This is a genomic window from Marinobacterium sp. xm-m-312, assembly GCF_013283295.1.
In the GTDB taxonomy this organism is placed as follows: Bacteria; Pseudomonadota; Gammaproteobacteria; order Pseudomonadales; family Balneatricaceae; genus Marinobacterium_E.
The window spans coordinates 114,468-172,138 of the sequence record NZ_WBYS01000006.1 but is presented as its reverse complement, the minus strand read 5'-3'; the positions used below and the strand labels follow the sequence as shown (position 1 = coordinate 172,138).

Sequence of the window (57,671 nt, the reverse complement as noted above, 5' to 3'; positions counted from 1 at the left end):
GTCACTTCACACGACATAGCTGCGACGTACCAGGCGTTTTGAATATGCATGACAAACTCCTTTTAATTATATGAAGTCAGTATCTCAATTGGCTTAACAAGCCCCAACTCAAAAAAACGCCAATTAATTGCACTTTTCGATCAAATATTGGAAATTATGGGTAAAAAATATCTATGGATTTACTTTTTTCGTCATGCAGAGATCTACAAAGTCATCTACAACACCCAACTATGCACTCTACGGTGACAGCCAGAGTGACGCTCAAGCAGGGTTTGTTCATATAGAAACAGTTCAAGAGAGTAGCAGACCCTATCGTGGCCTGATCAAACCGCATAAGCATAGTGATCTATTTCAGGTCTTAATTATTGAAAAAGGTGAAGCTGAGATTCAACTGGAAGAGGATCAAGTCTCAATTAACGAACCCGTGATCGTTACACTACCGCCAGATAACAGGCACGGTTTTCACTTTCACAATGGTATAAGAGGGGTCATTTTAAGCATCGCTCTGCCGATTATTCAGCAAGACATCGATATTGTGACCAGCAGCGCCTCTATTCTTCTTTTGGGGGATAAAGAGGAAGCGGCAAAGCAGATACTGACCATCGCAGCGCTTTTAATAGAAGAGCAGCAACAACCTACCGATCTACAGAGCGTGTCACTGCAACTGATCCACACACTGTTCGCAATGATCAAAAGAGTGGATACCGCGTTAACGTTGAGTGAGAAGCTACCCGATGCGTTGAAACAGTTTTCTCAACTGATCGAAAGCAGTTTAGAGAACCGATTGGATATTGATGATTACGCATCGCAGTGCGGAGTTTCAACGAGTACCCTCAATCGTCTGTGCAAAAAGCACTTTGGAAAAAGTGCTCTACAAACGATCAATCAGCGTTTAGCCATTGAGATCAAACGACGGTTAGCCTTCACCCAGCGATCAATCGCCCTGATATCGGATGAGCTAGGATTTAGTGATCCGGGGTACTTTACGCGTTTTGTTAAGCGTGAATTGGGTGAAACACCGATGGCGTTTCGAAAAAGACATCAGTTTGACGTAGAGAGCGGGTGACAGGCTGAATGCCAGTCACCAGTGTACAAATTACGCTACGGAGCCGCCGTGACTGGCCTTCAGCCTGTCATCGGCACTACCAGCAGACTTCCAGAGCCCTATACCAACGCCGCTGCAGCCCCAATCAAACCCGGCTCTTCAGCCGTCATAACATAGGTCGGAATGGTCGACATGTACTGATCGAAACGCCCTTTGGCTTCAAAACGCTGTCTAAATCCGCTCTCGATAAAGAAGTCGAGCATCTTAGGAACGATACCACCGGTGACGAATACACCACCCTGGGCTCCATAAGAGAGAGCCAAGTTACCGGCAACACTGCCATAGATTTTACAGAACTGTTCCAGCGTCTCTAACGCAAACTGATCTCGCTCCTCAAACGCTAAGCGACTGATCTCAGCAGGTGAGATTCGCTCAACCGGAGAGCCACGCAGTTCCGCTAGGGCTTGGTAGATATTTTGAATCCCCATACCCGACACAAGACGTTCTGCTGAGACACGTTCATAACGTTTTAACAACCAACGCAGAATCGCAACCTCTTGTTCTGTGGTCGGTGCAAAATCGACATGCCCGCCCTCAGTCACCAGAGGAATGGATGCACCACCCGAGCGAACCAAACCTGACACACCTAAACCCGTGCCTGCACCCAACACAGCAATCGGAAAATCGTCCAGAGGCTCTCCACGACCCACCTGAATCAGTTGATTACCCGTCAGATTAGCCGCGGCATAAGCCATCGCAGCGTAATCATTAATGACAGATAGCTGTTCAATACCAAAATGGTTCTGCAGATCTCGCTTTGAAAATACCCAACCGTTGTTGGTCATCGAAATCCTATCGTTGTGAGTAGGACAAGCGATGGCAATACAGCAACGATCGGGAACATCACTTCCAAGATCACTAAGGTACTGTTTAATCGCCAGATCAATCGATGCAAAGTCATCGACTGCTAAATTACGAATATTAGTCGGATTAATAGAACCCGTTTCAACCATGGCAAAACGCGCGTTGGTGCCACCGATATCGGCAATCAGAGAGAAGTTGTTCACACTCATACCTATTTTGCTGGGTAACGTGTCTCTTTTAATGAGTCTTTGATGTTTTTGAGGTGCTTAAGGAAGTCCGGTCCGCGACGTAACGTGACACCCGTCGCCAGTATATCGATTACGGTCAGGTGCATAATACGAGAGGTCATTGGCATGTAGACATCGGTATCTTCTGGTGCATCAACCTCAACAACAATAGAACAGTGCTGTGCCAGTGGTGAATTCGGTGCGGTAATGCCAACCACGGTGGCACCACTCGCACGGGCTAGCTCAGCAATATCAACTAACTCACGAGTACGACCGGTGTAACTGATAATGACAATAACATCGCCTGTAGAAGAAGCAGCCGCAGTCATACGCTGCATCAGTACGTCGTCGTAAGCGACGACTGGGATGTTAAAGCGGAAGAACTTGTGCTGAGCATCTTGCGCAACAGGCCAAGAGGCACCCAAGCCAAAAAACATGATCTGCTTAGCCTGAATCAACTGATCCACCGCTAGATTGATCATCTGTGGATCAACGGTCTTCTTAGCAGTGACCAACGCAGCGATGGTCGCGTCGATGATCTTGTTGGTGTAGCTCTCTGAGTCGTCATCAGGTTCGACACTGCGACTAACATAGGGAACACCGTGTGCTAACGCCTGAGCTAGATGCAGTTTAAAATCTGGGAAACCGGCTGTATTGAAACGTTTACAAAAACGGTTAACCGTCGGCTCACTCACCTGAGCAGCGCGAGCTAATACGGCAATAGAGGATCTTGTCGCCGCCTGCGGGTCTGCAAGAATGACTTCAGCGACTTTACGCTCGGATCGGTTCAGCGACTCAAGCTCTGCACTGATCTGCTGCATGATGTTAGATGGCATTAGCTACCTCAACAAATTTCATCGAAATCTAATTAAGTTACTTTAACACACCAAAGGTTAGTAAAAAACTTACGAATTAAAAGAAATTACGTAAGTTAATAACTTTTATGAGAGTAGCCTTAAATAGCGTAAACCCTATGAAAATTGGCTATATACGCTATAAATAGGGTCATTATTGCAAAAAAGAATAGGGATTTTATAACCCATACGATTGAACTTTAGACGAAAGTCGGCAAAACTGTACGTAAATTTACAACATAAACTGATAATAAAATTAGTTACGAGGGTTTTGAAATGACAATTCGCGTTGGCATTAACGGTTTTGGCCGTATCGGCCGCATGGCGTTCCGTGCAATCTACCAAGAGTTCAATGGTGATATTGAGGTGGTTGGTATTAACGACCTACTTGGCTCTGAATACCTGGCTTACATGCTGAAATACGACTCAGTACACGGTCAATTTAAAGGTGATATCCAAACCGACAATGGCAACCTAATTGTTAACGGCAAAACCATCCGCCTAACTGCTGAGCGCGATCCTGCCGATCTTGCTTGGGGTGATATCGATGTCGATCTCGTCCTTGAGTGTACTGGCTTCTTCCTAACCGAAGAGGGTTGTCAAAAACATATTGAAGCAGGCGCTAAGAAAGTCGTCATGTCAGCCCCTTCTAAAGACGGCACACCGATGTTTGTTTACGGCGTAAACCACGAAACCTACGCAGGCCAAGCGATTGTCTCTGCAGCCTCATGTACAACCAACTGTCTTGCGCCTGTGGCTAAAGTCCTAAACGACAAATGGGGTGTGAAACGCGGTCTAATGACAACCGTTCACGCCGCTACAGCGACTCAAAAAACCGTTGACGGCCCATCGGCAAAAGATTGGCGCGGCGGTCGTGGTATTCTAGAGAACATCATCCCCTCCTCTACTGGTGCCGCTAAAGCGGTGGGAGTAGTACTTCCTGAACTCAACGGCAAACTTACCGGTATGGCTTTCCGTGTACCAACTACAGACGTATCGGTCGTTGACCTAACCGTTGAGCTAAATAGTGAAGCGAGCTACGAAGATATCTGCTGTGCAATGCGTGAAGCTTCAGAGACAGGCGCTCTGGGTGAAACGCTAGGCTTTACTGATGATGCCGTTGTTGCAACGGATTTCCGTGGTTGTAACAAGTCATCGATCTTCGACTGCAAGGCTGGCATCCAATTGGATGACACCTTTGTGAAAGTGGTCGCTTGGTATGACAACGAGTATGGCTACACCTGTAACATGCTTCGTTTTGCTAAAGTCGTTGCTCAATAAAACTGAACAACCATTTCACACAAACGCCATCTAATCGTGGTATAACTTTCTACAACTCTCTACAACTGAGGGCTAACACTAGTTAGCCCTGCTTACCCACCGAAAGCAAACCGCTTAAGGATTTAAGATGCAACGCAGAACCAAAATTGTCGCTACCCTTGGCCCAGCAACCGATTCACCAGAGGTACTTGAACGCCTCGTTCAAGCGGGTGTGAACGTTGTCCGACTAAACTTCTCGCACGGCGAGGCGGATGATCACAAGAAGCGCGCAGCCATGGTTCGTGAAGCTGCCGCAAAAGCGGGTCGATTCGTTGCGATCTTAGGGGACTTACAAGGCCCTAAAATTCGTATTGCGCGATTCAAAGACACTAAGATCCATCTCAAAGTGGGTGATCGTTTTGCTCTGGACTCGAGCATGGACAAAACAGCCGGCACACAAGAGGCTGTGGGTATCGACTACGAGCAACTGGTAGAAGATTGTAAACCAGGTGATGTGCTACTGCTTGATGACGGTCGTGTACAGATGCGCGTTGTTGAGAAGAAGCCAAACCGCTTAGAGTGTGAAGTGACCGTTGGCGGCCCACTTTCAAACAATAAGGGCATCAACCTACAGGGCGGAGGCCTTTCAGCGGCCGCTCTGACTGAAAAAGATAAGGCAGACATCATTACCGCAGCAGAGATCGATGTTGACTACCTAGCGGTCTCCTTCCCTCGCTCGGGTGCTGACATCACAGAAGCGCGCGAACTGATGAATGCGGCCGGTGGTGACGCAGGGATTGTTGCTAAGATCGAACGTGCAGAGACGGTTAGCTGTGTCGAAAATATCGATGAGATCATTCTGGCATCCGACAGCGTTATGGTTGCTCGTGGCGACTTAGGCGTAGAGATCGGCGATGCAGAACTGATCGGCATTCAGAAATTGATCATCGATCGTGCACGCACACTGGATCGCACCGTAATCACAGCAACGCAGATGATGGAGTCAATGATCTCCAGCCCCATGCCGACTCGTGCAGAGGTTTTTGACGTAGCCAACGCTGTTCTAGATGGAACCGATGCCGTCATGCTCTCAGCTGAAACGGCTGCTGGTGAGTTCCCAATTGAGACCGTTGAGGCGATGTCTCGAGTCATTATAGGCGCCGAGAAGAACCGTCAATCTCAAGTCTCTAAGCACCGTATGAACGAGCGGTTCCACAAAATCGATGAATCGATCGCCTTGGCGGCTATGTATACGGCTAACCACTTAGAGGGTGTCACTGCGATTATTTCTATGACTGAATCAGGGGCTACACCCCTTCTGATGTCGCGCATTCGCTCTGGCCTACCGATCTTCGCCTTCTCAAAGAATCCAAAGACACAGACCCGCGTGGCACTCTACCGTGGCGTTAAAACCGTTCCGTTTGATTCAGAAGCGGTTCCCAACGAAGAGATCAACCAACGTGCTGTCGAAGAGCTACAGCGTCGTAAGGTAGTAAAAGAGGGTGATATCGTCTTGATTACTAAGGGCGACTACGTCAACGCTCAGGGTGGTACCAACACCATGAAGATCGTTCGCGTCGGACCGAATATTAAGTAGACCGAATAGTGAAACTATTGTAGTTTCAATATTGTAAACCTTTCAGCAACTCCACATTCAACAAAGAATGTTTACCCCACACATGTGGGGTTTTTTTATTTAAAAGCCCAGCCTTTAGCCAAAGCAAAAGTCACCAACGGGACTACAAATACCATCGGAAAAACAGCGTATAGGTAATCCACCTGAAGCCACTCAGTCACCACCCAAACAGCCAATGAATTGAGCAACAATCCCGACATAGCAACGACCAAAAACCTGAGCTGATAGGCAAAGGATTTATGCACTTTTTGCCCTTGTGTTTGAGTTCGAAACGTCCAGAGAAAATGGCCGGAATAAGAGAAGAGAAAAGCAATTAGAAATGCGATCAGGTTTGCCAGCATGGGTTCTAACACAACACCGATAACACCATAAACCAGCGCATGAACACCCGTCGCTACAACACCGACTGAAGCAAACTGAGAAAACTGATAAATCAAAGAGCGCATAACTAAGATACGTTACTCTTTAGACTCTTGATCAAATCCCACCTTCTCACGAACGAGATAGATTGGCCTGCGCTTAGTCTCAAGGAAGATTCGACCAACATACTCTCCAACTACCCCTAGCCCCATTAAAATAGCGCCATTAAAGAAGAGCATGATGGCTACCAAAGAGGGATAACCCGCCACATCGTTACCGTACAGTAAGGTACTAGCTACTACATAAAGCAGATACAAGGAGGATAGCGCAGAAAGACTAAATCCCAAGTAGGTCCAAATCCGCAGTGGCGTAGTGCTAAACGAAAAAATACCGTCTAAGGCAAAGTTCCATAGCTTCCAACTGCCCCACTTCCCTTCACCCGCAAAACGCTCCTCACGCTTGAAGTAGAGTTGAGTAGTTTTAAAGCCGAGCCAAGCAAACAATCCTTTCATAAACCGAGTACGCTCTGGGAGAGTTTTAAGCGCCTCTACGACTCGCCTATCCATCAAACGGAAGTCACCTGCATTATCGGGCAGATCAACATCACTGACACGACTAAACAGCTTATAGAAGCTATTGGCGGTAAAGCGTTTCATAAAGCTATCGGTTGAACGATCCGAACGAATCGCCAATACGACATCGAAACCCTCTTGCCACTTAGCGATCATATCAGGAATCAATTCTGGTGGATCCTGAAGATCGACATCCATCGGGATCACCATATCACCACTGCATAGTTCCAACCCAGCCGTTAAGGCGGGTTCTTTGCCGAAGTTACGCGATAGATCGACCACCTTGATGTCTGGGTACTCTGCACGCATTTCGCAAAGCTGTTCGTAGGTCGTATCACGACTCCCATCATTCACACAGACTATCTCGTAATCTAAGCCAGTCGATTTCAGAATCGGTGTAATACGCTCAAAAAAGGGAGTAAGACTCTCCGACTCATTAAAGACAGGAACAACAATAGAGAGATAGGGAGATGATGGAGTAGTGCTCACAAGCAAGGTCACTTATTAATGGATGGTGGTATAGCAATGTATTCAATTTGAATCGGTTTGTCAGCTTTTGAAGAGTGCCAAATGAATGACCGGCTTTTAGCATCCGAAGGTTTGTATCCTCTAGATTCAATAAAATCAGTCATGGAAGCAGGTAACGCCTGCCCTGCCAACCAAGCAACCAGTACTCCCGCTTCCGAAATATCATCATCCGTAACCCATGGCGATTTAATCGGATCACCATCAACACTGACACGAAGTGGATCATCTGTACTGGCCGCCACCAACCCACCAAGCCAATATGGGGCAACAACAATTTTTAACGGTGCAGATGTATCTAAACGATAAGCATCTCTTAAATCATTAGCGATTGCAGTCTGTGGCCATAGAGTTCGCATCGGTTTGTCACTCAAATCTGTGCGATAAATGTGCTGCACTGCATAAAGAGTTCCCACCAATGGAAGCAATATCAAAGAGCCAACAATAATGCGGAGAGCACGTTTATCCGTTAGACGACCACCCAAAAAGTAGAGCACGACCAATCCACTAAAGTTAAACATAGGGGTGCCCCACATCGGTTTAAGACCCATGCCTGCGATAACTGGTAACAGAGCAACCATTAGCACAGGAGCTATGACAACTAAGATTAAGAAAGACGTTTTATCAAAGGGGCGATCCGCTTTAGCTAATAAGGCACCACGCCCCAACAAGCCACCAACAAAAAGTAAAATTATAAAGAAGAGGTGATCAGCCAACTGAGCAGCTAAAAAAGAGACGCTATCCGCTACACCACCACTACTAGCCCGGTCTTGTGCGTAGTGAATAGGAAGAAAATTAGAATCGATTAAGTACGACGCCTGTGGCAAGGCAATTACCAAAAAGAGAATCCCCGTTAACCAAGGACCTATACTTTTAAATGAACTACGCCCAGATGGAGTTACTAGCAGCCAGATGAATACCCATAAGAGCAGAATACCCGCAGAGTACTTTGTCCAAACCATTGCACCAGCAGCCAATCCTAATGCCAACCAATAAACCACTGCCTTAGTAGATACCGCTCGCCAAGCAAACAGCGTAGCCATAGCCCATAAAGGCATCTGTAACACGTTGTGGTTAAATTCCGGCGTCGGCCAGTGATAATAGAAGATAGAGCTTGTAAGCAGCGTAGCGACTAGTGCTCTATGCTTTCCGATGAACTCTTTGCCTAGTAGATATATGGCAATGTAGGCAACAACGATTGAGAGTTGAGAGTGTAGATAGACAACCTCAACCTTACCAGTGATACCTATAAATAGATCGAGCAATATTCCAGGTAGGTTTGGGTGTTTGTAGTTAGCGATGACATCTTCACCGCTGAGGGTCATTAGTTCAGCGACATCGAGCGGCAACGATGAGTGGAAGGCAGGCGCTATAATGCCCCAGACCAAGACTTGGAGTGTGATTAAAAGCCAGAATGAATAGCGTTCGATGAAGTTCATAACAAAGGGGTCAGAGTAGTCTTGCAACAAGTTGTAAGACTACTCTGACCCCTACGTCGTAACAACGTTTAGACATAAAAAAAAGAGGGGCTAAAAGCCCCTCTTCAATCTAATAAGCAGCTGAGTCTAGCTCAGCGCTAAATTAGAATGAGTAAGCAACACCAAGAGTAGTGATAGTTTTATCAGCTACAGCATCTTCAGCGTAAGTAGCGTACTCAGCGTAAGCTTTAACACCGCCACCTAGGTTCTGAGTAACACCAACCATAGTTAGGTCACCAGAAGTAGTGCCGTAGTCATCTTCAGCAAGGATTGCACGAAGAGAAGTAGCACCCATAGTGTAGTTAACTTCTAGACCAAGAGTTGAAACGTCAGCAGATGCAGCGTATGCAGTTTCAACTTTGAATGCATCAACTTTAAGATCGCCCATAGTGTACGAACCGCGAAGGCCAGTAACATCGTAACCATCAGTAGATTCGTAACCAACGTTAACCGCGAAATCGCCAGCTGCATAGCCAAGCGCAAAAACTGAAGAATCAGTTACACCAGCCTGAGTTACTGCTACTGCAGCAGAAACACCATTAGATGCAAAAGTTACTGCTGCAGCGTTGTCTATTTCATCAGTAAAGTGACCAAGGTTAGCACGGCTAGCAGCAGCAGTATCACCATTAGAGAATGCATCGCTGTCAGAGCTTATAGAAACATCTGCGCCGCCAGCAGGGTTAGCAAATTTACCCATCTGGAAGCCAATAGTACCGTTGTCAAGACGAACGTATGCAACTGTAGGAGCAGCGAAATCATTTTCAGTAGAAATCACACCAGAAACATTTAGGCCAGCATCTGTAGTAGAAGAAGCTTTGATGTTAATGATAACGTCATCACGCTGGATGTCGTTACTAGTTGTAGCGCCTTGATCGTTGCTGATGTAATCCATTGACAGTTTACCGCCGATAGTTAGATCAGCCATTGCTGGTGCAGAGATCGCAGTAGCGATCGCGATTGCAAGAATCTTTTTCATTTGGAAATCTCCAGAATTTTTAATTTAAGCCTCAAATATCCGGCCAAATCTTCGTTGAATGTACGAATACACCAAACCCGTTTGGCTTTGGACAGGTTGCACTCTATCGCCCGTCTAGACAGGGGTCAACTCTAATTTTTCAAAAAGTTCCCGGTTTTTCACTTTTTTTTCGTTAATCTTTTGTTCAGAAAAGCCTAAAAACAATAAAAATCAATATAATTAATAGTTTACAGACGCTATTCAGGTTTCGTTAATTTTGAGATGATTTTGTTATATGCAACCTTCTGTTTTGGAATATGTAACAAAATTGGGGAGTTAGCTGTAAAAGCGGATGACAGGATGAATCCTGTCACCAACGGAGTGGGTCATCAGCATGCTGAACTCAACTACGGAGCTCCCGTGACTGGCCTTCAGCCTGTCATCGGCTCTACCAAGCGACTTCCAGAGATTTGGGCAAGACTGTCCAACAGCGTTTTCCAGAATCTCTGCCACTTGCAACAGCGGATGACAGGATGAATCCTGTCACCATCTTTAAGTAAGCAACAAAGTATGTAGTAAAATTACGTAAATATATTCATTTAATCTCTTTATTCCCGTAGAATTGACGTAACTTAAACAAAAAACCTTATTTAGAGGCCAAAAATGAATCTTCTTACCTCATCTGTAACTTGGAAAAAGCTAGAACAGCTCGCGCAAGAGACTCAAGAGGACCGTATCAGCGACTACTTTAAGCAAGACGCTAAACGCTTCGATAAGATGAGCGTTCGACTGGGCGAGCTATTTTTGGACTTCTCTAAGAATAAGATTAACGACGATGTCTTCAAAGCGTTGATCGATCTGGTTGAGCACTCATCATTGCGCCAGCGCCGTGCACAGATGTTCTCGGGTGACATTATTAATGTCACAGAGAAACGCCCTGTCTTACACACCGCACTGCGTAACCGCGGTGATGAGAAGGTGATTGTCGATGGCGTGGACGTTATGCCCGAGATTCGTTCTAGCTTGGATAAACTTAAGGTATTCAGTGAGCAGGTTCGTAATGGTGACTGGAAGGGCTATAAAGGCAACCGTATCACTGATGTTGTGAATATCGGTATTGGTGGCTCAGATCTGGGTCCTAACATGGTGGTACGCGCCCTCCTTCAATTCCGCCACCCGGACATCAAGTTCCACTTCATCTCTAATGTCGACGGCCAGCACATTAAGAAGACGCTGAAAAATTTGGATGCAAAGTCGACGCTGTTTGTCGTTTCAACTAAGACCTTCTCTACCCAAGAGACTCTGCTAAACGCTAAAACCGCACGCCGTTGGTTCCGCGAGCAGACTGGTGGCCATGAGGATATCAGCCAACATTTTGTAGCGGTTTCAACTAACCAAGCAGCTGCGATGGAGTTTGGTATTGCACAAGAGAACATCTTTGAATTCTGGGCTTGGGTGGGTGGGCGTTACTCGCTCTGGTCTGCAATCGGTCTGCCTATTGCCCTATCGATTGGCTATGACAATTTCATTGATATGCTGGAAGGCGCCTACGAGATGGATCGCCACTTTGTGGAAGCACCAATGGATCAGAACATGCCGGTGATCATGGCGCTCATCGGTATCTGGTACATCAACTTCTTGGGTGCTGAGACTCAGGCAGTGATTCCTTATGACCAGGCTCTTCACCAACTGCCGGCCTTCTTACAGCAGTTAGATATGGAGTCAAACGGTAAGTCGGTGGATATCAATGGCGACCCTGTCGATTATGCAACGGGACCTATCGTCTGGGGTCAGACCGGCTCGAATGGCCAACACGCTTTCTTCCAGTTACTGCACCAAGGGACACGATTCGTACCGATCGACTTTATCGCCTCGCTTGAGGCAGACGAGCAGACGGAAGAGCATCACTTCGCACTGCTAACCAATATGCTAGCGCAAGCCAACGCCTTTATGAACGGTGATGATTCAGACGGTCTGCTAGAGTACCAGAGCTGTCAAGGTAACCGCCCAAGTAACGTTTTGTTAATGGATCGCATCAGCCCACGCAACCTAGGCGCGCTCATTGCGCTTTATGAGCATAAGGTATTTGTACAAGGCGCTATATGGAACATCAACTCGTTTGACCAGTGGGGTGTTCAGCTCGGTAAACGCCTAGCCAATGAGATCAGCCAACAGATTGGTGAATCGACGCAGGGGTATGACCAATCGACGCAAGGGTTGATGGCGTTGGTGCGAAAGCACGTCAAATCGTAGATTTGACCGTGACAGGCCTTCAGCCTGTTTATTCCATGGATGGCATGTATGCCGAAAATGCAGGAGCAATTTTCGACCATCGGATCTTTAAGCTATCTCCCATGGATTCGAGCAAGACTGCCAGGCATACTTTTCCAGAGCCTTTTCCGTAATTTCAAAGCGGTTGACAGGCTGAAGCCAGTCACCGTGACTCCGTAGCCTGTTTATCACACCGGTGACTGGCTTTCAGCCTGTCATCCGCACTAGCAGTTACTTCCCATACAACCGATCAATCGCTACTTGGTTATCTTCAATCACCTTAGAGCGTTTGATCTTCTGTGTGGGTGTTACGTATCCATTCTCAATCGAGAAGAGTTCCCGTTGTACAATGAACTTACGGATACGTTCGGTACCGTTAAGCTCTTGGTTAACACGTTTTACCGCTTTAGAAATGATCTTTTCTAGCTCTTCATCGGAGTCTGTCGCTTTTTGCAGATCCTCAGACGGCACAATAATGGCGGACAACCAAGGTTTTGCATCGCCAAGTACCACGGCTTGATCCACCTCCTCTTCCAGCGTCAGCTTCGCTTCTAGCTTGGCAGGCGCAACGTTATCACCACCTGAAGTGACGATAAGGTCTTTCGAACGCCCTACAATAGAGACAAAGCCCTCTTCATCGATCTCGGCGAGGTCACCCGTATGCAACCAACCATCGATGATGGTGACTGCCGTAGCTGACTCATTCTGCCAATACCCTTTCATGACGTTGTCGCCACGAACTAACAGTTCACCATCGTCCGCTAGCTTCAATTCACAATCGAGCGGCAAACCGACGGTCGACATACGAATGTTTCCTGGACGGTTCACGGTAATCAGTGGCGATGCCTCTGTCTGACCATAACCTTGGATAATGCCGATGCCTAAGGCAGCAAAAAAGTTACCGATCTCTGGGTTCAGCGGTGCACCACCTGAAACAAAGTATTTAATCTTGCCGCCAAAACGATCACGCAGTTTTTTACGAACCAATTTCTCTAATAGAGGATCAAGAATGGCTTCTATTAGCGAGAGTTTTTCATCATTAAGCTTTTTCGTACCGATCGACAAAGCCTTAAAAAAGAGGCCCTTTCTAAAACCACTGGCGCGATCCACACCCGACTTGATACGCGCATAGAGCATGTCGTAGAGGCGAGGAACCGCTGTTGCTATAGATGGAGAGACCTCGGTTAGATACTGCGCGAGCCTATCGGTTGATTCGCAGTAGAAGATCTCAGCCCCTTGTGTAATCGGCATGTGCAGGCCAGCTGTATGCTCGTACGCGTGAGCAAGTGGCAAGAATGAGAGGAATCGATCCTCCTCATTAACCGGAATGGTATCCAACACTCGCGCAGCAGCTTCGACGTTATGAATGATGTTCTTGTGGGTCAGCATCGCCGCTTTAGGATGACCGCCCGTGCCCGAGGTAAAGATCAGGGTACAGACATCGTCGGTTTCTATGGATGATAGATCTGGACGTTCGACTCCTTGTTGAACCTCTGGCCAAGACAGGATTTCTGTGTGCCAATCCGGTTTATCATGCTCACCCTGGTCGATAACAATCATATGAGTGACACATTCATGGCTGACGTTGGCCTCTAAGACTCTATCGGCCAACTCCTGAGACGAGACGATGGCGAATTTAGGGCTGGTCAAAGAGAGAATATGGCGAAGATCGTCAACAGTGTGTGCTGTATAAGCTGGAACCACATAAGCACCCACGGACATGATCGCTAAATCACTGACGGCCCACTCTGGACGGTTTTCAGAGAGGATCAAAACGCGATCGTCTTTACCGACACCATACTGTGTTAGATAGTGACTCAATGTTGAAATTTGATCGGCCGTCTGTTTCCAAGAGAGCGTCTTCCACTCGCCTTCAGTTTTGTAGCCAAGGAATGTGCGATCTTGGAAGCGATCAACCTGTTTGTAAAAGCGGGATACTAGGTTCATGTTTGTCTTTTTTCTTATAAATTTAATGGAAATACGCGTTTAGTGTTAACTTGGTGCTTTGGTTTTATTAAATTGATAACGTGATAGATATTTTAGAGCGGATGACAGGCTGAAGCTAGTTAGGGCCATGGATGGCCTGTATGCAGTAATTGCAGGAGCAAATTACTGTCACCAGAGTACTCGACCATCATCGGAGCGGCAGTGACCGGCTTCAGCCTGTCATCCGCTCTATCATAATCAAGTGTACGGAACCAACTACGGAGCTACCGTGACTGTCTTTAGACTGTCATCGGCTCTACTAGTCGACTTCCAGAGAGTGGCCTAGTCGCGGTGACTGGCTTCAGCCTGTCATCTATGGATAGACTAAATAATGAAATTATTTAAACGCACTGCAGTCCTGCTAACTCTCACCTACCTATCCGCTTGCGGGTACATGTACTTTGCGCAAGACTCTTTGATTTTTAAACCGACCTACGAAACAGAGTCGGTTGAGACGATATTCCCAGGTGCTAGCGAGCTCTTTATTAATACCCCGCATGGCAACCGCCTTCAGACTTGGTATAAACCAGCTAAACCTGGGCAAGAGACGCTTGTCTATCTGCACGGCAATGCTCGCAACCTGAGCACGCGTGGGCGACTGATCAATATCTTGTCAGAGAATGAACGGGGACTATTAATCTTCAGCTGGAGCGGGTTTGGGCAAAGCAGAGGTACACCAAGCGAGGTTAGCTTTTATGACGACGCACGTGCGGTGTTTGATTGGTTAGCCAAAGAGCACAATCTAAATTCATCAGACCTGATCATCTACGGCGAGTCATTGGGAACTGGCGTGGCGGTTCAATTAGCCACTGAACGCGATTTTAAAGGGGTGATTCTGGCCGCGCCCTATACCTCTATTGCGCAGATGGCGGCTGATGACTACCCCTGGTTACCGGTTAACTTACTGCTTAAACACCGATTTGATTCGATTGATAAGATTCAAAATGTCGATGAGCCAGTAGTAATTATGCACTCCGCCGATGATGACACCATTCCCTACGAGCAAGGTGTAACGCTTTTTGAAGCTGCTGAAGAGCCGAAGCTGTTTATGGGGTTTGAGGATCGAGAACATACGCGGTTTCGATCGGAGGATGTTGATCGGGCAATTCGCTGGGTATTGGAGCGGGAGTAAAGAGTGGATGACAGGCTGAAGCCAGTTAAGGCCATGGATGGCCTGTATGGAGTCATTGCAGGAGCAAATTACTGCCACCGGAGCGCTGAACCAACTACGCAGCCGCCGTGACTGTCTTTAGACTGTCATCGGCTTTATCAGTCGACTTCCAGTGAATCGAGCAAGGCTTCTTAGCAGCATTTTCCAGAGTCTCTGCCAACTGTGACAGCGGATGACAGGCTGAAGCCAGTCACCGGTGTGTAAAGCCTGCTACGGAGTCGCGGTGACTGTCCTTCAGCCTGTCATCAGCCCCATCAGCGTTTTCCAGAGTTCCCGCTAGACCACCGATACTCCGAAGGCATTCCACAAATCCCAGCCCGCACTGGATTTTGTTCGATATATGCTTTGATCTGCTCTAGGTGGCTCTGGTTTGTAACAGGAATATTCCTAAATCGCCCTTCCCAGATCGTTCCAGTCAATCCATAACGCTTATTGAAGTAACGACCGTAACTTCCTGCGATACGTTTCATCATCTCTGAAATGCCATCATCAGAACTAGGCGTTAATAAAAAGTGAATGTGGTTGCTCATCAGTACCCAAGCATGCAGTTGAACTTCGTATACCTCTGACCAATACTCAAGTTTACTGAGGTACATTTCAAAGTCGGCACTGGCTTTAAAGATGTATTGTCGGTTGTGGCCGCGGTGAATAATGTGCTGGGGCACACCTGCTGGACATAATCTTGGCTTCCTTGCCATGGTTAAACTCCTTTTTCTTTGGAGTATAGATCATGGTTGGGAGTTTACATTGACAGCGGATGACAGGCTGAAGCCAGTCACCGGTGTGCTGATCCAACTACGGAGCTGCGGTGACTGTCTTTAGACTGTCATCAGCTCTACAAAGCGACTTCCAGAGATTGGAGCAAGACTGCTTGGCAGCTTCTTCCAGAGTCGCTGCCAACTGCGATAGCGGATGACAGGCTGAAGCCAGTCACCGGAATACTTAATTAACTACGGAGCTGCGGTGACTGGCCTTCAGCCTGTCATCCGCCCTATCCCCGTCTTCCAGAAAACACAAAAGCGACCCAAGGGTCGCTTTTCTTTAACGCGAGAAACGAATTACTTCATTGCCCAGCCAGTTACTTCAGATAGGGCTACGCCGATATCTGCTAGTGAACGTACAGTCTTAACGCCTGCGTCTTCTAGTGCTGCGAACTTCTCGTCTGCAGTGCCTTTACCGCCAGAGATGATGGCACCAGCGTGGCCCATGCGTTTGCCTGGAGGCGCTGTTACACCCGCGATGTACGATACAACAGGTTTAGTTACGTTTGCTTTGATGTAAGCAGCCGCTTCTTCTTCTGCTGAACCACCGATCTCACCGATCATAACAATCGCTTCAGTCTGTGGGTCGTTCTGGAACATCTCTAGGATATCGATGAAGTTAGAACCAGGGATTGGGTCACCACCGATACCAACACAAGTAGACTGACCGAAGCCTGCGTCAGTTGTCTGTTTAACCGCTTCGTACGTTAGCGTACCAGAGCGTGAAACGATACCGACTTTACCTGGTAGGTGGATGTGACCTGGCATGATACCGATCTTACATTCGCCCGGTGTGATAACACCTGGACAGTTAGGACCGATTAGACGTACGCCTAGCTCGTCACACTTCACTTTACACTGAAGCATGTCCATCACTGGGATGTGCTCTGTGATACAAACGATTAGCTTGATGCCTGCATTAGCCGCTTCAAGGATCGAATCTTTACAGAACGCCGCTGGTACGTAGATAACTGATGCTTCTGCGCCAGTCTGCTCTACTGCTTCAGCAACCGTGTTGAATACAGGTAGACCTAGGTGAGTTGTGCCACCCTTACCTGGAGTCACACCGCCAACCATTTTAGTGCCGTAGGCGATCGCTTGTTCAGAGTGGAAAGTACCCTGACCACCAGTGAAACCCTGACAGATTACTTTGGTGTCTTTGTTAATTAGTACTGACATGATTAGTTGCCTCCTGCTGCTTTAACTGCTTGCTGTGCAGCGTCAGTCAAGCTGGTAGCCGCGATGATATCCAAACCAGATTCAGATAGCAGTTTAGAGCCGAGGTCTGCGTTGTTACCTTCAAGGCGAACAACCACTGGAACTTCAACACCCACTTCTTTAACAGCACCGATGATGCCTTCTGCGATTAGGTCACAACGTACGATACCACCGAAGATGTTAACCAATACCGCTTTAACTTTGCTGTCTTCAAGGATGATCTTGAACGCTTCGGTTACACGCTCTTTCGTCGCGCCGCCACCTACGTCAAGGAAGTTAGCTGGGAAGCCGCCGTGTAGAGAGACGATATCCATAGTACCCATTGCAAGGCCAGCACCGTTAACCATACAACCGATGTTGCCAGTTAGGGCTACGTAGTTAAGATCCCACTCAGCCGCGCGTGCTTCACGCTCGTCTTCCTGTGATGGATCTTCCATTGCTTGGATATCTTTGTGACGGTAAACCGAGTTGCCATCGATAACGACTTTCGCATCTAGACAGTGTAGGTTGCCCTCGTCAGTGATAACCAGTGGGTTGATCTCTAGAAGAGCTAGATCTTTCTCTTCAAACATCTTCGCAAGACCCATGAAGATCGCGACGAACTGTTTGATCTGAACGCCTTCAAGACCCAACTTGAACGCTAGCTCACGACCCTGGTATGGCTGTGCGCCAGTCAAAGGGTCGATGGTTGCTTTAAGAATCTTCTCAGGTGTTTCGTGAGCGACTTTCTCGATCTCTACACCGCCTTCAGTCGATGCCATGAAGACAATGCGACGTGATGAACGGTCAACAACCGCACCCAGGTATAGTTCGTTTGCGATGTCGGTGCAGGTCTCAACAAGAATTTTAGAGACTGGCTGACCGTTCGCGTCCGTTTGGTAAGTTACCAGATTAGTGCCTAGCTTATCTTTTGCGAAAGCTGCTGCTTCTTCTGGAGAGTCTACTAGTTTAACGCCGCCCGCTTTACCGCGGCCACCTGCGTGTACCTGTGCTTTAACAACCCACTTATCACCGCCAATTTGTTTGGCTGCTTCTGCGGCTGCTTCCGGTGTATCGACTGCAATGCCTTGTGACACTGGCAGACCGTACTGTGCAAACAGCTGCTTGCCCTGATACTCGTGAAGATTCATTCTATAGTCCGTTATTTAGGTCGGTTAAACGAACACGGGGTTACCCGTGCCATCGATCTGAACAAAAGCGCTTCAAGCTTTTGACCTGAAGCGCTCCCTGTTCTGCGATTAACGCTTTTTGCGATTCGCAATGTGGATAGCGTGATTATCCACAGCTAGAGCTGCTTCGTGGATCGCTTCACTCACGGTTGGGTGAGCAAATACGGTCAACTGCAGATCTTCCGCGCTTGATGCAAATTCCATTGCGATAACACCCTGAGCGATCAGCTCAGAGGCGATACCACCAACGATGTGCACACCAAGAATACGGTCGGTAGCTTCATCAGCGAGCATCTTAACGAAGCCCTCTGTCGCATTCGCTGCCATGGCACGGCCAGACGCTGCGAATGGGAATTTGCCACTCTTGTATTTGATACCTTCCGCCTTAAGCTGCTGTTCGGTCTTACCGACCCAAGCCAACTCAGGGAAAGTGTAGATGATGTTAGGAATGCAGTCGTAGTTCATTGCTGCTTTGTGACCCGCAATGATATCTGCAACCATGATACCCTCTTCTGATGCTTTGTGTGCAAGCATCGGGCCACGTACTGAGTCACCAATGGCGTAAACGCCTGGTGCACCGGTACGACAGTTCTCGTCAACGAAGATGAAGCCGCGCTCATCCAGAGAGACACCTGAATCTTCTGCTAGAAGACCGTTGGTTTGTGGACGACGGCCGACAGCAACAATCAGCTTATCTACAACAAGCTCTTTATCGCCTTCAGAATCGGTGTATTTAACTTTTACTGCTTTACCATCAACGATCTCAGTGCCAGTACAACGTGCACCCAGTTTGATGTCTAGACCCTGTTTGGTTAGAAGCTTTTTAGCCTCTTTCGCTAGGTCTTGGTCCGCTAGGGCTAGGAAGTCATCCATCGCTTCTAGAACGGTCACTTTAGAGCCACAACGAGCCCAGATAGAACCCATCTCTAGACCGATAACACCGGCACCGATGATACCAAGGTGCTCAGGGGTTTCATCGATATCCAGCGCACCTGCGTTGTCTAGGATTAGACCCTCTGTAAGAGGTGCTGGTGGGATCTCTACAGGAACTGAACCTGATGCAAGGATCACGTTGTCAGCTTGGTAAGTAGAGACAGAGCCGTCAGCAGCGGTTACTTCAACCTGCTTACCCGCTAGCAGTTTACCTGTACCCGCAAGGGTTGTGACACCGTTCGCTTTGAACAGACCTGCGATACCGCCAGTTAGGTTCTTAACGATGCCATTCTTACGAGCAACCATCGCTTTAGGGTCGATCGATACGTTTTCAGCAACGATACCCTGAGCCGCGAAGCCGTGTTGTGCTTCGTGAAGTTTGTGGGTTGTCTCAAGCATCGCTTTCGATGGGATACAACCTACGTTTAGACAGGTACCACCTAGGACAGTACCGCCCTTCTCATCAATCCACTTCTCAACACAGGCTGTTTTCAAACCAAGCTGTGCTGCACGAATCGCTGCTACGTAACCGCCAGGGCCAGCACCGATTACAATTACGTCAAACTTATCAGACATTACTCTTTCCTATCTTAGTAACTTTTTAAAGATTCCTAGAATGCGATTCGCATTAAACGTCTAGGAGCATGCGCGCTGGATCTTCCAGCAGGTCCTTAATTGTTACAAGGAACTGTACCGCCTCTTTACCATCGATCATACGGTGATCGTAAGAGAGTGCTAGGTACATCATTGGTAGGATCTCAACCTGACCATTCACCGCCATTGGACGCTCTTGGATCTTGTGCATACCCAAGATAGCTGTCTGTGGTGGGTTAAGGATGGGGGTCGACATCAATGAGCCGAACACACCGCCGTTAGTGATTGTGAATGTACCGCCCTGCATGTCTTCCATGCCTAGCTTACCTTCACGACCGCGCTTACCGAAGTCTGCAATAGTGCCTTCTACTTCTGCAAGGCTCATCGCATCCGTATCGCGCAATACTGGCACCATTAGGCCACGGTCAGTCGATACAGCGACACCGATATCCTGGTAACCGTGGTAAACCATATCGTTACCGTCGATCGATGCGTTTACCGCTGGGAAGCGTTTTAGTGCTTCAGTCGCCGCTTTAACGAAGAATGACATAAAGCCAAGCCGTGTACCGTTGTGAGTCTTCTCGAACAGATCTTTGTACTGTTTACGAAGCTCCATGACAGGCTTCATGTTCACTTCGTTGTACGTTGTTAGCATCGCAGCATTCTGTTGCGCTTCAACTAGACGCTTAGCGATGGTTGCACGTAGACGAGTCATTGGAACGCGTTTCTCAACACGCTCACCTGCTGGTACGTTGACTGATACCGCTGGCTGGGCTGCAGCAGGAGCGGATGCAGGTGCTGTTGCCGCAGGAGCGGAAGCCGGCTTGTTCGCCATGAAGTTCATAACGTCTTCTTTAGTGATGCCACCGTTTTTACCTGTACCAGGGATCTGGCTAGCATCAAGACCGTTCTCATCAATCAGTTTACGAGCGGCTGGGCCTACTTTTTCAGCGTCACCTGCTGGAGCCGCTTCAGTCGCTGCTTCTGCTGCTGGAGCTGCCGCACCGGCTGCACCCGCTTCAAACTTAGCAAGAATCTCTTCGCTAAGAACTGTTTCACCTTCGCCTTTTAGGACTTCAGTGATCACACCGTCGGCTGGAGCGACAACTTCAAGAACCACTTTATCGGTTTCGATGTCGACAATAAGTTCATCGGCAGAAACCGCTTCACCTGGCTGCTTGTGCCAAGTTGCAACAGTTCCGTCTGCTACTGATTCTGGAAACGTAGGTGCTTTAATTTCGATTGACATGATTTTTCCTTTCTTGCCTTCTGCTCGTCGTACGAACGAATTCTTTATTAACCGTTTAGGGCGTCGTTAACCAATTTCTCTTGCTGCTCAACGTGAACAGAGATGTAACCTACTGCAGGCGCTGCAGCGTGTGGACGACCCACACCATCTAGGTGAATCTCTGGCTTCACTTTACGTAGAGCGTTGCGCATGTGGTGCTGACTGCAGTACCACGCGCCCTGGTTCATTGGCTCTTCCTGACACCAAACAACCGATTCAAGATTAGGGTATTGGCTCAACTCATCTACCAGATCCGCCTCTGGGAATGGGTAGAGTTGCTCAATACGAACGATCGCAACATTCTGCTTCTCTAGCTCTTCGCGACGGTTGTATAGGTCGTAGTAAACCTTACCGCTACACATCACAACACGATTCACTTTCGACTTATCAAGCTGATCCACTTCACCAATAACCGGTTGGAAGGTGCCATCCGCTAGCTCTTCTAGAGTAGAGATCGCCTGCTTGTGACGAAGCAGAGATTTCGGCGTCATGACCACCAAAGGTTTGCGAAGTGGGCGAACCACCTGACGACGCAGTAGGTGGAAGATCTGCGATGGCGTCGTAGGTACGACAACCTGAATGTTGTGCTCAGCACATAGCTGTAGGTAGCGTTCCAAACGAGCAGATGAGTGCTCTGGACCTTGACCTTCGAAGCCGTGTGGCAACAGCATAGTCAGACCACATAGACGCTGCCATTTCGCTTCGCCTGATGTGATGAATTGATCGATCACAACCTGAGCACCATTGGCGAAATCACCGAACTGCGCTTCCCAGATCACCAACGAGTTTGGTGTCGTGGTTGCGTAACCGTATTCGAATGCCAATACCGCCTCTTCAGACAGGTATGAATCGTGGATCGTGAATTTTGGTTGATCCTTATCCATGTTCTGAAGGGGTACGTAAGTCGTCGCATCTTTCTGATCATGCAGAACCGCGTGACGGTGTGAGAAGGTACCACGACCGACATCCTGACCGGTCAAACGGACTGGGTGACCCTCTGCAAGAATTGACGCGTAGGCCAATGTCTCTGCAAAGCCCCAGTTAGCGGCCATTGCACCGGCTGCCATACGCTTACGGTCGTCATAGATCTTAGAAACCTGACGCTGCACACTGAAGTGTTCAGGGGTTTCAGCAATGTTCGCCGCAAGCTCTTGAAGCACTTTAATGTCGACACGAGTATCACACTCGAACGACCATTGGTGACCAAGGTAAGGAGCCCAATCAACAAACATCTTAGTGTTTGGTTCAAGCACAAGAGAGTGAGCAACGTGTTCGCCATTTTCTAGCGCCGCACGGTAAGACTTTTCCATCTCTTTGCTCTGTTCAGCAGTGATTACACCCTCTTCGATCAGCTTAGTTGCGTATAGATCGCGTGTGGTCTTCTGCTTTTTGATGACGTCGTACATCAACGGTTGAGTACCGCTTGGCTCATCCGCCTCGTTGTGACCGCGACGACGGTAACAGACTAGATCGATAACAACGTCTTTCTTAAATTCGTTACGGTAATCAACCGCCAACTGTGTCACGAAACGAACCGCTTCTGGGTCGTCGCCGTTAACGTGGAAGATTGGCGCTTCGATCATCTTAGCAACGTCGGTACAGTAATCTGTAGAGCGAGCGTCCTCTTGCTTAGAGGTCGTAAAGCCAACTTGGTTGTTGATCACGATGTGGATTGTACCACCTGTCTTGTAAGCGCGTGTCTGAGACATCTGGAATGTCTCCATAACAACACCCTGACCAGCAAAGGCTGCATCACCGTGGATGTTAACAGGAACTACCGTATTACCGACTGGATCTTCACGACGATCCTGACGGGCACGAACTGAACCTTCAACCACTGGCGCTACGATCTCAAGGTGAGATGGGTTGAATGCCATCGCAATGTGCACCTCACCACCGTCAGTATTGACGTTCGATGAGAAGCCCTGGTGGTATTTAACGTCACCCGATGAATCAACCAGCTTCTTACCTTCGAACTCACCGAACAGGTCAGCCGGGTTTTTACCGAAGATGTTAACCAGTGTATTAAGACGACCGCGGTGTGCCATGCCGATCACAACCTCTTTAGCACCCTGCTTACCAGCACGCTGGATCAGAGTATTCAAAGAGACGATCAGAGATTCACCACCCTCAAGACCAAATCGTTTAGCACCAGCAAAGCGGGAGCCAAGGTACTTCTCTAGACCTTCAGCTGCCGTCAGGCGCTCTAGGACCATGAGTTTCTTCTCAGGCTCAACCGTTGGGTGTGCACGGGTTGGCTCAATGCGAGACTGAAGCCATAGACGCTCTTCAGTGTTCACAATGTGCATGTACTCAGAACCTACCGAACTGCAGTACGTCTCTTGAAGATCCTGAAGGATCTCACGCAGTGTCGCCTCTTCGCGACCAAACTGCAGACTACCGAGTTGGAAAGTTGTATCAAAATCCGCTTCTGAAAGTTCGTGGTAGCGCAGATTAAGGTCGGCCACTTCTGCACGTTCTAGCAGATTCAGTGGGTCGATCTTAGCGATCTGGTGTCCACGCATGCGGTAAGCATCAAAAAGGGCCAGCGCGCGAACTTGCTTACGCTCGTGTTCAGAGCTGACAGAAGATACCGCTGCAGGCTGTGCACGTTTTTGATTCTTAGCAATGTATTGGAAATGTTCACGAATCGGTGCAAGAGGAACATCAGGAGTAATGTTTTCACCGACTTTAGGGAGTTTATCAAACTCTTCACGCCACTCTGGGGGAACGGAGTTTGGATCTAAAAGGTACGTTTCGTATAGCTGTTCTACGTAAGAGAGGTTGCCGCCGTATAGATGAGCATTCTTCCACAGCTGCTCCATCAGACCGTCTTGCATTATATATTTACCCTCGTTGTGGGGTACGGGACCTCCGAAGCTCTTGTGAAGCCTCTTCATCCATCGCCCTTATGCTTCTAATTTCCATTTTTCAGCGCATTATTCGGTGTTGCAACCAAATAAAACTCGCGTAGTTTACGCCTTTTATTCAACCCTGAACACCGCAGTTTTAGCGATTTAATACTAAAGTAATCAATGTTTTATCGCGTTTTGGAATAAGTTAATTCTACGGGCTTTTAACAGCCGTTTTTAGTTCTTTTAGGCTATTAAGTAAGAGCTTTTTAAACGTTTTTTTGCACTTTAGTCGTAATGGGACAACATCTCTTGCTTTAGAGTGTTGCGCCAGTAGATTGGAGTGTAATTGGAGAGCGGGTGACAGGCTGAAGCCAGTCACCAATGTATTATTTTCGCTACGGAGTGACGGTGACTGGCTTCAGCCTGTCATCCACCCTTACAGCGATTTCCAGAAAACAAAAAACCCGCCAAGGCGGGTTTTTTTTGAGCTTCAACCTAATCTTAGGTTGCGCGTGATATCAGCATGTTACGGATCTTACCAATCGCTTTGGTTGGGTTAAGACCTTTAGGACATACGTTCACACAGTTCATGATGCCGTGGCAGCGGAATACGCTGAATGGGTCATCTAGCTCTGCAAGACGTTCATTCGTTGCTGTATCACGGCTGTCCGCTAGGAAACGGTAAGCCTGTAGAAGGCCTGATGGGCCGACAAACTTATCTGGGTTCCACCAGAACGACGGACAAGAGGTTGAACAACAAGCACAGAGGATACACTCGTATAGACCATCTAGCTCTGCACGCTCTTCAGGAGTCTGCAGGCGCTCGATCGCTGGAGCCGGAGTATCGTTGATCAAGAATGGTTTGATCTTCTCGTACTGCTTGTAGAACTGACCCATATCGACAACCAAGTCACGGATAACCGGAAGACCTGGAAGTGGACGAAGAACCAGCTTGTCGTTCTTAACCACTTCAGAAAGAGGGGTAATACACGCAAGACCATTCTTACCGTTCATGTTCAAACCGTCAGAGCCACATACGCCCTCACGACAAGAACGACGGAATGTCATTGATGTATCTTTCTCTTTGAGAAGGTGTAGAAGATCCAACACCATGATGTCCTTGCCACCAGGGATATCGATCTGGATATCCTGCATGTAGGGAGCATCATCAATCTCAGGGTTGTAACGATAAACACTTACTAGCATCGTAACGACTCCTTAATATGTACGAACTTTAGGTGGGAACGCTTCCATGGTCTTCGGAGCGAAGTTCACGGCACGTTTGCCCAGCGTTTTCGTTTGTGGGTAGTAAACTGAGTGACACAACCAGTTTTCATCATCACGCTCAGTAAAGTCGTTACGAGCATGCGCACCACGAGACTCTTTACGCTCGTATGCAGCAATGGCAGTTGCCTCAGCCACTTCCATTAAGTTCTCAAGCTCAAGCGCTTCAAGACGTGCAGTGTTGAATGACCCAGTCTTATCTTCAAGATATACGTTCGCTACACGCTCACGGATTGCCTTAAGCTTAGTCAAACCTTCCTGCATCGCATCGCCGTCGCGGAATACACCGAAGTAGAGCTGCATGCACTGCTGAAGATCTTTACGAATATCCGCAACCTTCTCACCGCCAGTCGAGTTATTTAGACGGTTTAGACGAGCCATTGCTGCCTCGATCTCTTCTTCAGTAGCGTCTTTAACTTCGTAGCCTTCGCGCATCTGCTGTTCGATCTGAAGACCTGCAGCACGACCGAAGACAACCAAGTCTAGTAGTGAGTTACCACCTAGACGGTTAGCACCGTGTACCGATACACAAGCAACCTCACCACAAGCGAATAGACCTTCAACGATCTTATCTTCACCTGATTCAGGATCTGGGTTAATCACCTGACCACCGATGTTAGTGGTCACACCACCCATCATGTAGTGACAGGTTGGCACCACTGGAATTGGCTCTTTCACAGGATCAGCTGCTGCGAATGTCATTGAAAGCTCACAGATACCTGGTAGACGTGAGTGAAGAACCTCTTCACCTAGGTGATCAAGCTTCAAGTAGACGTGATCGCCGTCTGGACCACAGCCACGGCCTTCAAGGATCTCTAGGATCATTGAGCGCGCAACAACGTCACGACCGGCAAGGTCTTTCGCATTAGGAGCGTAACGCTCCATGAAGCGCTCGCCGTCTTTATTAACTAGGTAGCCACCTTCACCACGACAACCTTCAGTTACCAGCGTACCTGCACCCGCAATACCGGTTGGGTGGAACTGCCACATCTCCATGTCTTGCGCAGCAATGCCGGCACGAAGTGCCATACCCATGCCGTCACCAGTGTTGATCAATGCGTTGGTAGTCGATGCGTAGATACGACCTGCACCGCCAGTAGCCAATACAGTCGCTTTCGCTTTAATGTAAACGGTTTCACCTGTTTCGATACAGATCGCAATACAACCGACAACCGCGCCGTCTGCATTTTTAACAAGATCGACTGCAAACCACTCGTTTAGGAAAGTTGTACCTGACTTCATGTTTGCTTGGTATAGCGTGTGAAGCAGTGCGTGACCTGTACGGTCTGCCGCAGCACAAGTACGAGCAGCCTGACCACCTTCACCGAAGTTCTTAGATTGACCACCAAATGGACGCTGGTAGATACGACCTGTCTCTGTGCGAGAGAAAGGAAGACCCATGTGGTCAAGTTCGAATACCGCACGTGGACCTACAGAACACATGTATTCGATCGCGTCTTGGTCACCGATGTAGTCAGAACCTTTAACGGTATCGTACATGTGCCAGCGCCAATCGTCGTTTGGATCCGCACTCGCGATTGCACAAGTAATACCACCCTGTGCAGATACTGTGTGTGAACGTGTTGGGAATACTTTTGTAACACACGCAGTGTTTAAACCTGACTGTGCAAGTTGAAGGGCTGCGCGCATACCTGCACCGCCACCGCCGACAACAATTGCATCAAATGTAAGCGTACGTAGCTTAGACATCTATTAAACCCCCCAAAGAATCTGAATACCCCACACCACGTAAACAAACGCGAGCAGGCCACAGGCAGATTGGAATACGAAACGAATGCCAGTTGGTTTAATGTAGTCGGTAGAAATTGACCACATACCGATCCAAGCATGCGCAACCAATGAAAGCAGTGTTAACAGTGTGAAGATACGCATTGCAGTACCTTCAAACAGTGCTGACCACTGGTTGTAATCTAGTTCAGGGTTAAGCAGCATGTAGCCGATCATGAAGATCGTGTAAGCTGCAAGGACAACCGCAGTTACGCGCTGCATCATCCAATCGTAAAGGCCGCTACGGCCAAAGCTTGTTACCGAAGTTACCATACCCAAACTCCTGCTAGCACAATGGAGATAGCTGAAATCGCAAGCGTTGCTTTCGCAGCCGCATTGCCAGATTCAATCTCTTCACAGTAACCCGCATCCATAACAAGGTGCTTGATACCTGCGAAGAAGTGGTACAGAAGTGCAGACAACAGACCCCAAGCGATGAACTTGGCAATGAATGATTCTGTTAGAAGTGCAGCTGCTGCATCAAAACCCTCTTGAGACTCAAGAGAAAGGCTCAGTGCGTACATCATGAAAATGGTACCGACAAATAGAATCAGACCAGTGACACGGTGCAGAATTGAAGTCACAGCCGGTAGAGGCTGCTTAATGGTTCTCAAATCGAGATTTACAGGTCGTTTTTTGTTCACGGCTCTAGTTCACACTTATGTGCCCTCTCCGGGGCCTCGTTTACTAGTAAGTACCTGATTCGGTAGTGACAGAGTCAACTACTCAGGACGACGATTAAAACTGCACGTTTATGACAAATATTCATATGAATATTCACATATTGCAGCGCGCAATTTTCGGAGGCTGATTATAACAATTGATAGGCTTTTGACAATCAATCTAAGGCCCTATTAGCCAATGGTTTAATAGGGCCATGTACAGTTCCGACGCGATTCATACGCCAGAGCGCATAAATTCGACTTATAGCTTTTTGTCCTTACTTTATAGCTTTTGCACTGCAACAATTGACGATTGACAATCACTTTGGGCTCACTATAGTGATTAGGCCTTAAAGAGTTCTGAGCCAACCTCAGAAGAGCTCTAAGATGCTTAAATACCCATATTAAGCAGTAACGGAAATAGATAGGAGCCAACCATGGCTGATAAGAAAGCTCGTCTCGTAGTAGACGGTGTAGATAAAGAGATCGAACTGCCGGTTTATCACGGCACAGAAGGTCCAGATGTTGTTGACGTTCGCCCACTAACAGGTGAAGGCCTGTTTACTTACGACCCAGGTTTTGTATCAACAGCCTCTTGTGAATCAAAAATCACATACATTGACGGCGCTAATGGTGTTCTTCTTCACCGCGGTTACCCAATCGAAGAACTGGCCGAGCACTCAGACTACCTAGAAGTGTGTTACCTCCTTCTAAATGGTGAACTCCCTACTCCAGAGCAGAAAGCTAAATTTGACTACACTGTGAACCAACACACTATGGTTCATGAGCAGCTTCGCTCTTTCTACAACGGTTTCCGCCGTGACGCTCACCCTATGGCGATCATGTGTGGTGTCGTAGGTGCGCTATCCGCTTTCTACCACGACTCACTGGACATTAATGATCCTCACCACCGCGAAGTCTGTGCATACCGTCTCATCGCTAAAATGCCTACGCTAGCGGCGATGTGTTACAAATTCTCAATCGGTCAGCCATTCATCTACCCACGTAATGATCTTGGCTACGCTGATAACTTCCTACGCATGATGTTTGCGACACCTTGTGAAGATTACAAAATCAATCCAGTGCTTTCACGCGCGATGGATAAGATCTTCACACTTCACGCAGACCACGAACAGAACGCGTCTACCTCAACTGTTCGCCTTGCTGGTTCATCAGGTGCTAACCCATTTGCCTGTATTGCAGCGGGTATCGCAGCACTTTGGGGTCCGGCTCACGGTGGAGCAAATGAAGCTGTATTGAAGATGCTTGCTGAGATCGGTTCTGTTGAGAACATCCCTGCGTTCATCGAGAAAGCAAAAGATCCAAACGATCCATTCCGTCTAATGGGCTTCGGTCACCGCGTATACCGCAACTTTGACCCACGCTCACGCGTTATGAAACAGACCTGTGATGAAGTATTGGCTGAACTGGGCATCACGGATGATCCAATGCTAGACATCGCTAAAGAGCTTGAGCGCATCGCGCTAGAAGATGAATACTTCGTTAGCCGTAAACTCTACCCTAACGTTGACTTCTACTCAGGCATCATCCTGAAAGCTATCGGTATCCCTACCTCTATGTTTACCGTTATTTTCGCTCTGTCACGAACGATCGGCTGGATCTCACACTGGAACGAGTTCCACTCAAGCCCGAACAAGATCGGTCGTCCACGCCAGCTTTATACTGGTGCGCCTAAGCGCAAGCACCCACGCGCTTAATCGCTAATAGCGCCCCATAAAAAAACCCCGCTGTAGCGGGGTTTTTTATTGTCTAGCACAAGACAGTTATTAGTGCTGTGTACGCATCAACGGTGAGCTGAACACCTGCTGGATAGCACGATGATTAACAACCTGCGCAGCTACTTTAGACGCTTTTTTCTGAGCCTGAACAACAAGCGCTGCCAATTCAGAGCGACGAATCTGTTTTGCATTCCACTCAACCAGAGCGATCTTTTCTGACTCGCTTAGGTCGTTGCTGTCTAGAAGTTCTAGAAGTGTTTTTTGATCAAGGATCTGTGACATGAGGTCATCCTCCACTGTTTAATTAAGTTGGCGCTAATATATTCGACCAAGGTATTAGTCAGCAAGAGAGGCTTTTTCACAGAATAGGTGAGTTTAGTTCAACAAAAGGTAGAAGAACTGTAGGAGCCTTATCGAAGATGAGGCGATCCATCATCGCGACCTTTTCAAGATCGCTCCAACTATTCACCTGCGCTCAATAAACAAAAAAGCGAGCCTGAGGCTCGCTTTTCATTCACAAGGTAAATTCAATTACCCAGCAATCATTCCATTCTCACGCATGATGCCTTCGATCTCTGGCAAGCTGGCTGGATCATCGATGGTTGATGGTACTGTGTACTCTTGGCCATCAGCGATCTGACGCAGTAGCTTACGTAGGATTTTGCCTGAACGAGTTTTAGGCAGACGTTTAACCACTGCCGTGCGCTTGTAACAGGCGATTGGGCCAATCTCTTTACGAATGTTAGCAACCAATTCCGCTGAAAGTTGCTCATCTGAGATATCAGCTCCGTCTTTCAGAATGACAAGACCAACAGGCTCCTGACCTTTTAGCTGCTCAGAAATACCGATTACGGCACACTCTGCAACGGCTGGGTGCGCAGCTACGATCTCTTCCATCTCACCCGTCGATAGACGGTGACCGGCAACGTTAATCACATCATCGGTACGACCCATGATGAAGACATAGCCATCTTCATCTTTATAGCCACCGTCGCCCGAGGTGTAGAAACCTTCGACATCTGACAGGTAACCCGACTTGAAGCGATCGAAATCACCCCAAACGGTTGGCAAACAGCTTGGTGGTAGTGGCAGTTTGATAGCGATAGATCCCTGCTGACCTGCTGGTAATTCATTACCCGCTTCGTCAACAATCTGCACATTAAAGCCTGGGCTTGGCAGCGTTGCTGATCCGGCTTTTGGTGGCATCGGCTCGACACCCATCAAGTTGCCACAGATCGCCCAACCGGTCTCCGTCTGCCACCAGTGATCAATAACGGGTTTACCGGTTTTCTCAACGGTCCAATCATAGGTTGGTGGATCGAGACGCTCACCCGCCATGAAGATAGTTTGCAGTTCAGACAGGTCGTATTTACCCACTTCCTGAGCTTCGGGGTCTTCCTTCTTAATCGCACGAAAAGCGGTCGGTGCAGCAAATAGAATCTTAGCTTTGTACTCTTCACAGACACGCCAGAAAGCGCCAGCGTCCGGTGTACGAACCGGCTTACCTTCATAAACAATCGTACTACAGCCAGCCAGAAGTGGTCCGTAAACAATATAAGAGTGACCAACAACCCAACCTACATCCGAAGCGGCCCAGTAAACATCACCCGCTTTCACGTTGTAGATCGCTTTCATTGAGTAGTTCAGTGCGGTCGCATGACCACCATTATCACGAACGACACCCTTAGGTTTGCCCGTAGTACCTGAGGTGTAAAGAATGTATAGAGGATCTGTACCTTTAACCGCCACTGGCTCTGCTGGCGTCGCGTTAGCCATCTCTTCAGCCCAGTCACAATCACGTGGAGCCGTTAGCTCGGCCGTCACCTCTTCACGCTGGAAGACAATAACAGACTCCGGCTTATGCTCAGACAGGTTAATCCCTTCATCTACCATCGGCTTGTAAGGAAGTACCTTGGCAACTTCGACACCGCAAGAAGCCGTCACAATCGCCTTAGGTTGTGCATCATCGATACGTACAGCAAGCTCGTTAGGCGCAAAGCCACCAAATACAACTGAGTGGATGGCACCTAAGCGTGCAACCGCCAGCATGGCAACCACGGCTTCAGGAATCATTGGCATGTAGATAACGACACGATCGCCCTTCTCGACCCCTTTAGATTTCAAAACACCCGCAAAGCGTGACACCTGATCTTTCAGTTCAGAGTAGGTCACAGTGCGTTTAGTGTTAGTTACTGGTGAATCATAGAGTAGAGCCGCTTGATCACCGCGACCCTGTTCGACATGGTAGTCAACAGCCATGTAAGAGGTGTTCATCTCACCATCAGCAAACCAACGATCGATGCCATTCTCATCTTTCGAAAGAATCGTTTTTGGTGCTTTAAACCATGGCAGATCCGCCGCTTTCTCAGCCCAAAACGCTTCTGGTTGCTCAATCGACTTAGTGTATTCGCTTAGGTAAGACATACTCATTCCTCATTAACTGACGAGATGTGATTATTTTTAGACGCTCGATATGAGCACTTTTCTAAAATAAGATTGTCGACACTTTACCGGAAAAGATTGGGGATTTATTTAAGACTTATGGCGATATTGTCGACAATCCTATCCATCCTTATAACCAGATAAATGGATTTAAGGCACTTTTATCGCCAGCATGTAGTTCTACTACAGCCCTATTTGGGTTGGATTTGTTCGAAAGCATAGGCTACTCTGCGTCCACATTTTGAAAAGTTACATACCCTTTTATTAATGCACACCCCATCCATAGAGTTAAGTCACGTCACTCTGACTAGAGAGGGACGCACCATCTTCGATGATCTGACGCTGTCACTTAATGAGTCACGCATTGGTATTATCGGGTTTAATGGCAGTGGCAAAAGCAGCCTGATTCGCCTGCTTAACGGTTTACTTACCGCCGACAGCGGCACCATCAGCATCAACGGCAAAGACCCATCGAAAGGGCCTGCCGCCATGTCGACTGAAGTCGGTTTTGTATTTCAAAATCCAGATCACCAACTGATCTTCCCTACCGTGCTTGAGGAGTTGATCTTTGGTCTGCAAAACCAGGGCAAAGATAAGTCAGAGTCAGAAGCCGAAGCACTCGCACTATTAAAAGAGCACGATCGACTGGATTGGAAAGATCTTCCGGTCCACAGCCTCTCTGAAGGACAAAAGCAGTTGATCTGTATTTTCTCGGTACTCCTATTGAAGCCTAAAGTTATTGTCTTCGATGAACCCTTCTCTGCACTTGATCTACCCACTCGATATCAGCTTCAGAAAGTGATCAGCACTCTGTCCCAGCAGGTCATTATGATCAGTCACGAGCTAGACGGTTTTGACGGGTTTGATCGACTGGTATGGCTAGGTGATCAAGGGGTCGTAAAAGACGGTCCCACTGAAGAGGTGATCACTGACTATAAACAGCATGCTGTTAAGACCGCTGAGTCATGATGAGTCTCTACCTTGCACAAATATCCTGGCTGCACCGTCTGCCGGCCGGGCTAAAGCTCCTCTGTTTAGCCATCGCCACGGTACTGCTCTATCCTGTAAAAGAGGTAGGAATCATCTCATTAGCCGTTGCTGTAACGCTGGGGATTTACGTCAGCTTGGGCAGATCTGGCTTGGCGCAACTGAAACTATTGAAACCGCTGTTCTGGATGATGCTGGCAATCTTTGCCTTGCAGTATTGGACCATGGGGCTTGCCGAGGCTTGGATACTACTGGGTCGCATGTTGGTGCTTATCCTGCTGGCTAATGCCATCAGCATGACTACACGCATGGATGAGATGAACGCGGTTTTTCAATTTTTGCTAACGCCACTTCGATGGCTGGGTGTTCAGACCCAACGAATCGCGTTTGCACTCTCTTTACTGATACGGTTTGTTCCTGTGTTGGTCTCGTTTATGCATGCCCTGTTAGCGGCATGGCGAGCACGTGGTGGACAACGTCGCTATTGGCAAATTATAGCCCCATTAGTGGTACAGGCACTTAGAATGTCTGACCAGGTGGCTGAAGCGGTCGCCGCTCGTGGCGGCATACCAAAAATTAAAAACTAGAGAGCCATTTCGGCTTCAAGCAACTCAAAAGGAGTCACTGTGAGTGAAATAACGAAAGACAAACAGGTTGTTCAAATTGCAATCTTCGCGGCGCTGCTAGCAGCACTGGGCTTTATCCCGCCAATCCCATTTGCGACGGGTGTTCCTATCTCAGCTCAATCGCTGGGCGTTATGCTAGCGGGCACGATTTTGGGCGCACGTAATGGTGCTCTATCGATGATTCTGTTCCTAGTCGTCGTGGCTCTAGGTGCTAACCTTTTGGCTGGTGGTCGTGGCGGTCTTGGCGTCTTTGCAGGCCCTACTGCTGGCTTCCTATTTGCTTTCCCATTTGCTGCGTTCACAGCAGGCCTTCTGACACGCTCACTCTCAGGTAAATTCTCCCTCACCATTGCAGCAGGCATTGGTGCTCTGGTTGGCGGCATTGTCGTGATGTACCTCTTTGGTATTGCTGGATTCAAACTGGTCACTGGACGTACATGGCTTGAGTCACTGATGATCATGTGGGTCTACATTCCAGGTGACGCAGTGAAGGTCGTTCTTGCAGCGGTCGTAACAGGTGCAGTCGCTCGAGCGCTTCCGGGCACTTACGCCAACAAGTAACACCAACATTGAACACAAAAAAACCCGCTACTTGGCGGGTTTTTTTTACTTCTAGAAACGACTTACATTGAAGCAGGCTGAACAGGAATCGCTTTTTTCACACCGGTCAACTTGTTACGAGCGCGGATCTCTTCATCGGAGACTCCGTCTACCTCATCAAACTTAGCGCCTTCGAAATAGCAGAGCGTTGGTTGGAAGCCATCCAGTTCTGAACTATCTAGCTGGACGTAAGCGGCAATAATAAGCAGGTCGCCCTTGTTCGCTTTATGAGCCGCAGCACCGTTCACAGAGATTACACCGCTGCCACGCTCAGCACTGATAACGTAGGTCGAAAAACGTTCGCCGTTATTGATGTTATAGATCTCAATTTTCTCATACTCATGAATACCTGAAGCATCTAGAAGGTCCTGATCAATGGCGCAAGAGCCTTCGTAGTGCAGTTCAGCATGAGTGGCTGTCACGCGGTGCAGCTTCGCTTTTAAGAAAGTTTGTAGCATATCTATAACCCATGAATTGGTTGGGGATTCTATCCCTGAGTCGAACGAGGTCGCGATTTTACTCTTATCATCTAAATTTTGCACCTGCGTAATCGTTCTAACAATATTCAACGTCAATTCAGGTTAAACATGAGCTGATTTCAGTCAAAGATGAAATGCAATCAAAACCATTCCAATCAACTTGTTATAGAATATGCGCCTCAAAATTCGTTTAGATAAAAGGCGTGACAGCGTGCGTGACTATTCTGCAACCGATCAACTACTAAAACAGCTACTCAAAGAGCGCATCCTCATTCTGGATGGTGGCATGGGTACGATGATCCAAGGGTACAAGCTAGAAGAAGCCGACTACCGTGGTGAGCGCTTTGCAGATTGGCACTGTGACGTCAAAGGTAACAATGATCTATTGGTGTTAACACAGCCCAAGATTATCGAAGATATTCACTACGAGTACCTCAAAGCGGGCGCCGACATTATTGAAACCAACTCATTCAACGCGACCACCATCGCGATGGCCGACTATGAGATGGAATCGATCAACCACGAGATCAATGTCGAAGCGGCTAAAGTGGCACGTCGTGCTGCAGATCGTATGACGGCCGAGACACCAGACCGCCCTCGTTTTGTTGCAGGTGTACTTGGCCCGACCAACCGCACCGCTACCATTTCACCCGATGTAAACGATCCCGGTTTTCGTAACATCACCTTTGATCAACTGGTTGAAGCGTACACCGAGTCGCTTGATGGTTTGATCACCGGTGGTGCAGACCTGATTCTGATCGAAACCATCTTCGATACCTTGAACGCTAAAGCGGCCGTTTTTGCCTGTGAGCAGTACTTTGACGATCACAATCTAAGACTCCCATTGATGATCAGTGGCACCATCACTGACGCTTCAGGCCGCACGCTCTCTGGCCAAACGACCGAGGCGTTCTGGAACTCTCTTCGTCACGCTAAACCACTCACCATCGGTTTGAACTGTGCCCTAGGCCCTAAAGAGTTACGCCAGTACGTTGAGGAGCTCTCTCGTATAGCGGATACCTATGTCTCTGTTCACCCTAACGCGGGTCTACCCAACGCCTTTGGTGAATATGATGAATCGCCTGAAGAGATGCTGAGCGAAATTGCCGAATGGGTCGACTCTGGCTTCGTCAATGTGGTGGGTGGCTGTTGTGGCACAACCCCAGATCATATACGCGTCATTCGCGAAGGGATCATCTCTAAAGCGCCACGTCAGATTCCAGATCTACCGATAGAGTGTCGCCTAGCCGGCCTAGAGCCTCTAAACATTGGAGCTGAGACTCTGTTCGTTAACGTCGGTGAACGGACCAACGTCACCGGCTCTGCTCGTTTCCGCCGACTCATTAAAGAGGGTGACTACGAGACAGCACTAGAGGTCGCTCGTCAGCAGGTAGATAACGGTGCACAGATCATCGACATCAATATGGATGAGGGGATGCTGGATGCCGAAGCGGCCATGATTCGCTTCCTCAATCTGATTGCATCCGAGCCAGATATCTCACGTGTGCCGATCATGCTCGACTCCTCTAAATGGGAGATCATCGAAGAGGGTCTAAAACGCATACAAGGTAAAGGCGTTGTTAACTCCATCTCACTCAAAGAGGGTGAAGAGAAGTTCATAGCTCAAGCCAAGCTGATTCGTCGCTACGGTGCTGCGGTGGTCGTGATGGCCTTTGATGAAGTGGGTCAAGCCGACACCTATGAGCGCAAGATTGAGATCTGTGAGCGCTCTTATCGCGTGCTGGTCGATACCGTAGGCTTCCCACCTGAAGATATCATTTTTGATCCGAACATCTTTGCCATTGCTACCGGCATCGAAGAGCACGACAACTACGCAGTCGACTTTATTGAGGCGACTGGTTGGATCAAAAAGAACCTACCGCACGCTATGATCTCGGGCGGTGTCTCCAACGTCTCGTTCTCGTTCCGTGGTAACGACAAGGTCCGCGAAGCGATCCACTGTGTATTCCTCTACCACGCCATCAAACAGGGCATGGACATGGGTATCGTCAATGCGGGTCAGTTGGCGATCTATGACGACCTACCTGAAGCGCTGCGTGAGCATGTTGAAGATATCGTACTTAACCGTCGCGAAGACGGTACCGAGCGAATGCTCGAGCACGCTGAACAGTATCGAGGTGATGCGGCCACTCAAGCGAACGGGGCTGATTTGGCATGGCGTGAACTGCCTGTCCAAGAGCGCCTATCGCACGCCCTAGTCAAAGGCATTGCCGATTACATCGATGAAGATACCGAAGAGTGTCGTCACCTGTACGATCGTCCACTGCACGTCATCGAAGGTCCATTAATGGATGGTATGGGCGTTGTAGGTGATCTGTTTGGCGCCGGTAAGATGTTCCTGCCTCAGGTGGTGAAATCGGCCCGCGTTATGAAGAAAGCGGTTGCCTATCTGATGCCTTACATTGAGGCGGAGAAAGATGGCAGCGAGTCGAGTTCAGCCGGCAAAGTGATCATGGCGACCGTAAAAGGTGACGTGCACGACATCGGTAAGAATATCGTTGGGGTGGTACTGCAGTGTAACAACTTTGAGATCATCGACCTCGGTGTCATGGTCCCTGCAGAGACCATTCTGAAAACAGCCCGCGAAGAGAACGCCGATATTATAGGTCTGTCTGGACTGATCACACCGTCACTGGATGAGATGGTGCATGTTGCTAAAGAGATGCAGCGCCAAGGCTTTGACATACCGCTGTTGATCGGTGGCGCAACCACGTCAAAAGCACACACTGCAGTTAAGATTGAACCTAGCTACCAGAACAACCAAGTGGTGCACGTAACCAACGCATCACGTTCGGTCGGTGTTGCCTCTGCCCTACTCTCGAAAGAGCGTAAAGAGCAGTTCATTGCCGACACTCGTGAAGAGTACCAGGCGGTTCGTGAGCGTCACCTGGCCCGTCAAAATGAGCAGCGTCGCGTCAACATCGATGCGGCTCGTGCGAATGCAGAACCGGTAAACTGGGAAGGCTACCTACCGCCAGTACCCAACAAACCTGGCATCCACACCCTCAATAATATTCCACTGGAATCACTGCTTGAGTTCATTGACTGGACGCCGTTCTTCCAATCTTGGGAGCTGGCCGGCAAATACCCTCGCATCCTGACCGATGAGATTGTTGGCGAACAGGCAACTAAACTGTTTGAAGATGCCAAATCGATGCTAAATAAGATTGTTTCGGAAAAACTGTTAGAGGCACGCGCTGTCGTTGGGCTATTCCCAGCTAACCGCGTCGGTGATGACATCGAACTCTACAAGGACGAGAGTCGGACTGAGCTATTAACGACGGTTCACCACTTACGTCAGCAGACGCAAAAGATTGAAGGTCGATACAACCACTGTCTGTCGGACTACATTACGAGTAAAGAGAGTGGTACACCGGACTATCTAGGCGCCTTTGCCGTCACGGCGGGCATTGGTGTTGACGAGATGGTGGCCGAGTTCGAAAAAGACCATGACGACTACCAGTCGATTATGGTTAAAGCCCTAGCTGACCGTCTTGCCGAAGCGCTTGCCGAGAAACTCCACGCAGATGTCCGCAGGGATTATTGGGGCTATGCTTCTGAAGAGTCTCTCGATAACGAAGCGTTGATTCGCGAAGAGTATGTTGGCATTCGCCCAGCACCTGGCTACCCAGCCTGCCCTGACCACACCGAAAAAGGGTTACTGTGGGAGCTTCTGGATGTCGAGCAGCAGGTCGGCATGACGCTGACTGATAGCTTTGCCATGCTACCCACCGCCGCTGTCAGCGGATGGTACTTCAGCCACCCTGAGGCGAAGTACTTTGGTGTTGCCAAGATCAGCGAAGACCAGGTAGAGGACTACGCTCATCGTAAAGGGATGGAGTTGTCAGAAGCTGAGCGCTGGTTGGCACCGAATCTAGGGTATGAGCCGGAGTCGTTGTAAAAGCACGTGATTTGAATGCGGTGACAGGCTGAAGGCCTGTCACCCGTACCTTGATCGGCACCATTATGATTATTCGCGGTTTTTCGCTTCGCTCAAATTCGCTCCTACAACACTGCCTTGTAGATAATCTGCTACAAAACCCGATTGTAGGATCGAATCCCCCGAAGGGGAAACCGCGAACCTAAGGCCTCTCAACGTTGTGATGAACTTACACCAAAGTGCCCGTGACTGGCTTTAGCCTGTCATCGGCATCACCAGCGTTTTCCAGAACCTCTGCGAACACCAGACAGCGGATGACAGGCTAAAGCCAGTCACCCGGTCTTAGCAAAACCTCTGGATAAACCACGCCAAACCACCTTATAACTTTCCCGACTTAACTTGATCCAAATCGACCTAGCACTCCTACACCTTAAGTCTTAGTCCCGCTCTGTAAAATAACTACACACCCCAGTATAATGCGCGCTGCGAAACTATCACCGCAGATTCCGAAGGAAATAAATTGAGGTCACAAACTTCAATTTGATGGAATCCTACCGTTAACATTTGGGGACTAGAATGGCTAAAAAACCAAGTACCATCGTCTACACACTCACTGACGAAGCACCAGCACTTGCGACAGCATCACTACTACCGATCGTACGTAAGTTTGCTAAAACCGCAGACATTAATGTTGAACTCTGCGACATCTCACTAGCAGGACGTATCCTCTCCTCTTTCCCCGAGTACCTTAACGATCAACAGAAGGTTGAAGACGGTCTAGCACAACTAGGTAACATGACCTCTGATCCAAACCTTAACCTGATCAAACTACCAAACATCTCAGCCTCTGTACCTCAGTTGAAAGCTGCAATTGCTGAACTTCAGGGCCAGGGCTACCACGTACCTGAATTCCCAGATGAGCCACGTAACGACAAAGAGATCGAGATCCGTGATCGTTACTCTAAGATTCTAGGTTCCGCTGTTAACCCTGTACTACGTCAGGGTAACTCAGACCGTCGTGCTCCAGCGGCTGTTAAAGCCTTTGCACGCAAGCACCCACACAGCATGGGGCAATGGAGCAAAGCGTCACGTACGCACGCTGACTACATGAACGGCGGCGACTTCTTCTCAAGCGAACAGTCTGTAACGATGGAGAAGGACACTAAGGTCCGTATCGAATTCATCTGTGGCGATGGCAACATCACTGTTAAGAAAGAGCTAGACCTTCAGAAAGGCGAAGTACTTGACGGCATGTTCATGAGCGCTAAAGCGCTACGCAACTTCTTCGAAGAGACACTTCAAGACTGTAAAGAGTCTGGTGTTATGTGGTCACTGCACGTGAAAGCGACCATGATGAAAGTCTCTCACCCAATCGTTTTCGGTCACGCAGTGACTGTCTTCTACAAAGAGGTATGGGACAAGTGGGGCGAGCTGTTTGAAGAGCTAGGTGTTAACCCTAACAACGGTATGGGTAACATTCTTGATAAGCTTGAAACACTGCCTAACTCTAAGCGTGAAGAGATCCTAGAAGATATCCACGCAGCTGCACTGCACCGCCCAGAAATGGCGATGGTTGATTCCGTTAAAGGCATCACTAACCTTCACGTACCTTCAGACGTTATCGTCGACGCCTCTATGCCTGCGATGATCCGTAACTCAGGTAAGATGTGGGGCCCTGACGGCAAGACTAAAGACACTAAAGCGGTCATGCCTGAATCGACTTACGCTCGTATCTACCAGGAGATGATCAACTTCTGTAAAACGCACGGTGCGTTCGATCCAACGACTATGGGTACCGTTCCAAACGTCGGTCTAATGGCGATGAAAGCGGAAGAGTACGGTTCGCACGATAAGACCTTCGAAATGGAAGAGGATGGCATCATGCGCGTCGTTGCTGAAGACGGCACTGTATTGATGGGCCACAAAGTTGAGAAAGGTGATATCTGGCGTGCGTGTCAGACCAAAGATGCTGCGATCCGTGACTGGGTTAAATTGGCTGTGACTCGTTCACGTCAATCAGACACTCCTGCGATCTTCTGGCTAGACGCTGAACGTGCCCACGACCGTGAACTTCGTAAGAAGGTAGAACTCTACCTACAAGAACACGACACTGAAGGTCTAGATCTTCGCATCATGTCTTACGTACGCGCGATGCGCTCTACTTGTGAGCGTCTAATCCGTGGCATGGATACCATCTCTGTTACCGGTAACGTACTTCGTGACTACCTAACCGACCTATTCCCAATCATGGAGCTAGGCACTTCTGCTAAGATGCTATCCGTTGTTCCAATGCTTGCGGGCGGCGGTATGTACGAAACAGGCGCTGGTGGTTCTGCACCTAAGCACGTACAGCAGGTTGTCGAAGAGAACCACCTACGTTGGGACTCTTTAGGTGAATTCCTTGCAATCGGTGTCTCACTAGAAGAGCTAGGCATCAAAGAGAACAAACCACGTGCTAAAGTTCTTGCAGCAGCACTCGATCGTGCAACTGAAACACTACTTGAGCGTGGTAAGTCACCCTCTCGTCGTACTGGTGAACTGGACAACCGCGGAAGCCACTTCTACCTAGGCCTTTACTGGGCACAGGAACTTGCACAGCAGGAAGAAGATAAAGAGCTAGCAGCAACCTTCGCTAAAGTTGCTGAAGATCTAAGCGCTAACGAAGCGAAAATCCTAGAAGAGCTAGCAGCCGTTCAAGGCAACCCAGCGGATCTTCAGGGTTACTACCATGCACCGCTAGACGTTGTAACTAAGGTTATGCGCCCAAGTGAGACTCTAAACAGCATCATCGATGCCTAAGGGTTAGCGTGAATAAAAAAACCGCGGCTTGCCGCGGTTTTTTTGTTGGAGCGATCTTGAAAAGGTCGCGAAAAAAGATCGCCTCATCTTCGATAAGGCTCCAACGTACTGGTGACAGGCTTTAGCCTGTCATCCGCTTTTAAATTACGTGCAGAGCTTGGCAGTAAACTAAAAGAGCGGGTGACAGGCTAAAGCCAGTCACCGGCAATCTGCCCAAACTAGGCTTTCGCTTTCAACGTCATCACCCCACCCAACACAATCAACCCCATACCGGCAATCGTTAAGGTTGCTAGAGTCTCATCCCACAACAACCAACCGACCAGACTGGCTATGATGACTGAGCTGTAGGTGAATGGCCCAAGATAACCAGCGGGGGCGCTATGGTATGCCTTAGTCATTGAGAGTTGCGCCAAGGTCGATAGCGCAGCGATTCCAATGACCCCCGCTAACTCAAACCAACCCAGTGCAACCCAACCCTGCAGTGCAAAGGGCGCACTGAATAGAGACGCAAATAGCGAGAAGTAGAAGACCACCCTGCGAGAGGGTTCTGTATCTTTCATTTTACGCACGAAGATCTTCGCTTGAGCGCCAAGCAATGCACCAGCAAGACCTATCAAAACCGCCAGTTGCAGACCGGCATTGGCTGGATTAAGGACCAGTGCTACCCCAATAAACCCGATCGGCAGGGACCAAAACAGGATGGGGTGGATCTTCTCTTTCAAGAACCAGAGCGCCAGCAGTGGCATGAACAGCGGTGCCGTCTGTTTTAACAGGGCTGCCGTACCTAGTGGAAGATGAGTCCAGCCATAGTAGAGACAGGACATGGCAGAGACACCAACCAGAGCCCTACCCAAATGAAGGTTGATGCGTGAGGTTTTCAGCGAAATCCCCTTCGCACCCAACACCAGTGGCAGCATAATGAGCAGACCAAAAGCGTTTCGTAAGAAGACCAGCTGCGCAACCGAGAGCGCCTCAGCGACGGTTCGAATTAACACACCGGTAGCCACCAAGACCGCTTCTGCAAAAATAACTAACAGAACCCCTTTTAAGAGCTGGTTTGCACCCTGCTCACTCACAATGAGAATCGCTGGTAGTTGTCAGAGAGAGTCTCTGCTGTTTTAGCGCTGGTCACAATCGCTTCATAGCCCTCTTCAGGGTTTGATAGATACTGATTAACCACTCGCTCAATATCACCCAAAGTCACAGCTAACACTCTTGAGCGATACTCCATGCGTTGTTCTGGTGTACGGCCAAAGAGTGCATTCAGGTAGGTCGCTTTGGCTTCGCCTGCCGGTGAACCCGGTTTATCGATCGAACTGATCACACCCAAGATAGCCTCTTCCAACTTCTCAGAATCCGCACCACCGTCAAGCAACCAAGCCACTGATTGATCGAAGTGGTTGATCGTCTCGATGCTGTTGGGATCACGGTAGCTGTAGAAGCGGAATAGCCCGTCACCACTGTCTTGGCTGGCACCTGAACCGTAAGCACCGCCCTGCTCTCGAATGGCACGGTGCAGGTAACCGTTTCGTAGAATCTCACCTGCAACGGTCAACGCGGCGGCATCTGGATGCGCTACGGTGACGGTCCTGAAGACCTTGGCACAGAAGTTAACCTGTGTATTAACGATCCAAGCCTGCTGCTTCACTGGCGCTTCAGCCGATACCTGGAAAGGCTTATCGATCGAGCCAGAGGATAGACGCGCAAACTCTTTTTCAAACTGGCGCAGACAGCTCTCTTTATGCTCTGAATCCGCCACTAATAGCGCTTTAGGGCTAGAGGCCATAATCACTTGGTGAATGCCTCTAAGCTCTTCAGCCAAGGCGTTCAACTGGCTTTCATCACTGGATTGATCAGCCAACTCACGGGCCAATTTAATCGATGGCAAACCTCTAGAGGCGTGAGAGAAACCAGCCCCAGGTGCCAAACCAGCACTGGCGGCCAAAATCGCTAACGAGTGCCCCTGACCGGTAACAGACTGCTCTTTTCGAGACGCGTTCTGATTGAGCAACTCAGCAATACGAGCCGTCTCATTAAAAGGTGCTGAAACCAACATATCGGCCATCAACTCAGAGAGTGCCGCTTGATTAACAACTAACCCTTTGCCAGATAAGGTCAGAATAGCGCGCAGTTGTGTCGCATCATCGGTCGCTGCTCGGGCATTGATAGAAGCAGAGATACCACCACTAATGGCGCTCTCCAATGCCTGGTGCTCTTTGTAGGTTCGGCCAGCACTACCCAATTCCGTTAGACACTGAGTGTAGAGTGGTAGAAGGGTCTGCTGCCTTGCCGTTAGTTCTGGCAGATCAAACAGCAGCTGTTGGTAGACGATGCCATTGGTGCCGGCTGTAAACCAAGTAGTGGAATCATTGACCTGATCACCTACCGGGAAGTGACATTCAACAGGAACATCCTCTAAAGTCACTTTTGGCAGCAGTGAAGGGTCATCGGCTTGGGTTTGACGCTCTTCGAGCTGTTTAGCGAGCGCATCGATCGACTCTAACGCTTCACGACTCAAACTCTGTTTGTATTGGGCCAGACGATCCGCCTCAGCCTGATCTTTACGCTGACTCAATTCGGTATCAGGCCTTAGAGTGAGTAGCACACGGTGCGGGTTATCGAGCAACCAAGTTTTTACTAGATTCGGAATGAACTGAGGGTCTTTAATCTCCTCTCGTAGTTGATCCAGAACAGAGTCAATATTGAGGCTCGCAATGGCATCACCACGGTGAATCGCATTTGATAGGGAGGCTAGGATTAGCGACATACCAAAGGGGTAGTGATCACCAGTAATTTCTCGTTGTTGAAGCTCCAACTGGTGCAGTTGGGCGGCCACAACGGATGGATCAACACCCTGATCAACCACCTCTTGCAGCGTATCCAACACCAGCTGCTCAAACTGCGCCGCTCGCTCAGGCTCACTCCCCTCGATACCACAGAGGAATGACATTTCGCGATTAGAGTCCTCGATACCACAAAGCGGTGAAGGTGCAGCTCCTAAATCTGTTGACTCTAGAGCGGCTCGCAGGGGTGAACTGGAATTATCCAACAGAACGCGTGACAGAAGTTGCCCCTCAAGCTCTGCCTTAAGATCGATCGACGGTTTGGTCAACCAACCAATGACATGATGGGTCTTACCCTCTGTCTCACCCTGATCGAGTGGGTAGGCCTCTTCTACCTTGATCGGGGCAAAGTAACGCTTCTCATCAGGCACACTTAATTCAGAATCGAGTCGTTCAAAACGATTAAACGCCTGCTCTTCAAAGCGACGCTGTAATTCGTCAACGGGAATATCACCAAAGGTCATGACAATGGCATTACTTGGGTGATAGTGGGTCTCATGAAAGGCTTTTAACTGATCGTATGTCAGATCTGGAATATCCGCAGGTTCTCCGCCCGAGTTGTAGTGGTAGGTCGTCGTTGGGAAAAGGTATTTAGAGACGGTTTGCCACAGCACCGATGTGGTTGAGCTCATGGCCCCCTTCATCTCGTTGAATACGACTCCTTTAAAGAGCAGGTCCGACTCTGGATTACCCGCTTCCGCTAGCTCTACACGGTGTCCCTCTTGCGCAAAATCTAATGGGTCGAGACGCGGGAAAAATGCAGCATCAAGATAGACATCCAAGAGATTGAAAAAGTCTTTACGGTTCTGGCTGGCAAAGGGGTACGCAGTCCAATCGCTGCTGGTAAACGCGTTCATGAAGGTATTCAGTGAACGGCGAGTCATCATGAAGAAGGGATCACGAACAGGAAAACGCTCACTACCACAAAGCGCTGTATGTTCGAGGATATGAGCCACCCCGGTTGAATCTTCAGGCATGGTTCTGAAGGCCACTAAGAAGACGTTTTCATCATAATCAGTTGCAAGGTGGAAGTGCTTAGCCCCTGTCGCCTTGTGCTCATACTCGCTCATTTCGATTCCGAGCGAGTTGATCATTTCTGAACGGATAAATTGAAAACTCTCGTGTGCTTGTGCCAAACCCAACAACCCTTTAATAAAAATTTATTGCAGAATTGTACCGGCATTGAATCATTTAAGCATCCACTTCGAACCAATCGATATTACTTAAAAGCCCCATATTTACTGGGGGTTAAGGTTAAAAATCATAACTAAAAACTTGAAATCTTGAGTAAAATGCTCAACATTATAAAGAGCTATAAAACTAAAGCGTTCAGGTTGTAATAAACCGAACCAAACCAGCAACGAGAAGAGGACATTATGGCCACTTACGACAGTATCAACACACAAGCACAGGGTGCCGTACGCGATACCAATAAAATGATTCGCAACACATACATGCTGCTTGCGATGACCATGGTATTCAGTACCGTCACTGCCGTTATCTCTATGGCGATCAACCCACCGTTTATCGTCTACCTAGGAAGCATCATCGTCAGCTTCATTATGCTTTTTGTCATCAACAAGAAGCAGAATACAGCCGCTGCACTTCCATTGACCTTCCTTTTCACAGGTTTAATGGGTTTTGGTCTAGGACCAATCCTTAACTCCTACCTAGCACTACCGAATGGCGGTCAAATTGTAGCGACGGCTCTGGGTATGACTGCTGTAACCTTCTTCGGTCTAACGGGCTACGTCATGTCTAGCCGCCGTGATTTTAGCTTCATGGGTGGATTCCTGGCTGCGGGCTCTATCGTACTGATCGTAGCAATGCTTGCGATGTTCATCCTGCCTCTGTTCGGTGTGGATGTATCAGGCATGCAGCTTGCTTTCTCTGCCGCGGTTGTATTCCTAATGGCAGGTTTCCTTCTGTACGATACAAGCAACATCATCAACGGTACCTACACTAACTACATCATGGCGACGGTGGGTCTCTACCTAAACGTCTACAACTTGTTTGTTCACCTACTGAGCCTAGTGGGTGCGTTTAACGACGACTAATTTGTTGTTTGAGTTTCTTTAAAAATCCCCGCAATAGCGGGGATTTTTTGTTGGAGGCATATCGAAGAGGTGGCGATCTTTTCGGTGGCAGTAATTTGCTCCTGCAATGACTGCATATAGACCATCCCTGGACTTAACTGGCCTTCAGCCTGTCAACCGCAGGTAGGCTTTATTACCAATCTGGAAAACACCGATATAGCAGATGACAGGCTAAAGCCAGTCACTGGTGCCGTTAGCTAAATTCACGTTAATACACATCGCGGCCTTTTCAAGACCGCTCCAACATTGCCAGATTCGAACTTCATGCCAGTCGTCCACGTCCGATCGAGAGTGCCAATGGCCAGCCTTTAGGCTGGGTATTCGCTTTTGATCTTCAATAACAAAACACCCACAAAGATGTGCCTATCAGAAATAAGTTGTTAGAATTCTCACCATGAAATACACCCTCATCATTCAATCCGCGCCGATCGATCATCAGAGCAGCCATACCGCTTTGCGCTTTGCTCGTACGCTTTTGAAGGCGGGTCATAGCATTGAGCGCCTATTTTTTTATGGTGCTGGGGTTCACAATGCGACCAGTCACAGTGTTGCTCCGCAAGATGAGTTAAACCTGCCTGAGCAGTGGCAGCAGTTTGTTACTCAACACTCACTGGATGCTGTTGTCTGCATTGCGGCGGCGGTACGGCGTGGGGTTATTAACTCAGCGGAGAGTAGCCGCTACAGCAAGACGGGTGACAATTTAGCGGACGGCTATGATCTATCGGGTCTGGGGCAGCTAGTCGCCAGTGCGGTGGAATCTGACCGTGTCGTTACCTTTGGGGCTGGTTCATGAAACAGTTTCTTGTGATCACCTCTTCAGCACCTTATGGAAGCGCTCAAGCCCGAGAGGCAACTGACCTTGCTTTGGCTGCCGCTCTGTTTGATCAGAAGGTCTCTCTTCTGTTTCAGGGTGATGGCGTGTTCCAACTGCTACCGGATCAAAACCCAGCAGTGATAGAGCAGAAAAACCTTTCCGCCATGCAGCAGGCGCTTCCGCTCTACGATGTAGAGGATCTCTTCTATTGTGCTGACTCTTTAGAGGAGCGAGGCATTACTCAAGACAAGCTTGCTCTGCCGGCAAAAGCGTTGAGTCGTTCTGAGATCGCACTACTCATTCGCCAACAGGATCATATTTTCCATGTCTAGCTCCAACGACAAGATCAGAGGCACTCTCTACATCGTCAATACACCGCCTAACAGCCCCAACAAGCTTCAGGCATGCCTTGAGCTACTGCAGGCTGATGATCATCTACTTCTTATCGAAAATGGCGTCTACTGGGCTTCTGAAGGCTTAAGCCGTTCATTACAAGAACTCCCCTGCCCCGCGACGGTTTTAGAGTGCGATTGCCAGGCTCGTGGGGTCCTTAGTTCATTACCGACCTGTAGCGATGGTGGGTTTGTCGATCTGACGATTCAGTATCCGCGCTCTGTGAGTTGGTTCTAATGAGTGATCTGCTGGTTAACGGTGTTAGCTACCCATTGGATGCCGAAGGGTACCTAGAAAATTTAACTCAGTGGAATGTTGAGCTGGCTGAGTCCTTTGCAGAGAGCATTGATCTAGAGCTTACAGAAGCTCACTGGGAATTGATTGACCTGATGCGTCAGTTCTATCAAGAGTTTGAACTATCCCCTGCGATGCGTCCGTTCATCAAATACACCACACTGCATCTGGGGGCTGATAAAGGGAAAAGTATCTACCTAATGCAGCTCTTTCCTGGCGAGGGTAGCCCGGTTAAACGTATTGCCCTGATTGCAGGACTGCCTAAACCGGACAACTGTCTGTAGGTTATCTAAACCGCTTTTTTGAACAGGCGGTGGAAGTTAGCCGCTGAACGTTCAGCCACCTCTTCTACTCGTAGCCCTTTAAGATCAGCAACGCACTGTGCGACTTCTGCGACGTAACCTGGTTGGTTCGGTTTACCGCGATAAGGTACAGGCGCTAGATAGGGTGAATCGGTCTCAATGAGGAACTTATCCAATGGAACCGCTTTAACGACCTCGCGAAGATCTGCGGCGTTCTTAAAGGTGATAATGCCTGAGAAAGAGATCATAAAGCCGAGCTCAATTGAGCGCATCGCCATCTCCATCGTCTCTGTAAAACAGTGCATCACCCCAGCAGTCTTTGGATCCGCATGCTCCTGCATCACCTCAAGCGTCTCTTCTCTCGCTTCACGTGTGTGAATGATGACGGGGAGATCCAACTCACTTCCCAGCTTTAAGTGGTTAGCAAAACTCTCTACCTGCTGCTCTTTGGTATCCGTCTTATAGAAGAAATCGAGTCCAGTCTCACCTAAGGCAACGACACGCTGATTAGCCGCAACCGCTTGGCGAATCTGAGCTTCATCCCAAGGACTCTCTTCGACGTGGCATGGGTGAATGCCAACCGAAGCGTAGACATCAGACTGTCCCTCTATCGCCTCCAACATCGCAGGGTAGAGATTCATATCGATACCGACACAGAGCATTTTAGATACACCGCGTTGACGCGCATCATTAAGCAGCTCAGTCAGTGAATCGTTATGTTTGGAGAGATCTAAACGGTCTAAGTGACAATGAGAATCGATGAACATGATTGTAAACTTTGAAAACGATGAAAATTAAATGGTAAGGGTTTGACGGCCCGATTCGTGTGCACCCGCAAGGTAGGTATCAATCTTCTTAAGCAGCTCAGTCTCGTCAGATGAGAGTTGAATGCCAATCCCCGGCACTTTACCGCCCTGCGCATTCTTGGGTGTTTGCCAAACCACTTTGCCGGTGACAGGGATCTTATCAGGCTCGCCCATTAGCGATAGCAGCAGGAAGATCTCTTCGCCTAGCTCGTACTGATCTTTGGTTGGTATAAACAGACCACCACGCTCTAAAAACGGCATGTAAGCACGATAGAGATCCTCTTTCGTATGTATAACGAGACCGAGGATGCCGTGATTTTCTGATTTAACTGTCTCAACCATTACTTAACACTCAACTCTTTCCAATCAAAAAACAGTTTCTCTAATAGTAGCTGCTTATTGGGGTTTAGGTGGCGTTGGATCGCGTTTAATTCAACTTGAACTGACTCATAGAGTTTCAGTACACGGCTTGCATTCGCCTGTTTTGCAACTGAATCCACCATCTTACGCATATCCAAGTTGATACGAGGCTGTTCATCCTGCGCCATCTGAATTCTAACAATATCACCCAACAGAGATTGCCACCAAATTAGAGGCAGACGCAGATCCTCTTTTTGGTATTTCTCTGCCAAGGCGACTGGGCTGACTCGTGCACGCAACAGATCGGCCAAGCCACCCAGAAAATTGGCACGAAGATCAATCGCACCGCCGGACTTCCATTCGTAAGCTGTTAATGGAGCTCCTTGCGCTAACCCCAAGTAACCTTTGGCTTTTTCCGGTGGTAGCTGAAGCTTTTCGGCCAACCAATCGGTCGCCAAACCGGCTTCAGGCAGGCTAAATTCAACTCTTTGACAACGACTACGAATGGTCGGCATCACTTGACCTAACTGGTGAACAATCAACAGAATGAGTGTGTTATTGCCAGGTTCTTCGAGGGTTTTCAACAGAGCATTGGCCGCAGAGATATTCATCTCTTCTGCAGGATCGATGATCAAGACGCGATAACCACCCTGCTGCGCAGTGCCGTGCAAGCGATCAATGGTTTCGCGCACCTGATCAACTTTGATCACCTTGCCGGCCTCTTCAGGTGAAAGGTGAAGCAGATCCGGATGCGTTTCGTGCTGAATCAGCTCACAGGTTTTACACTGACCACAGGGTTCTGAACCCCTAGGGTTATTACAGAGCAAGCGTTTAGCGAGGTGCTCAGCAAACGCACGTTTACCCACCCCTTTATGCCCAGCCAATAGCAGCGCATGAGGTAATTTATTATCAGCGATCAACTGATCAATACGCTGCCAATACTCTGCCTGCCAAGGAAGAATGCTCACAAGGCAACTCCAAACTCACGCAGCACCGCCGCAATTTGGGCTTGAACCTGAGGAATGGAAGGCTCTGCATCAATAATTCGAATGCGTCCGTTTGAAGCCGCTGCACGCTCTAGGTAACGATCGCGTACCCGACCAAAGAAGCTCATCTCCTCTTGTTCGAAGCGATCGAGCGCAGCTCGTGCACGCGCACGGCTCATACCTACCTCAACCGGTAGGTCTAGCAGTAGGGTTAAGTCGGGTTGAAGATCGGACAACACCAACGACTCTAGCTGATCAATAGTCGTTTGATTCATCGCTCGGCCACCACCCTGATAAGCATGAGTCGCATCGATAAAACGATCACAAAGCACCCATTTACCTTCAGCCAAAGCGGGTTTAATGAGGGTCTCAACATGCTGTGCTCGAGCAGCAAAGACAAGAAGGAGTTCTGTCATCTCGGACATCGATTCAGATCGCGGGGTCAAAAGCAGCTCACGAACCTGTTCAGCCAATTCAGTTCCACCCGGTTCACGTGTCACGACCAGATCGATACCCGACGATTCGAGACAGTCTTGAATGTAGTCTAAGTTGGTCGTTTTACCGACCCCTTCACCACCTTCGAGTGTAATGAACTTGCCTTGCATTAGTTGGCCTCTGGTGTAGAACGATAATCTTTGCGACGTTTCAATTGATACTCTCTTACGGCGCGATTGTGTTGCTCTAGTGTATCTGAAAACTGGTGCGAACCGTCACCTTTGGCGACAAAATAGAGCGCCTTACCAGGCTCAGGATTAAGCGCTGCGACAATCGCATCCTCCCCTACCAATGCAATTGGCGTAGGAGGGAGCGCTGGAATTCTATAAGTGTTATAGGGTGTCGACTCTTTTAAATGCTTACGTGTCAGATTGCCCTGATAACGCTCACCTAAGCCATAGATCACGGTTGGATCGGTCTGCAGTCGCATACCCCGATTCAGACGACGAATGAAGACACCCGAGATCTGCCCCCGCTCACTACTCAAACCCGTCTCTTTCTCGATGATAGATGCCAGAATAAGGGCTTTGTAGGAACTCTCAAGCGGCAATGTTATATCACGACTCTGCCAATGCTTATCTAACACATCATTAAGCATTCTGTGTGCACGAAGCAGCAGTTCTTTGTCCGTTGTACCCCGCTCAAAATAGTAGGTCTCGGCTAAAAATAGGCCTTCAGATGAATCGACATTGAGGCCCAGTTCAGTCGACAAACTGGCGGCATCCGTAGCACTCAATGTTTTCTCAAGCAGTTCATTGTCTGCAAGAGAGGCCAGCATCTCTTTAACGGTTGCCCCCTCAATAAGGGTCACTCGATACTGCACAGATCGACCCGATATGAGACGATCAAGCAGGGTCTCTAGGGTATCACCCACCCTTACCTCATACTCGCCGCTGCGCAACTTGGTGAGTTCTGGCTGAAGCTTAAACAGTAACTTAAGTTTGAACGGCTCATCCAACCAGTGACGATCGGATAGCTCTTGAACCAAGCGTGAGGCCGTATAGCCAGTAGGAACCGTCAAGGTGGTTGGTTGCTGGAGCGCTAGACGCTGTTTAGGAAGATCAAGAACGGACTGATATTGGCTCCACCCAACAGAGGCAAGCACCATAAAAAAAGCAACAAATACTATGACTGTTCGTTTTAACAAACCTAAACCCAATGAGTATTAGCAATCAGTATGAGTCGGGGCCGATAGGCACCCGACTCAACGGTCGCTAGATCTTGTTAAAGACGAGTGTACCGTTGGTACCACCAAAGCCAAATGAGTTGGACATAGCGGCAAATAGCTTCGCCTCTTGGGCCGTGTGAGCCACATAGTTAAGGTCACAGCCTTCACTTGGGTTATCCAAGTTGATCGTAGGCGGCGCTACTTGATCACGAAGAGCCAGCACACAGAAGGCTGCTTCGACAGCACCTGCAGCCCCTAATAGGTGACCTATCATAGATTTAGTCGAGCTCATACGGACATCTGAAGCAGCGCTTCCCAACACCGCTTTAGCCGCATTGGATTCCGCAATATCACCCGCCGGAGTCGATGTGCCGTGTGCATTGATGTAGTTGATTTGATCGACGTTCAGACCGGAATCTTTAATCGCATTAGTCATCGACAGAGCAGCACCGGCACCATCCTCTGGTGGTGAAGTCATGTGGTAGGCGTCATCACTCATACCAAAGCCACTCAACTCACAGTAGATCTTCGCACCACGCGCTTTAGCATGCTCATAGGACTCAAGTACCAACATTCCGGCACCATCACCCAGCACAAACCCATCACGATCACGATCCCATGGACGACTTGCTGCTTGTGGATCGTCGTTACGACTCGACAAGGCACGCGCAGCGGCAAAACCACCCAAACCAAGTGGCGTTGTCGCCATCTCAGAGCCACCTGCGATCATCACATCAGCATCACCGTATTGAATCATGCGCATCGCATGACCAATGTTGTGGGTACCGGTTGTACAGGCGGTTGTGATCGCAATATTCGGTCCACGGAAGCCATATTTAATGGCTAGGTTACCGGCGATCATATTGATGATACTGCCAGGAACGAAAAATGGAGAGACTCGACGAGGGCCTGATTTATTCAGTATGTCGTGTGTGTTTTCAATCATTGGTAGACCACCGATGCCGGAGCCAATGGCACAACCAATGCGTGGTGCATTCTCTTCTGAGACTTCAATACCGGAATCTTCAACTGCTTGAATAGCAGCCACCATGCCGTATTGAATGAACAGATCCATCTTACGAGCCTCTTTAGGGTTGAGGTAAGGCTCTAGTTGAAAATCTTTAACAGATGATGAGAAACGTGTGCTGAAAGCCGAAGCATCAAAATGCTCAATTGGGCCTGCACCACTCTTTCCCGCAAGAATATTTGACCAAGTGTCATCGACCGTTTGACCAACAGGTGTTAATAGACCAAGACCTGTGACTACAACTCGATTGCGCGACATCTAAAACTCTCCGATGGGCTAATAAAAGAAAAGCCGCAACTACTCTAGGCAGGTGCGGCTTTTCGAACGTACGTAGAACCGATTACTGGTTAGCGTTAACGTAGTCGATTGCTAGCTGAACTGTAGTGATTTTCTCAGCTTCTTCATCAGGAATTTCAGTTTCGAATTCCTCTTCAAGAGCCATTACTAGTTCAACAGTGTCAAGTGAATCAGCACCGAGGTCTTCTACGAAAGAAGCTTCGTTAGTCACTTCTTCTTCTTTAACACCAAGTTGCTCGGCGATAATTTTCTTAACGCGATCTTCAATATTGCTCATATCGATTCCTATAATGTTTCAACGCCCACTGTATCTATACTGACACTTTGGGAATTTTAGAAAACCGCTGCTTACATAAAAGATAAGCAACAATTGTTAACTGGGTGCAATTATCCGCTATCTGATGGAAATTACAACCTTTTATACGGTAAAAAACCACACCTAAACGGGGGTTTTAACCCATGTACATACCACCGTTGACCTGGATCGTTTCACCGGTCACATAACCGCCAGATTCGCTGCATAAGAAACCAACGACTGCTGCGATCTCTTCAGGCTTACCTAGACGTGACAGTGATATCTGAGACTGCAGCATCTCTTTATGTGCTTCAGGTAGATCAGCCGTCATATCGGTATCGATGAAACCAGGCGCAACACAGTTGACCGTCACGTTACGACTACCTAATTCACGAGCCAATGCACGTGAAAAACCTTCCATACCTGCTTTAGCTGCTGCGTAGTTTGCTTGACCCGCGTTACCCATAGAGGCCACAACAGAGCTGACGCTGACCACACGACCCCAGCGCGCTTTTGTCATGCCGCGTAGAACACCTTTAACCATGCGGTAGACTGACGAAAGATTGGTATTCAGCACAGAATCCCACTCATCATCCTTCATACGCATCATCAGGTTGTCTTTAGTAATACCAGCATTGTTGACCAGAATGGTAACCGCACCGAACTCCTCTTGGATCTGTGCCAGTACCGCATCAACCGACTCTTTATCAGAGACGTTTAGTACATAACCTTTACCCGCATTACCGGCTGCAGCTAAGTATTCAGTGATTGCACTAGCACCACCTTCACTGGTCGCAGTTCCTAGAACGGTAGCGCCCTGTGCAGCGAGGTTCTCTGCGATCGCTTTACCGATACCGCGGGTAGCACCTGTTACTAGCGCAACTTTATTTTCTAAACTCATCTTTTAATCCTTAGCTATTTTGTGCTTCTAGGGCTTTTTCTAGACCCGCAGAATCACCAATATTCAAAACGGTTAATGCGCGATCGACTTTCTTATTCAGACCCGACAGAACTTTACCTGGACCACACTCAACGGTGCGATCAACACCCAGTGCTAACATTGCTTGTACGCTCTCAGTCCAACGCACTGGACTGTACAGCTGCTGCACCAACAGATCACGCAATTCAGCAACATCTTCACAGGTCGATGCATTGACGTTGTGAATGAGTTTAATCGCTGGCAGTGTAATCTCAATCTTTGCCAATGCTTCAGCCAACTTCTCAGCTGCTGGCTGCATCAAAGCACAGTGAGAAGGCACCGATACAGGTAGCTCTACTGCACGTTTAGCACCCGCCTCTTTACAAGCTTCCACACCACGCTCAACCGCTGCTTTCTCACCGGCAATTACGACCTGACCTGGGCAGTTAAAGTTAACAGCAGAGACCACTGCACCTTGAGCGGCTTGCTCACAAGCAGCCACAACAGCCGCGTCATCAAGACCAAGAATTGCCGCCATCGCCCCAGTACCAGCAGGAACCGCAGCCTGCATCAACTCGCCACGAAGGCGAACCAGACGCACACCGTCAGCCAAGGAGATAGCACCAGCACAAACTAGCGCGGAGTATTCACCCAGTGAGTGACCTGCGACAACCGAGGGTGCTTCACCACCCTGCTGTTGCCATAAACGCCACAGAGCGACACTCGAAGTCAGCAGAACGGGTTGTGTATTCTCAGTGCTATTAAGAACCGCTTCAGGCCCCTCTTGAGCAATAGCCCAAAGATCCTGACCTAAGGCTTCAGAAGCCTCTTTAAACGTATCCGTGATAATAGAGTGCTGTGCAGCTAGATCACTCAACATACCGAGTGATTGTGAACCTTGGCCTGGGAAGACCAATGCAAGTGATTGAGACATGTTGTCCTCGATTAACTGTCGGAGATTAACTCCATAAAAATTCCTAATGCGGAGTTTACATCATATGAGGAATATCTGAACCCTTAAGGGGAACTGTTTAGATCCTGAGCAACCTGATCCGCCAACTGGTTAGGCAGATCGGCTTTAAGCATATTCAGAGTGTTTTCTAAAGCCGCCTTAAAGTCATTAGCGTTCGCAGCACCATGACTTTTAACGACCAGACCATTCAAACCTAAAAACAGTGCACCATTTCTTTGACCTGAATCGAGCGATTTAGTCAGGGCTGTCAGCATTGGGCTAGCCAGCCATGCGATGACTTTACTGTAGAGTGAACCTGCAAACACCTGGCGCAGTCGATGAGCTAGCAGCTTAGCGACCCCTTCGCTACTCTTTAGGGCCACGTTACCGACCAGACCATCACAGACGATCAAATCCGCTTCACCAACAAACAGATCAGCGCCTTCAACAAAGCCGATGTAGTTCACCTCTGGAAGTTCCGCTATCTGAGCACTCGCTTCACGAAGCGTCTCGTTGCCCTTGGTCTCTTCAGAGCCTACGTTAAGCAGACCAATTTTTGGATCTCTACCTGTTGTAACCCGCACCAAAGCGCGCCCCAACACAGCAAACTGCTTTAGCATCTCTGGGGATGAGTCTAAGTTAGCGCCCAAATCGACGACCTGACACTCGCCTTTCAAGGTCGGCATAGCTGCAGAGATAGCGGGACGATCGATCCCCTGAATCATTCCCAAGGTGCGTCTCGCAAGGGCCATCAAAGCCCCCGTATTGCCAGCACTCACAACGGCACAGGCCGAACCTGATGCGAGCTGATCCAGAGCTAACTGCATTGAGCTGTCCGAGCCTTCACGCAGAGCGGAAATTACCCTCATATCGGCCGTAATAACCGATGAAGCATGCACAAGGCTTAACTGTGAATTAGCGTCTTTAGGAAGATAGGGAGCGATCTGCTCTTGATCACCCACAAGGGTAATCGATAGATCAGGGTGATCTTTAAGAACTGCGAGGGAGGCCTCAACAGTAATACGGGGACCGAAGTCCCCGCCCATTGCATCAACAGCGATGCAATAACTGTGTTGCACGGCTAAGACTTACTCGTCGCCTTTTGCAACAACCTGACGACCGCGGTAGAAACCGTCAGCTGTCATGTGGTGACGACGGTGAGTCTCACCAGTAGTCTGTTCAACTGAAAGAGTTGGGTTGCTAAGTGCATCGTGTGAACGGCGCATATCGCGACGTGAACGAGACTTTTTGTTCTGCTGTACTGCCATGGTTTTTACTCCTGGATCTTACTTTACTAGCGCTACTTCTTAAGGCTCGCTAGCACACTAAATGGATTCGGTTTTTCAATCTGCTCCGCAGGTATCTCATCTTCGCCGAAGGACATTTTTACTGAACAGTCATCATGATAACAGACGGCTGGTAAACTCAGTATCAACTCTTCTCCGACCAAATCTGCAAGATTTACATCATCCTCTAACAGTAGAGGATCATAGTAACGGGGCAAATTCTTGGCCTGCTCTTCGTTTAACACAACGGCTAAACTGAACTCTGCTTCCAATTGCAATGTCACTGGCTCCAAGCAACGTTGACACTGTTGCTGAACTTCAACGTTCGCTTGTCCGGTCACAGTTCTTAGCTTCTGCTCATCAAGGGCAAAAGCCAGTTCTACATTGACATCACCACAGGGACTGACCAGCAAGGAGCAGAGCTGAGGCATAGATTGCAGTGCAATAGTGCCTGTTAAAACTGCTTCCCGCTCGGCAAGTTTCCGAGGGTCGACTTTTTTCGGAAGAGGGCCGTTCGACATAAGCGCGCAATTCTAGGGATCTGAAGCCCAACTGTAAAGGAATATATGCCATTAATTGAGGATATTTGTTAGGTTAGAGCCTCTTTAGCTAACAAAAGCCCAATCTGCACAAAATCGCAGCGGAATATCGATGAAAAGCCACCAATTACCGATCGTTTTAGCCTCAAGCTCAAAATATCGCCGCGAACTACTGTCTCGCATTTTAAATGAGTTTGAACACGCCTCTCCCGACATCGATGAGACGCCAATAGCCGGTGAGTCTCCAGAGGCTTGTGCGGCTCGTTTAGCCCAACTGAAAGCCAAGGCGTTAGCTAAAGAGTTCCCTGCACACTGGATTATAGGGTCTGATCAACTGGCTACGCTTGACCAGCTGATTCTTGGCAAACCTTTAACCAAAGAGAGAGCGATTACCCAGCTCTCTTTGTGCAGCGGTCGGCGTGTCAGCTTTCTAACCTCTTTGGCGCTTTTCAACAGCCAAACTGAGGAGA

The 57,671-nt window shown here is 48.6% G+C and carries 53 protein-coding genes (2 of these 53 cut by a window edge); 18 read left to right on the top strand and 35 right to left on the bottom strand.

The window, feature by feature from the left end; all coding sequences use genetic code 11:
* On the bottom strand, window positions 1-50 hold the 5' end (the start) of the coding sequence (locus XMM312_RS09180) for an aromatic ring-hydroxylating dioxygenase subunit alpha (protein ID WP_173489109.1). The gene continues 991 nt to the left of window position 1, outside the view; 50 of the gene's 1,041 nt are visible here — the first part of the coding sequence; it begins with the start codon at window positions 48-50; its stop codon lies off the left edge, out of view.
* Between the two features lie 143 nt (window positions 51-193).
* Between XMM312_RS09180 and XMM312_RS09175 the strand changes: the two genes are divergently transcribed.
* Window positions 194-1,066: a helix-turn-helix domain-containing protein gene (locus XMM312_RS09175; RefSeq protein ID WP_173489108.1), complete on the top strand. Its 873-nt coding sequence runs from the start codon at window positions 194-196 to the stop codon at window positions 1,064-1,066.
* 98 nt (window positions 1,067-1,164) lie between these two features.
* On the opposite strand, the gene glk is transcribed toward XMM312_RS09175, so the two are convergent.
* Together glk and XMM312_RS09165 are read right to left on the bottom strand one after the other, a co-directional pair.
* Window positions 1,165-2,118, bottom strand: a complete 954-nt coding sequence (gene glk / locus XMM312_RS09170; protein WP_173481554.1) for a glucokinase — start codon at window positions 2,116-2,118, stop codon at window positions 1,165-1,167.
* A gap of 2 nt (window positions 2,119-2,120) precedes the next feature.
* The gene (locus tag XMM312_RS09165) at window positions 2,121-2,972 is read right to left on the bottom strand and encodes a MurR/RpiR family transcriptional regulator (protein WP_173481555.1); all 852 of its coding nucleotides are present in this window, start codon (window positions 2,970-2,972) and stop codon (window positions 2,121-2,123) included.
* 294 nt (window positions 2,973-3,266) lie between these two features.
* On the opposite strand from XMM312_RS09165, the gene gap reads away from it, so the two are divergent.
* Together gap and pyk are read left to right on the top strand one after the other, a co-directional pair.
* Window positions 3,267-4,271, top strand: a complete 1,005-nt coding sequence (gap, locus tag XMM312_RS09160) for a type I glyceraldehyde-3-phosphate dehydrogenase (protein WP_173481556.1) — start codon at window positions 3,267-3,269, stop codon at window positions 4,269-4,271.
* A gap of 127 nt (window positions 4,272-4,398) precedes the next feature.
* The gene (gene pyk, locus XMM312_RS09155; protein ID WP_173484278.1) at window positions 4,399-5,847 is read left to right on the top strand and encodes a pyruvate kinase; all 1,449 of its coding nucleotides are present in this window, start codon (window positions 4,399-4,401) and stop codon (window positions 5,845-5,847) included.
* 95 nt (window positions 5,848-5,942) lie between these two features.
* On the opposite strand, the gene XMM312_RS09150 is transcribed toward pyk, so the two are convergent.
* From XMM312_RS09150 to XMM312_RS09135, 4 genes are all read right to left on the bottom strand, one after another.
* Window positions 5,943-6,332: a GtrA family protein gene (locus XMM312_RS09150; protein ID WP_173484279.1), complete on the bottom strand. Its 390-nt coding sequence runs from the start codon at window positions 6,330-6,332 to the stop codon at window positions 5,943-5,945.
* Between the two features lie 12 nt (window positions 6,333-6,344).
* On the bottom strand, window positions 6,345-7,307 hold the full coding sequence (locus tag XMM312_RS09145) for a glycosyltransferase family 2 protein (protein WP_173484280.1): 963 nt from the start codon (window positions 7,305-7,307) through the stop codon (window positions 6,345-6,347).
* 8 nt (window positions 7,308-7,315) lie between these two features.
* Window positions 7,316-8,812: a glycosyltransferase family 39 protein gene (locus XMM312_RS09140; RefSeq protein WP_173484281.1), complete on the bottom strand. Its 1,497-nt coding sequence runs from the start codon at window positions 8,810-8,812 to the stop codon at window positions 7,316-7,318.
* 112 nt (window positions 8,813-8,924) lie between these two features.
* Window positions 8,925-9,797 carry a hypothetical protein gene (locus tag XMM312_RS09135; protein ID WP_173484282.1) on the bottom strand — a complete coding sequence of 291 codons (873 nt, stop codon included), beginning with the start codon at window positions 9,795-9,797 and terminating at the stop codon, window positions 8,925-8,927.
* A gap of 339 nt (window positions 9,798-10,136) precedes the next feature.
* On the opposite strand from XMM312_RS09135, the gene XMM312_RS09130 reads away from it, so the two are divergent.
* Window positions 10,137-10,313: a hypothetical protein gene (locus XMM312_RS09130; RefSeq protein ID WP_173483182.1), complete on the top strand. Its 177-nt coding sequence runs from the start codon at window positions 10,137-10,139 to the stop codon at window positions 10,311-10,313.
* Window positions 10,314-10,439: 126 nt separating this feature from the next.
* On the top strand, window positions 10,440-12,029 hold the full coding sequence (gene pgi / locus XMM312_RS09125) for a glucose-6-phosphate isomerase (protein ID WP_173489107.1): 1,590 nt from the start codon (window positions 10,440-10,442) through the stop codon (window positions 12,027-12,029).
* A gap of 249 nt (window positions 12,030-12,278) precedes the next feature.
* On the opposite strand, the gene XMM312_RS09120 is transcribed toward pgi, so the two are convergent.
* Entirely contained in the window at window positions 12,279-13,994 is a 1,716-nt protein-coding gene (locus tag XMM312_RS09120) for a long-chain fatty acid--CoA ligase (protein WP_173489106.1), read from the bottom strand.
* A 370-nt stretch (window positions 13,995-14,364) separates the two neighbouring features.
* On the opposite strand from XMM312_RS09120, the gene XMM312_RS09115 reads away from it, so the two are divergent.
* Entirely contained in the window at window positions 14,365-15,165 is an 801-nt protein-coding gene (locus XMM312_RS09115) for an alpha/beta hydrolase (protein ID WP_173489105.1), read from the top strand.
* A gap of 293 nt (window positions 15,166-15,458) precedes the next feature.
* On the opposite strand, the gene XMM312_RS09110 is transcribed toward XMM312_RS09115, so the two are convergent.
* From XMM312_RS09110 to sdhC, 10 genes are all read right to left on the bottom strand, one after another.
* Window positions 15,459-15,902, bottom strand: a complete 444-nt coding sequence (locus tag XMM312_RS09110; RefSeq protein WP_173481569.1) for a transposase — start codon at window positions 15,900-15,902, stop codon at window positions 15,459-15,461.
* A 360-nt stretch (window positions 15,903-16,262) separates the two neighbouring features.
* A complete protein-coding gene (sucD, locus tag XMM312_RS09105; protein ID WP_173481570.1) occupies window positions 16,263-17,144 on the bottom strand; it encodes a succinate--CoA ligase subunit alpha in 882 nt (293 codons plus the stop codon).
* 2 nt (window positions 17,145-17,146) lie between these two features.
* Window positions 17,147-18,313, bottom strand: a complete 1,167-nt coding sequence (gene sucC / locus XMM312_RS09100) for an ADP-forming succinate--CoA ligase subunit beta (protein WP_173481571.1) — start codon at window positions 18,311-18,313, stop codon at window positions 17,147-17,149.
* 108 nt (window positions 18,314-18,421) lie between these two features.
* The gene (lpdA, locus tag XMM312_RS09095; protein WP_173483186.1) at window positions 18,422-19,861 is read right to left on the bottom strand and encodes a dihydrolipoyl dehydrogenase; all 1,440 of its coding nucleotides are present in this window, start codon (window positions 19,859-19,861) and stop codon (window positions 18,422-18,424) included.
* Between the two features lie 52 nt (window positions 19,862-19,913).
* Entirely contained in the window at window positions 19,914-21,128 is a 1,215-nt protein-coding gene (gene odhB / locus XMM312_RS09090) for a 2-oxoglutarate dehydrogenase complex dihydrolipoyllysine-residue succinyltransferase (protein WP_173483187.1), read from the bottom strand.
* A 47-nt stretch (window positions 21,129-21,175) separates the two neighbouring features.
* Window positions 21,176-24,007, bottom strand: a complete 2,832-nt coding sequence (locus tag XMM312_RS09085) for a 2-oxoglutarate dehydrogenase E1 component (protein WP_173489104.1) — start codon at window positions 24,005-24,007, stop codon at window positions 21,176-21,178.
* A 516-nt stretch (window positions 24,008-24,523) separates the two neighbouring features.
* On the bottom strand, window positions 24,524-25,228 hold the full coding sequence (locus tag XMM312_RS09080) for a succinate dehydrogenase iron-sulfur subunit (protein ID WP_173481575.1): 705 nt from the start codon (window positions 25,226-25,228) through the stop codon (window positions 24,524-24,526).
* Window positions 25,229-25,240: 12 nt separating this feature from the next.
* Entirely contained in the window at window positions 25,241-27,016 is a 1,776-nt protein-coding gene (gene sdhA, locus XMM312_RS09075; RefSeq protein WP_173481576.1) for a succinate dehydrogenase flavoprotein subunit, read from the bottom strand.
* A 3-nt stretch (window positions 27,017-27,019) separates the two neighbouring features.
* A complete protein-coding gene (gene sdhD / locus XMM312_RS09070) occupies window positions 27,020-27,367 on the bottom strand; it encodes a succinate dehydrogenase, hydrophobic membrane anchor protein (protein WP_173481577.1) in 348 nt (115 codons plus the stop codon).
* The gene (sdhC, locus tag XMM312_RS09065) at window positions 27,361-27,738 is read right to left on the bottom strand and encodes a succinate dehydrogenase, cytochrome b556 subunit (protein WP_173481578.1); all 378 of its coding nucleotides are present in this window, start codon (window positions 27,736-27,738) and stop codon (window positions 27,361-27,363) included. The genes sdhD and sdhC overlap by 7 nt, the downstream gene beginning before the upstream one ends.
* Window positions 27,739-28,193: 455 nt before the next feature.
* On the opposite strand from sdhC, the gene gltA reads away from it, so the two are divergent.
* On the top strand, window positions 28,194-29,474 hold the full coding sequence (gene gltA, locus XMM312_RS09060; protein ID WP_173481579.1) for a citrate synthase: 1,281 nt from the start codon (window positions 28,194-28,196) through the stop codon (window positions 29,472-29,474).
* A gap of 69 nt (window positions 29,475-29,543) precedes the next feature.
* Here the strand turns inward: gltA and XMM312_RS09055 are convergent, their stop codons facing one another.
* Both XMM312_RS09055 and XMM312_RS09050 read right to left on the bottom strand, forming a co-directional pair.
* Window positions 29,544-29,777: a hypothetical protein gene (locus XMM312_RS09055; RefSeq protein ID WP_173481580.1), complete on the bottom strand. Its 234-nt coding sequence runs from the start codon at window positions 29,775-29,777 to the stop codon at window positions 29,544-29,546.
* A gap of 249 nt (window positions 29,778-30,026) precedes the next feature.
* Window positions 30,027-31,919, bottom strand: a complete 1,893-nt coding sequence (locus XMM312_RS09050; protein WP_173483190.1) for a propionyl-CoA synthetase — start codon at window positions 31,917-31,919, stop codon at window positions 30,027-30,029.
* 285 nt (window positions 31,920-32,204) lie between these two features.
* Here XMM312_RS09050 and XMM312_RS09045 point away from each other — a divergent pair, with 285 nt between their 5' ends.
* The 3 genes from XMM312_RS09045 to XMM312_RS09035 are packed head-to-tail and all read left to right on the top strand — an operon-like array spanning window position 32,205 to window position 34,111.
* Window positions 32,205-32,906, top strand: a complete 702-nt coding sequence (locus XMM312_RS09045) for an energy-coupling factor ABC transporter ATP-binding protein (RefSeq protein WP_173483191.1) — start codon at window positions 32,205-32,207, stop codon at window positions 32,904-32,906.
* Window positions 32,903-33,511, top strand: coding sequence for an energy-coupling factor transporter transmembrane protein EcfT (locus XMM312_RS09040; protein WP_173483192.1), 609 nt, complete (start codon window positions 32,903-32,905; stop codon window positions 33,509-33,511). The genes XMM312_RS09045 and XMM312_RS09040 overlap by 4 nt, the downstream gene beginning before the upstream one ends.
* Window positions 33,512-33,550: 39 nt before the next feature.
* Entirely contained in the window at window positions 33,551-34,111 is a 561-nt protein-coding gene (locus XMM312_RS09035) for a biotin transporter BioY (RefSeq protein ID WP_371731723.1), read from the top strand.
* 62 nt (window positions 34,112-34,173) lie between these two features.
* Here the strand turns inward: XMM312_RS09035 and panD are convergent, their stop codons facing one another.
* Window positions 34,174-34,608, bottom strand: a complete 435-nt coding sequence (panD, locus tag XMM312_RS09030; protein ID WP_173481584.1) for an aspartate 1-decarboxylase — start codon at window positions 34,606-34,608, stop codon at window positions 34,174-34,176.
* Between the two features lie 232 nt (window positions 34,609-34,840).
* On the opposite strand from panD, the gene metH reads away from it, so the two are divergent.
* Both metH and XMM312_RS09020 read left to right on the top strand, forming a co-directional pair.
* Window positions 34,841-38,551 (top strand): methionine synthase, encoded by a 3,711-nt coding sequence (gene metH / locus XMM312_RS09025; protein ID WP_371731444.1) that lies wholly within the window; start codon window positions 34,841-34,843, stop codon window positions 38,549-38,551.
* 555 nt (window positions 38,552-39,106) lie between these two features.
* Window positions 39,107-41,329, top strand: coding sequence for an NADP-dependent isocitrate dehydrogenase (locus tag XMM312_RS09020; RefSeq protein WP_173481586.1), 2,223 nt, complete (start codon window positions 39,107-39,109; stop codon window positions 41,327-41,329).
* Window positions 41,330-41,547: 218 nt separating this feature from the next.
* On the opposite strand, the gene XMM312_RS09015 is transcribed toward XMM312_RS09020, so the two are convergent.
* Complete coding sequence (locus tag XMM312_RS09015) at window positions 41,548-42,405, bottom strand: DMT family transporter (RefSeq protein WP_173484295.1); 858 nt, start codon at window positions 42,403-42,405, stop codon at window positions 41,548-41,550.
* The gene (locus XMM312_RS09010) at window positions 42,402-45,308 is read right to left on the bottom strand and encodes an insulinase family protein (protein ID WP_371743484.1); all 2,907 of its coding nucleotides are present in this window, start codon (window positions 45,306-45,308) and stop codon (window positions 42,402-42,404) included. The genes XMM312_RS09015 and XMM312_RS09010 overlap by 4 nt, the downstream gene beginning before the upstream one ends.
* A gap of 240 nt (window positions 45,309-45,548) precedes the next feature.
* Between XMM312_RS09010 and XMM312_RS09005 the strand changes: the two genes are divergently transcribed.
* The 5 genes from XMM312_RS09005 (at window position 45,549) to XMM312_RS08985 (ending at window position 48,053) form a co-directional block, all read left to right on the top strand.
* A complete protein-coding gene (locus XMM312_RS09005) occupies window positions 45,549-46,229 on the top strand; it encodes a Bax inhibitor-1/YccA family protein (protein WP_173481588.1) in 681 nt (226 codons plus the stop codon).
* Between the two features lie 433 nt (window positions 46,230-46,662).
* Entirely contained in the window at window positions 46,663-47,061 is a 399-nt protein-coding gene (tusD, locus tag XMM312_RS09000) for a sulfurtransferase complex subunit TusD (RefSeq protein WP_173481589.1), read from the top strand.
* Window positions 47,058-47,414, top strand: coding sequence for a sulfurtransferase complex subunit TusC (gene tusC, locus XMM312_RS08995; RefSeq protein WP_173481590.1), 357 nt, complete (start codon window positions 47,058-47,060; stop codon window positions 47,412-47,414). The genes tusD and tusC overlap by 4 nt, the downstream gene beginning before the upstream one ends.
* Window positions 47,407-47,712: a sulfurtransferase complex subunit TusB gene (gene tusB, locus XMM312_RS08990; RefSeq protein ID WP_173481591.1), complete on the top strand. Its 306-nt coding sequence runs from the start codon at window positions 47,407-47,409 to the stop codon at window positions 47,710-47,712. Before tusC ends, tusB begins: the two co-directional genes overlap by 8 nt.
* Window positions 47,712-48,053 (top strand): TusE/DsrC/DsvC family sulfur relay protein, encoded by a 342-nt coding sequence (locus XMM312_RS08985; protein WP_173481592.1) that lies wholly within the window; start codon window positions 47,712-47,714, stop codon window positions 48,051-48,053. Before tusB ends, XMM312_RS08985 begins: the two co-directional genes overlap by 1 nt.
* Before the next feature lie 5 nt (window positions 48,054-48,058).
* On the opposite strand, the gene XMM312_RS08980 is transcribed toward XMM312_RS08985, so the two are convergent.
* The 12 genes from XMM312_RS08980 to XMM312_RS08925 form a co-directional block, all read right to left on the bottom strand.
* Window positions 48,059-48,838: a TatD family hydrolase gene (locus tag XMM312_RS08980; protein ID WP_173483195.1), complete on the bottom strand. Its 780-nt coding sequence runs from the start codon at window positions 48,836-48,838 to the stop codon at window positions 48,059-48,061.
* A gap of 27 nt (window positions 48,839-48,865) precedes the next feature.
* Window positions 48,866-49,219: a PilZ domain-containing protein gene (locus tag XMM312_RS08975; protein ID WP_173481594.1), complete on the bottom strand. Its 354-nt coding sequence runs from the start codon at window positions 49,217-49,219 to the stop codon at window positions 48,866-48,868.
* Entirely contained in the window at window positions 49,219-50,205 is a 987-nt protein-coding gene (locus XMM312_RS08970; RefSeq protein ID WP_173483196.1) for a DNA polymerase III subunit delta', read from the bottom strand. Before XMM312_RS08970 ends, XMM312_RS08975 begins: the two co-directional genes overlap by 1 nt.
* Complete coding sequence (gene tmk / locus XMM312_RS08965; protein WP_173483197.1) at window positions 50,202-50,828, bottom strand: dTMP kinase; 627 nt, start codon at window positions 50,826-50,828, stop codon at window positions 50,202-50,204. The genes XMM312_RS08970 and tmk overlap by 4 nt, the downstream gene beginning before the upstream one ends.
* Window positions 50,828-51,865, bottom strand: coding sequence for an endolytic transglycosylase MltG (gene mltG / locus XMM312_RS08960; RefSeq protein WP_173484296.1), 1,038 nt, complete (start codon window positions 51,863-51,865; stop codon window positions 50,828-50,830). Before mltG ends, tmk begins: the two co-directional genes overlap by 1 nt.
* A gap of 67 nt (window positions 51,866-51,932) precedes the next feature.
* Complete coding sequence (gene fabF / locus XMM312_RS08955; protein WP_173481598.1) at window positions 51,933-53,171, bottom strand: beta-ketoacyl-ACP synthase II; 1,239 nt, start codon at window positions 53,169-53,171, stop codon at window positions 51,933-51,935.
* A gap of 82 nt (window positions 53,172-53,253) precedes the next feature.
* Window positions 53,254-53,487, bottom strand: a complete 234-nt coding sequence (gene acpP, locus XMM312_RS08950) for an acyl carrier protein (RefSeq protein WP_173481599.1) — start codon at window positions 53,485-53,487, stop codon at window positions 53,254-53,256.
* Window positions 53,488-53,662: 175 nt separating this feature from the next.
* Window positions 53,663-54,406 (bottom strand): 3-oxoacyl-ACP reductase FabG, encoded by a 744-nt coding sequence (fabG, locus tag XMM312_RS08945; RefSeq protein WP_173481600.1) that lies wholly within the window; start codon window positions 54,404-54,406, stop codon window positions 53,663-53,665.
* Window positions 54,407-54,416: 10 nt separating this feature from the next.
* A complete protein-coding gene (fabD, locus tag XMM312_RS08940; RefSeq protein ID WP_173483198.1) occupies window positions 54,417-55,358 on the bottom strand; it encodes an ACP S-malonyltransferase in 942 nt (313 codons plus the stop codon).
* 83 nt (window positions 55,359-55,441) lie between these two features.
* A complete protein-coding gene (plsX, locus tag XMM312_RS08935) occupies window positions 55,442-56,455 on the bottom strand; it encodes a phosphate acyltransferase PlsX (RefSeq protein ID WP_173483199.1) in 1,014 nt (337 codons plus the stop codon).
* Between the two features lie 9 nt (window positions 56,456-56,464).
* Window positions 56,465-56,644: a 50S ribosomal protein L32 gene (gene rpmF, locus XMM312_RS08930; RefSeq protein ID WP_173481603.1), complete on the bottom strand. Its 180-nt coding sequence runs from the start codon at window positions 56,642-56,644 to the stop codon at window positions 56,465-56,467.
* Between the two features lie 32 nt (window positions 56,645-56,676).
* Window positions 56,677-57,183, bottom strand: coding sequence for a YceD family protein (locus tag XMM312_RS08925; RefSeq protein WP_173481604.1), 507 nt, complete (start codon window positions 57,181-57,183; stop codon window positions 56,677-56,679).
* 130 nt (window positions 57,184-57,313) lie between these two features.
* Between XMM312_RS08925 and XMM312_RS08920 the strand changes: the two genes are divergently transcribed.
* Window positions 57,314-57,671: the 5' portion of a nucleoside triphosphate pyrophosphatase gene (locus XMM312_RS08920; protein WP_173481605.1), read on the top strand. It continues 239 nt past the right edge of the window; only the first 358 of its 597 coding nucleotides appear in the window; its start codon is at window positions 57,314-57,316; the stop codon falls past the right edge of the window.

Excerpts from the sequence above, each read along its gene's own strand:
- glk (WP_173481554.1), bottom strand. The coding sequence starts at position 2,118 with ATGAGTGTGAACAACTTCTCTCTGATTGCCGATATCGGTGGCACCAAC.
- sdhA (WP_173481576.1), bottom strand. The coding sequence starts at position 27,016 with ATGTCTAAGCTACGTACGCTTACATTTGATGCAATTGTTGTCGGCGGT.
- sucD (WP_173481570.1), bottom strand. The coding sequence starts at position 17,144 with ATGTCAGTACTAATTAACAAAGACACCAAAGTAATCTGTCAGGGTTTC.
- XMM312_RS09115 (WP_173489105.1), top strand. The coding sequence starts at position 14,365 with ATGAAATTATTTAAACGCACTGCAGTCCTGCTAACTCTCACCTACCTA.
- XMM312_RS09080 (WP_173481575.1), bottom strand. The coding sequence starts at position 25,228 with ATGCTAGTAAGTGTTTATCGTTACAACCCTGAGATTGATGATGCTCCC.
- tusD (WP_173481589.1), top strand. The coding sequence starts at position 46,663 with ATGAAATACACCCTCATCATTCAATCCGCGCCGATCGATCATCAGAGC.
- panD (WP_173481584.1), bottom strand. The coding sequence starts at position 34,608 with ATGCTACAAACTTTCTTAAAAGCGAAGCTGCACCGCGTGACAGCCACT.
- XMM312_RS09045 (WP_173483191.1), top strand. The coding sequence starts at position 32,205 with ATGCACACCCCATCCATAGAGTTAAGTCACGTCACTCTGACTAGAGAG.
- tmk (WP_173483197.1), bottom strand. The coding sequence starts at position 50,828 with ATGCAAGGCAAGTTCATTACACTCGAAGGTGGTGAAGGGGTCGGTAAA.
- XMM312_RS09175 (WP_173489108.1), top strand. The coding sequence starts at position 194 with ATGCAGAGATCTACAAAGTCATCTACAACACCCAACTATGCACTCTAC.
- XMM312_RS09005 (WP_173481588.1), top strand. The coding sequence starts at position 45,549 with ATGGCCACTTACGACAGTATCAACACACAAGCACAGGGTGCCGTACGC.
- fabD (WP_173483198.1), bottom strand. The coding sequence starts at position 55,358 with ATGTCTCAATCACTTGCATTGGTCTTCCCAGGCCAAGGTTCACAATCA.
- tusC (WP_173481590.1), top strand. The coding sequence starts at position 47,058 with ATGAAACAGTTTCTTGTGATCACCTCTTCAGCACCTTATGGAAGCGCT.
- XMM312_RS08985 (WP_173481592.1), top strand. The coding sequence starts at position 47,712 with ATGAGTGATCTGCTGGTTAACGGTGTTAGCTACCCATTGGATGCCGAA.
- sdhD (WP_173481577.1), bottom strand. The coding sequence starts at position 27,367 with ATGGTAACTTCGGTAACAAGCTTTGGCCGTAGCGGCCTTTACGATTGG.
- XMM312_RS09150 (WP_173484279.1), bottom strand. The coding sequence starts at position 6,332 with ATGCGCTCTTTGATTTATCAGTTTTCTCAGTTTGCTTCAGTCGGTGTT.
- acpP (WP_173481599.1), bottom strand. The coding sequence starts at position 53,487 with ATGAGCAATATTGAAGATCGCGTTAAGAAAATTATCGCCGAGCAACTT.
- pgi (WP_173489107.1), top strand. The coding sequence starts at position 10,440 with ATGAATCTTCTTACCTCATCTGTAACTTGGAAAAAGCTAGAACAGCTC.
- XMM312_RS09040 (WP_173483192.1), top strand. The coding sequence starts at position 32,903 with ATGATGAGTCTCTACCTTGCACAAATATCCTGGCTGCACCGTCTGCCG.
- XMM312_RS09055 (WP_173481580.1), bottom strand. The coding sequence starts at position 29,777 with ATGTCACAGATCCTTGATCAAAAAACACTTCTAGAACTTCTAGACAGC.
- XMM312_RS09020 (WP_173481586.1), top strand. The coding sequence starts at position 39,107 with ATGGCTAAAAAACCAAGTACCATCGTCTACACACTCACTGACGAAGCA.
- sucC (WP_173481571.1), bottom strand. The coding sequence starts at position 18,313 with ATGAATCTTCACGAGTATCAGGGCAAGCAGCTGTTTGCACAGTACGGT.
- XMM312_RS09120 (WP_173489106.1), bottom strand. The coding sequence starts at position 13,994 with ATGAACCTAGTATCCCGCTTTTACAAACAGGTTGATCGCTTCCAAGAT.
- lpdA (WP_173483186.1), bottom strand. The coding sequence starts at position 19,861 with ATGTCTGATAAGTTTGACGTAATTGTAATCGGTGCTGGCCCTGGCGGT.
- XMM312_RS09085 (WP_173489104.1), bottom strand. The coding sequence starts at position 24,007 with ATGCAAGACGGTCTGATGGAGCAGCTGTGGAAGAATGCTCATCTATAC.
- XMM312_RS09050 (WP_173483190.1), bottom strand. The coding sequence starts at position 31,919 with ATGTCTTACCTAAGCGAATACACTAAGTCGATTGAGCAACCAGAAGCG.
- XMM312_RS08975 (WP_173481594.1), bottom strand. The coding sequence starts at position 49,219 with ATGGTTGAGACAGTTAAATCAGAAAATCACGGCATCCTCGGTCTCGTT.
- XMM312_RS08980 (WP_173483195.1), bottom strand. The coding sequence starts at position 48,838 with ATGTTCATCGATTCTCATTGTCACTTAGACCGTTTAGATCTCTCCAAA.
- fabG (WP_173481600.1), bottom strand. The coding sequence starts at position 54,406 with ATGAGTTTAGAAAATAAAGTTGCGCTAGTAACAGGTGCTACCCGCGGT.
- XMM312_RS09135 (WP_173484282.1), bottom strand. The coding sequence starts at position 9,797 with ATGAAAAAGATTCTTGCAATCGCGATCGCTACTGCGATCTCTGCACCA.
- pyk (WP_173484278.1), top strand. The coding sequence starts at position 4,399 with ATGCAACGCAGAACCAAAATTGTCGCTACCCTTGGCCCAGCAACCGAT.
- XMM312_RS09110 (WP_173481569.1), bottom strand. The coding sequence starts at position 15,902 with ATGGCAAGGAAGCCAAGATTATGTCCAGCAGGTGTGCCCCAGCACATT.
- XMM312_RS09165 (WP_173481555.1), bottom strand. The coding sequence starts at position 2,972 with ATGCCATCTAACATCATGCAGCAGATCAGTGCAGAGCTTGAGTCGCTG.
- fabF (WP_173481598.1), bottom strand. The coding sequence starts at position 53,171 with ATGTCGCGCAATCGAGTTGTAGTCACAGGTCTTGGTCTATTAACACCT.
- tusB (WP_173481591.1), top strand. The coding sequence starts at position 47,407 with ATGTCTAGCTCCAACGACAAGATCAGAGGCACTCTCTACATCGTCAAT.
- gap (WP_173481556.1), top strand. The coding sequence starts at position 3,267 with ATGACAATTCGCGTTGGCATTAACGGTTTTGGCCGTATCGGCCGCATG.
- XMM312_RS08925 (WP_173481604.1), bottom strand. The coding sequence starts at position 57,183 with ATGTCGAACGGCCCTCTTCCGAAAAAAGTCGACCCTCGGAAACTTGCC.
- gltA (WP_173481579.1), top strand. The coding sequence starts at position 28,194 with ATGGCTGATAAGAAAGCTCGTCTCGTAGTAGACGGTGTAGATAAAGAG.
- odhB (WP_173483187.1), bottom strand. The coding sequence starts at position 21,128 with ATGTCAATCGAAATTAAAGCACCTACGTTTCCAGAATCAGTAGCAGAC.
- XMM312_RS09130 (WP_173483182.1), top strand. The coding sequence starts at position 10,137 with ATGAATCCTGTCACCAACGGAGTGGGTCATCAGCATGCTGAACTCAAC.
- rpmF (WP_173481603.1), bottom strand. The coding sequence starts at position 56,644 with ATGGCAGTACAGCAGAACAAAAAGTCTCGTTCACGTCGCGATATGCGC.